51 protein-coding genes (1 of these 51 only partly in view) are annotated in these 57,671 nt (G+C 54.3%); 44 read left to right on the top strand and 7 right to left on the bottom strand.

Annotation, left to right across the window (positions count from 1 at the left end):
- The first annotated feature begins 274 nt into the window (after nt 1-274).
- A complete protein-coding gene (locus AC50YL_RS14940; protein ID WP_494832995.1) occupies nt 275-2,290 on the top strand; it encodes a YhgE/Pip family protein in 2,016 nt (671 codons plus the stop codon).
- A gap of 183 nt (nt 2,291-2,473) precedes the next feature.
- Here AC50YL_RS14940 and AC50YL_RS14935 read toward each other — a convergent pair whose 3' ends face one another.
- Nucleotides 2,474-3,823: an SGNH/GDSL hydrolase family protein gene (locus AC50YL_RS14935; protein ID WP_494832994.1), complete on the bottom strand. Its 1,350-nt coding sequence runs from the start codon at nt 3,821-3,823 to the stop codon at nt 2,474-2,476.
- Between the two features lie 388 nt (nt 3,824-4,211).
- Between AC50YL_RS14935 and gltB the strand changes: the two genes are divergently transcribed.
- Entirely contained in the window at nt 4,212-8,816 is a 4,605-nt protein-coding gene (gene gltB / locus AC50YL_RS14930; RefSeq protein WP_494832993.1) for a glutamate synthase large subunit, read from the top strand.
- A 327-nt stretch (nt 8,817-9,143) separates the two neighbouring features.
- Nucleotides 9,144-9,290 (top strand): hypothetical protein, encoded by a 147-nt coding sequence (locus AC50YL_RS14925; protein WP_494832992.1) that lies wholly within the window; start codon nt 9,144-9,146, stop codon nt 9,288-9,290.
- Nucleotides 9,291-9,492: 202 nt separating this feature from the next.
- Here the strand turns inward: AC50YL_RS14925 and AC50YL_RS14920 are convergent, their stop codons facing one another.
- Nucleotides 9,493-9,861 (bottom strand): helix-turn-helix domain-containing protein, encoded by a 369-nt coding sequence (locus tag AC50YL_RS14920; RefSeq protein WP_494832991.1) that lies wholly within the window; start codon nt 9,859-9,861, stop codon nt 9,493-9,495.
- A gap of 258 nt (nt 9,862-10,119) precedes the next feature.
- Here AC50YL_RS14920 and AC50YL_RS14915 point away from each other — a divergent pair, with 258 nt between their 5' ends.
- The 28 genes from AC50YL_RS14915 (at nt 10,120) to murJ (ending at nt 40,741) form a co-directional block, all read left to right on the top strand.
- Entirely contained in the window at nt 10,120-10,896 is a 777-nt protein-coding gene (locus AC50YL_RS14915; protein WP_494832990.1) for an SGNH/GDSL hydrolase family protein, read from the top strand.
- 36 nt (nt 10,897-10,932) lie between these two features.
- Nucleotides 10,933-11,937, top strand: coding sequence for an LCP family protein (locus AC50YL_RS14910; RefSeq protein WP_494832989.1), 1,005 nt, complete (start codon nt 10,933-10,935; stop codon nt 11,935-11,937).
- 30 nt (nt 11,938-11,967) lie between these two features.
- Complete coding sequence (locus AC50YL_RS14905) at nt 11,968-12,489, top strand: tyrosine-type recombinase/integrase (protein WP_494832988.1); 522 nt, start codon at nt 11,968-11,970, stop codon at nt 12,487-12,489.
- Between the two features lie 30 nt (nt 12,490-12,519).
- Entirely contained in the window at nt 12,520-14,343 is a 1,824-nt protein-coding gene (locus AC50YL_RS14900; RefSeq protein ID WP_494832987.1) for a glycosyl hydrolase family 28-related protein, read from the top strand.
- Nucleotides 14,344-14,461: 118 nt separating this feature from the next.
- Nucleotides 14,462-15,121: a CpsD/CapB family tyrosine-protein kinase gene (locus AC50YL_RS14895; RefSeq protein ID WP_494832986.1), complete on the top strand. Its 660-nt coding sequence runs from the start codon at nt 14,462-14,464 to the stop codon at nt 15,119-15,121.
- A gap of 20 nt (nt 15,122-15,141) precedes the next feature.
- Nucleotides 15,142-15,891 (top strand): YveK family protein, encoded by a 750-nt coding sequence (locus tag AC50YL_RS14890; protein WP_494832985.1) that lies wholly within the window; start codon nt 15,142-15,144, stop codon nt 15,889-15,891.
- A gap of 16 nt (nt 15,892-15,907) precedes the next feature.
- Entirely contained in the window at nt 15,908-17,218 is a 1,311-nt protein-coding gene (locus AC50YL_RS14885; protein ID WP_494832984.1) for a hypothetical protein, read from the top strand.
- Nucleotides 17,219-17,432: 214 nt separating this feature from the next.
- Nucleotides 17,433-18,179, top strand: a complete 747-nt coding sequence (locus AC50YL_RS14880; protein WP_494832983.1) for a YveK family protein — start codon at nt 17,433-17,435, stop codon at nt 18,177-18,179.
- A 340-nt stretch (nt 18,180-18,519) separates the two neighbouring features.
- Nucleotides 18,520-19,473 carry a GDP-L-fucose synthase family protein gene (locus AC50YL_RS14875; protein WP_494832982.1) on the top strand — a complete coding sequence of 318 codons (954 nt, stop codon included), beginning with the start codon at nt 18,520-18,522 and terminating at the stop codon, nt 19,471-19,473.
- A gap of 22 nt (nt 19,474-19,495) precedes the next feature.
- Nucleotides 19,496-20,509 carry a GDP-mannose 4,6-dehydratase gene (gmd, locus tag AC50YL_RS14870; protein ID WP_494832981.1) on the top strand — a complete coding sequence of 338 codons (1,014 nt, stop codon included), beginning with the start codon at nt 19,496-19,498 and terminating at the stop codon, nt 20,507-20,509.
- Nucleotides 20,510-20,540: 31 nt separating this feature from the next.
- A complete protein-coding gene (locus tag AC50YL_RS14865; protein ID WP_494832980.1) occupies nt 20,541-21,110 on the top strand; it encodes a putative colanic acid biosynthesis acetyltransferase in 570 nt (189 codons plus the stop codon).
- Nucleotides 21,111-22,355 (top strand): glycosyltransferase family 4 protein, encoded by a 1,245-nt coding sequence (locus AC50YL_RS14860; RefSeq protein ID WP_494832979.1) that lies wholly within the window; start codon nt 21,111-21,113, stop codon nt 22,353-22,355. It begins immediately after the preceding gene.
- A gap of 69 nt (nt 22,356-22,424) precedes the next feature.
- Nucleotides 22,425-23,024 (top strand): CpsD/CapB family tyrosine-protein kinase, encoded by a 600-nt coding sequence (locus AC50YL_RS14855; RefSeq protein ID WP_494832978.1) that lies wholly within the window; start codon nt 22,425-22,427, stop codon nt 23,022-23,024.
- Between the two features lie 55 nt (nt 23,025-23,079).
- On the top strand, nt 23,080-23,970 hold the full coding sequence (gene galU, locus AC50YL_RS14850) for a UTP--glucose-1-phosphate uridylyltransferase GalU (RefSeq protein ID WP_494832977.1): 891 nt from the start codon (nt 23,080-23,082) through the stop codon (nt 23,968-23,970).
- A gap of 11 nt (nt 23,971-23,981) precedes the next feature.
- Nucleotides 23,982-24,680 (top strand): sugar transferase, encoded by a 699-nt coding sequence (locus tag AC50YL_RS14845; RefSeq protein WP_494832976.1) that lies wholly within the window; start codon nt 23,982-23,984, stop codon nt 24,678-24,680.
- A gap of 90 nt (nt 24,681-24,770) precedes the next feature.
- On the top strand, nt 24,771-25,961 hold the full coding sequence (locus AC50YL_RS14840; protein WP_494832975.1) for a glycosyltransferase: 1,191 nt from the start codon (nt 24,771-24,773) through the stop codon (nt 25,959-25,961).
- A 273-nt stretch (nt 25,962-26,234) separates the two neighbouring features.
- Complete coding sequence (locus AC50YL_RS14835; protein WP_494832974.1) at nt 26,235-27,290, top strand: O-antigen ligase family protein; 1,056 nt, start codon at nt 26,235-26,237, stop codon at nt 27,288-27,290.
- The gene (locus AC50YL_RS14830) at nt 27,287-28,504 is read left to right on the top strand and encodes a glycosyltransferase family 4 protein (RefSeq protein WP_494832973.1); all 1,218 of its coding nucleotides are present in this window, start codon (nt 27,287-27,289) and stop codon (nt 28,502-28,504) included. Before AC50YL_RS14835 ends, AC50YL_RS14830 begins: the two co-directional genes overlap by 4 nt.
- Nucleotides 28,505-28,509: 5 nt before the next feature.
- The gene (locus AC50YL_RS14825; RefSeq protein ID WP_494832972.1) at nt 28,510-29,559 is read left to right on the top strand and encodes a glycosyltransferase family 4 protein; all 1,050 of its coding nucleotides are present in this window, start codon (nt 28,510-28,512) and stop codon (nt 29,557-29,559) included.
- Complete coding sequence (locus AC50YL_RS14820; RefSeq protein WP_494832971.1) at nt 29,556-30,443, top strand: glycosyltransferase; 888 nt, start codon at nt 29,556-29,558, stop codon at nt 30,441-30,443. Before AC50YL_RS14825 ends, AC50YL_RS14820 begins: the two co-directional genes overlap by 4 nt.
- 31 nt (nt 30,444-30,474) lie before the next feature.
- Nucleotides 30,475-31,821, top strand: a complete 1,347-nt coding sequence (locus AC50YL_RS14815; RefSeq protein WP_494832970.1) for an oligosaccharide flippase family protein — start codon at nt 30,475-30,477, stop codon at nt 31,819-31,821.
- An 88-nt stretch (nt 31,822-31,909) separates the two neighbouring features.
- Nucleotides 31,910-32,857, top strand: coding sequence for a polysaccharide pyruvyl transferase family protein (locus AC50YL_RS14810; protein WP_494832969.1), 948 nt, complete (start codon nt 31,910-31,912; stop codon nt 32,855-32,857).
- 80 nt (nt 32,858-32,937) lie between these two features.
- The gene (locus AC50YL_RS14805) at nt 32,938-34,278 is read left to right on the top strand and encodes a UDP-glucose dehydrogenase family protein (RefSeq protein WP_494832968.1); all 1,341 of its coding nucleotides are present in this window, start codon (nt 32,938-32,940) and stop codon (nt 34,276-34,278) included.
- A gap of 77 nt (nt 34,279-34,355) precedes the next feature.
- A complete protein-coding gene (locus tag AC50YL_RS14800) occupies nt 34,356-35,729 on the top strand; it encodes a sugar phosphate nucleotidyltransferase (protein WP_494832967.1) in 1,374 nt (457 codons plus the stop codon).
- A gap of 32 nt (nt 35,730-35,761) precedes the next feature.
- Nucleotides 35,762-37,555, top strand: a complete 1,794-nt coding sequence (locus AC50YL_RS14795) for a glycosyl hydrolase family 28-related protein (RefSeq protein ID WP_494832966.1) — start codon at nt 35,762-35,764, stop codon at nt 37,553-37,555.
- A gap of 320 nt (nt 37,556-37,875) precedes the next feature.
- Complete coding sequence (locus AC50YL_RS14790) at nt 37,876-38,256, top strand: acyltransferase (protein ID WP_161742245.1); 381 nt, start codon at nt 37,876-37,878, stop codon at nt 38,254-38,256.
- An 81-nt stretch (nt 38,257-38,337) separates the two neighbouring features.
- On the top strand, nt 38,338-39,198 hold the full coding sequence (locus AC50YL_RS14785) for a glycosyltransferase family 2 protein (protein WP_494832965.1): 861 nt from the start codon (nt 38,338-38,340) through the stop codon (nt 39,196-39,198).
- 16 nt (nt 39,199-39,214) lie between these two features.
- Nucleotides 39,215-40,741, top strand: a complete 1,527-nt coding sequence (gene murJ, locus AC50YL_RS14780) for a murein biosynthesis integral membrane protein MurJ (RefSeq protein ID WP_494832964.1) — start codon at nt 39,215-39,217, stop codon at nt 40,739-40,741.
- Nucleotides 40,742-40,801: 60 nt separating this feature from the next.
- Here murJ and AC50YL_RS14775 read toward each other — a convergent pair whose 3' ends face one another.
- Entirely contained in the window at nt 40,802-42,760 is a 1,959-nt protein-coding gene (locus AC50YL_RS14775) for a glycosyl hydrolase family 28-related protein (protein WP_494832963.1), read from the bottom strand.
- Nucleotides 42,761-42,800: 40 nt separating this feature from the next.
- On the opposite strand from AC50YL_RS14775, the gene AC50YL_RS14770 reads away from it, so the two are divergent.
- The 6 genes from AC50YL_RS14770 to AC50YL_RS14745 all read left to right on the top strand — a co-directional run bounded on the left by AC50YL_RS14770 (nt 42,801) and on the right by AC50YL_RS14745 (nt 46,520).
- On the top strand, nt 42,801-43,373 hold the full coding sequence (locus tag AC50YL_RS14770; protein WP_494832962.1) for a VanZ family protein: 573 nt from the start codon (nt 42,801-42,803) through the stop codon (nt 43,371-43,373).
- On the top strand, nt 43,360-43,632 hold the full coding sequence (locus AC50YL_RS14765) for a hypothetical protein (RefSeq protein ID WP_494832961.1): 273 nt from the start codon (nt 43,360-43,362) through the stop codon (nt 43,630-43,632). The genes AC50YL_RS14770 and AC50YL_RS14765 overlap by 14 nt, the downstream gene beginning before the upstream one ends.
- Nucleotides 43,633-43,745: 113 nt before the next feature.
- Nucleotides 43,746-44,204, top strand: a complete 459-nt coding sequence (locus tag AC50YL_RS14760) for a PilZ domain-containing protein (protein WP_494832960.1) — start codon at nt 43,746-43,748, stop codon at nt 44,202-44,204.
- 213 nt (nt 44,205-44,417) lie between these two features.
- Nucleotides 44,418-44,672 (top strand): hypothetical protein, encoded by a 255-nt coding sequence (locus AC50YL_RS14755; RefSeq protein ID WP_494832959.1) that lies wholly within the window; start codon nt 44,418-44,420, stop codon nt 44,670-44,672.
- Between the two features lie 125 nt (nt 44,673-44,797).
- Complete coding sequence (locus tag AC50YL_RS14750) at nt 44,798-45,733, top strand: ABC transporter ATP-binding protein (RefSeq protein WP_494832958.1); 936 nt, start codon at nt 44,798-44,800, stop codon at nt 45,731-45,733.
- Nucleotides 45,726-46,520 carry an ABC transporter permease gene (locus AC50YL_RS14745; protein ID WP_494832957.1) on the top strand — a complete coding sequence of 265 codons (795 nt, stop codon included), beginning with the start codon at nt 45,726-45,728 and terminating at the stop codon, nt 46,518-46,520. The genes AC50YL_RS14750 and AC50YL_RS14745 overlap by 8 nt, the downstream gene beginning before the upstream one ends.
- Before the next feature lie 72 nt (nt 46,521-46,592).
- On the opposite strand, the gene AC50YL_RS14740 is transcribed toward AC50YL_RS14745, so the two are convergent.
- Nucleotides 46,593-47,039, bottom strand: a complete 447-nt coding sequence (locus AC50YL_RS14740; protein WP_494832956.1) for a bactofilin family protein — start codon at nt 47,037-47,039, stop codon at nt 46,593-46,595.
- Nucleotides 47,040-47,191: 152 nt separating this feature from the next.
- Here AC50YL_RS14740 and cls point away from each other — a divergent pair, with 152 nt between their 5' ends.
- Nucleotides 47,192-48,619, top strand: a complete 1,428-nt coding sequence (gene cls / locus AC50YL_RS14735) for a cardiolipin synthase (RefSeq protein WP_494832955.1) — start codon at nt 47,192-47,194, stop codon at nt 48,617-48,619.
- 90 nt (nt 48,620-48,709) lie between these two features.
- Here the strand turns inward: cls and AC50YL_RS14730 are convergent, their stop codons facing one another.
- Together AC50YL_RS14730 and AC50YL_RS14725 are read right to left on the bottom strand one after the other, a co-directional pair.
- Nucleotides 48,710-49,942 (bottom strand): NAD(P)/FAD-dependent oxidoreductase, encoded by a 1,233-nt coding sequence (locus tag AC50YL_RS14730; RefSeq protein WP_494832954.1) that lies wholly within the window; start codon nt 49,940-49,942, stop codon nt 48,710-48,712.
- Between the two features lie 84 nt (nt 49,943-50,026).
- Nucleotides 50,027-50,239 carry a hypothetical protein gene (locus AC50YL_RS14725; protein WP_494832953.1) on the bottom strand — a complete coding sequence of 71 codons (213 nt, stop codon included), beginning with the start codon at nt 50,237-50,239 and terminating at the stop codon, nt 50,027-50,029.
- Nucleotides 50,240-50,492: 253 nt separating this feature from the next.
- On the opposite strand from AC50YL_RS14725, the gene AC50YL_RS14720 reads away from it, so the two are divergent.
- Both AC50YL_RS14720 and AC50YL_RS14715 read left to right on the top strand, forming a co-directional pair.
- Nucleotides 50,493-51,590 carry an asparaginase gene (locus tag AC50YL_RS14720; RefSeq protein WP_494832952.1) on the top strand — a complete coding sequence of 366 codons (1,098 nt, stop codon included), beginning with the start codon at nt 50,493-50,495 and terminating at the stop codon, nt 51,588-51,590.
- A gap of 212 nt (nt 51,591-51,802) precedes the next feature.
- Nucleotides 51,803-51,964, top strand: coding sequence for a DUF1328 domain-containing protein (locus tag AC50YL_RS14715; protein ID WP_494832951.1), 162 nt, complete (start codon nt 51,803-51,805; stop codon nt 51,962-51,964).
- A gap of 466 nt (nt 51,965-52,430) precedes the next feature.
- Here AC50YL_RS14715 and AC50YL_RS14710 read toward each other — a convergent pair whose 3' ends face one another.
- Nucleotides 52,431-53,288 (bottom strand): AraC family transcriptional regulator, encoded by an 858-nt coding sequence (locus AC50YL_RS14710; RefSeq protein ID WP_494832950.1) that lies wholly within the window; start codon nt 53,286-53,288, stop codon nt 52,431-52,433.
- A 238-nt stretch (nt 53,289-53,526) separates the two neighbouring features.
- Here AC50YL_RS14710 and AC50YL_RS14705 point away from each other — a divergent pair, with 238 nt between their 5' ends.
- The 4 genes from AC50YL_RS14705 to AC50YL_RS14690 form a co-directional block, all read left to right on the top strand.
- The gene (locus AC50YL_RS14705; RefSeq protein WP_494832949.1) at nt 53,527-54,699 is read left to right on the top strand and encodes a galactokinase; all 1,173 of its coding nucleotides are present in this window, start codon (nt 53,527-53,529) and stop codon (nt 54,697-54,699) included.
- Between the two features lie 103 nt (nt 54,700-54,802).
- Nucleotides 54,803-55,792: a UDP-glucose 4-epimerase GalE gene (galE, locus tag AC50YL_RS14700; RefSeq protein ID WP_494832948.1), complete on the top strand. Its 990-nt coding sequence runs from the start codon at nt 54,803-54,805 to the stop codon at nt 55,790-55,792.
- A 49-nt stretch (nt 55,793-55,841) separates the two neighbouring features.
- The gene (locus AC50YL_RS14695) at nt 55,842-57,422 is read left to right on the top strand and encodes a UDP-glucose--hexose-1-phosphate uridylyltransferase (RefSeq protein WP_494832947.1); all 1,581 of its coding nucleotides are present in this window, start codon (nt 55,842-55,844) and stop codon (nt 57,420-57,422) included.
- A 197-nt stretch (nt 57,423-57,619) separates the two neighbouring features.
- Nucleotides 57,620-57,671, top strand: the start of a protein-coding gene (locus AC50YL_RS14690; RefSeq protein WP_494832946.1) for a UDP-glucose dehydrogenase family protein. Its footprint extends 1,286 nt past the window's final position; only the first 52 of its 1,338 coding nucleotides appear in the window; the start codon lies at nt 57,620-57,622; the stop codon falls past the right edge of the window.

The raw sequence follows: 57,671 nt of genomic DNA, 5'->3' as shown, positions 1-57,671 counted from the left end.
GGAAGCTCGAAGTCGCCGGTTGTCGCGCATCGTCCGGCTAGACGCGAGGCCGCCGACAGCGCGTTACTCGCCGCTTGTAGCGGCATCTTGAGCAAGTCGATCGATACCGTATGGACGGAGACGTGCTGCGGGCGAAGGCCGGCTTCGTGACCGGCGATCAATAAAAGCGGCACCTGCTGCTTCTTTTTTTGAGATTGAATGACCAAAAGTACAAAGTGGTCAAGTATTCAGTTATTTTGATTTTATTATTCATTCCGCATTGGAGGCGCAAGTCATGTTGGGTTTATCGTTATTCGGCAAGGAAATGAATCGGATTCTCCGCAGCCCCAAGCTGCTTATTCCGATCATCGGCATATTGTTCATTCCGATCATGTACAGCGGGATGCTGATCGGGGCTTTCTGGGATCCGTACGGCAAGCTGGACCGGATGCCGGTCGCGGTCGTCAACGCGGATGCCGGCGCGCAGTTCGAGGGCACGCCGCTTACCGTCGGGCAGGACTTGGTCAAGGAGCTTCAAGCGAACAAGACGTTCGACTGGGCGTTCGTCGACGGGACGCAGGCCGAGCGCGGCTTGAAGAACGGCGATTATTATTATGTCATCGAAATCCCGTCCGAATTCTCGCGGCAGGCGACTACGCTGCTCGATAAAGAACCGCATCCGGCGGCGATTCGTTATTTGACGAACGACAGCGAGAATTACCTGGCCTCGAAGATCGGTTCGTCCGCGATCGAGAAGCTGCAGACCGAGATCTCGCAGCAGGTGACCAAGGCTTACGCCAAAGCGGTCTTCGGCAGCATCGGCGAAGCCGCGGACGGCTTTGCCCAGGCCAGCGCCGGCGCCGGCAAGCTGGAGGACGGGGCGAAGAGCGCCGAGCAAGGCGCCGCGCAGCTCCGCGATAACGTAACGAAGCTGGCCAGCGGCACGCAGCAGTTGGCCGGCGGGGTCGAAGCGCTGGACAGCGGGGCTGGCCGGCTTATGGCCGGCACGGCCGCCGTCAGCGACGGCACGGCGAAGCTGTCCGCCGGGCTCGGGAAGCTCGAGGCCGCCGGCGGACAGCTCGGCGGCGGCGCGAAGCAAGCGGCTGCGGCCGGCGCGGAGCTGTCCGCAGGGCTTGCATCGGCGAAGCAGGGCAGCGCCGATCTTGCCGGCGCGGCCGCGAAGCTGTCGGCGGCGCTGGACGCGTACGCCGCCGCGCAGCCCGATGCCGCGCAGGACAGCGCGCTGAAGGGGCTGATCGGCGCGGCCCGCGCGGTATCCGCGGGCGCGGCCGAGCTCTCCGGGGGCAGCGCGAAGCTTGCCGCCGGCGGTACGCAGCTGCAGCAGGGGCAGCGCGCCCTGCAGCAGGGCATCGACGCGCTGCACGCGCAGCTCGCAGCCGCGGACAAGAGCGGCGCCGAGCTGGCCGCCGGCGCCAAGAGCGCCGCGGCGGGCGCCGCGAAGCTGGCGGACGGCGCGGCTGCCGCGGGCCGCGGCGCGGCGCAGCTTGCCGATGGCACCGGCAAGCTGGCGGACGGCTCCGCCGCGCTGGCCAGCGGCGCGGCGCAGCTCGCCAGCGGCTCGACCGAGCTGTCGGGCAAGCTCGGCGACGCCGCCAGCCAAAGCGCGGGTGTCACCGGAACCGACGCCCTCTACGACATGTTCGCGAGCCCCGTCCATGTCGAAGAGCAGAAACTGACCGACGTGCCGAACTACGGCACGGGCTTCGCGCCGTATGCGTTGTCGCTCGGGTTGTTCGTAGGCGCGCTGCTCTCGACGATGGTCGTTCCGATGCGCGAGACCGGCACGAAGCCGCGCTCCGGATGGAGCTGGTTCGTCAGCAAGGCGCTGCTCTTCGCCGGCGTCGGCGTCGTGCAGGCGCTGATCGCCGACGCGATCCTGCTGTACGGCATCGGCATGCATGCCAATCATCTGGGCGCGTTCGTCGGGTTCTCGATCCTGACGAGCGTCACGTTCATGATGATCATTCAATTCCTCGTGACCTTGCTGGATCAACCGGGCCGATTCGTGTCCGTCATGCTGCTCATCCTGCAGCTGACCGGCAGCGCCGGCACGTATCCGGCGGAGCTCGTGCCGGCATGGCTGCAGCGCATCGGCGATTGGCTGCCGATGACGTACTCGATCCGCGCGTTCCGCGAGATCCTGACCGGCAACGAGCTGCGGGACACCGGCGCCAGCGCGGCGTTTCTGGCGGTCGTCGCCGCGGTGTTCGCGGCGCTGACGTTCGTCGTGTTCCATATGATGCACCGCAAGGAACGGAGCCAGGCGGCCTCGGCAGAGGTATCGGTTTAATGAAGCCATGTTGTCTGGCGTATGAGCCCCAAACCGAGCCGGGCTGAACGATTAATGAAAATACGCAATCGTTCCACTCCGTTCATACGTGAAAAGGCGGGATCCGCGGCGCAGCTTGCAGCTGTCCGAAGGATCCCGCCTTTTATATTCATTAGAACGTGTTGCAGGACTGTCGCTGTCCGCTTACGAGTTGATGAACACCGTGGCAATCGGCTTCCGGTATTCCACTTGGTAGCCGAGTCCGCGCGACAAGGCCGCAAGCGGCAGGTAGGTGTACGCGTTGGCGCCGGATTGCTGCAGGTAAGCCGGCGTTTCGAGCGGAACGGTTTGCCCGTCGACCTTCATCGTGTTCGCGCCGATCGTGAAAGCGACCTTCTTGCCGCCGGAGGCGATCGTCGCCGTTCGGGTCTTGTTGTCCCAGTTCAGCGTCGCGTGCAGCGCGTTCGCGACGTCGCGCATCGGCAGGAACGTCGTGTTGTTTTTCAGGACGGGCTTGTTGCCGCCCTTCAAGCTCGCGCCGTTCACGATGACGCGCAGCGGCGTGCCTGCGGGCAGCGCGTCGGGGTCGCGGTAATCTCCCCAGATGCCTTCCGCGAATGCGCGTCCCATCACGTCGTAGCCGGACTGCTTCGGATGGATGTCGCCTTTCAGAATATACGTGTACGCCAGCTCTTTGCCCGCGAACGGTTCCGACACGTCGACCGTGCGCACGTCGTAGCCTTCCTGCGTGAGCTTGGCGGCCAGCGATTCGTCCATGCCTTTCAATTTCACGACGGCCGCGGTCAGGATATCGTATTGCTCCTGCGTGACCGCTTGGTTCAGCGCGGAAGGCTTCGGCGCCGGCAAGTATTGATCCGCGAAGACGACCGTCGCCTTGGGATTCAAGCTTAAGATCGTGCGCAGGGACGCTTCCAGCTCCGGCACGTACGTCTCCAGCATGGCGTCCAGCTTCGCCTGCAGATCGGCGGCCGACAAGCCGCCTCCTTTAATATCGTCGAAGATCGGCGTGAAATCGTTCCCCCCGATCGTCAGCGTGACGAGATCCGCCGTTTTCAAATCCGCGGCCAGCGCGGCCGATTTGGCCACCGTTTCCGACGCCAACGGATACGTCGACAAATTCGGCTGAACCTCTTCGGCGGTGATGCCCGTTCCGTCTGCCGCCGCTTTCAGAAACTTGCTGAGGCCCGGCGTTTTGAGCGCGATGACGCCGTAATTCTTCAGATCGGCACGTCCGTGATACAGCGCTTGCTCATAGACGCGTTCGACGTAACCGTAAGGAATCGACGATAAGTTCATGCCCAGTTCGTAGCCGACCGTGAGCGAGTCCCCCACGGCGACGATATGCAGCGGTTCGCCCGCCGCGGCCGCTTTCGGCGCAGCCGCCGTCGCGTAGGGCAGCGGCGCGAATGACGCTTGCGAAGCATTCGATTGCTGTCCTGCCGCCAGCGCGCTTCCCGCGCCGACCGTGATTGCCAATAGCGCCGTTGCCGCGAGCACTGCCGCCCGGCCCGGCGATTTGCTGTTCGTTCTCATCAAATGGACCACATCCCTCTGTATAATTATGCGTCTTCATGAAAAATAAATGTACAAAGCTGACCCGCAGGCCCGCGTTGCTCCGTTAAAGAACTCTTATCACATTCATAAAAATATTAAATTGATATCATTATGGCGTGATGTTAAAATAATATAATAACGAAATTCCACCATCTTGCCCGTTTGCCGAAAGATGCTGATAAATACGGCATTTTTACCCAGCCGCCGTTCAGCGTCTTTTTTTGAAGGACCTCATGAAAGCAAGCAGGAAAGGTTTTCATACTCCTTCATTCTAAGCGATCCCGGCCAAGAAATGAAGTCGGATTCGATGCATAAGAATCCATTCCTTCGTTTATTCACAAATTTCTCATAGAAAGGTTGCATCCCAGTGAAAGAGAACCGTTTAGGATTGCCGCCGAAGCAAGGCCTGTACGACCCGCAATACGAGAAAGACGCTTGCGGTATGGGCTTTGTGGCTAACATCAAGGGATTGAAATCTCACGCGATCATTCAGCAGGCGCTGACGGTGCTCGAGAACATGGAGCACCGCGGCGGGCAGGGCAGCGAGCCCAACACGGGCGACGGAGCGGGTATTTTGCTTCAAATTCCGCATGCGTTTTTCTCACGCGAACTGAAGGAGCTCGGCATCGAGCTGCCCGCAAGCGGGGAATACGCCGTCGGCATGCTGTTCCTGTCCCAGGACGAGAGCGTGCGCAGCAAGCATGAGCGCGAGTTGGAGGCCATTATCCGCGAGGAAGGCCAGACGCTGATCGGCTGGCGCACGGTTCCGACGAACGACGGGAAGCTTGGACAATCCGCGATCGCGGCGAAGCCGTTCGTTCGCCAGGTGTTCATTGGAAGAGATGCGTCGCTGCAGGATGAGCTTGCCTTCGAGCGCAAGATCTACGTCATCCGCAAGCGCGCCGAGCTGGCGATCCGCTATTCCGGCACGGAAGGCGCGGACAGCTTCTATTTCTCCAGCTTCTCGAGCAAGAAAATCGTGTACAAGGGGATGCTGACGACCGAGCAGGTTCGTTCTTTCTATGCAGAGTTGAACGACGAAGCCATGGAAACCGCCATCGCCCTGGTTCACTCCCGTTTCTCGACGAACACGTTCCCGAGCTGGGAGCGCGCGCATCCGTACCGTTACCTGATCCACAACGGCGAGATCAACACGCTGCGCGGCAACGTCAACTGGATGCATGCCCGCCAGACGCTGTTCGCGTCCGAATTGTTCGGCGAAAGCCTGGATAAGATCAAGCCGATCATCAATCCGGACGGATCCGATACGGCGATGTTCGACAATACGCTGGAATTCCTGTACCTCTCCGGCCGCTCGCTTCCGCATGCCGCCATGATGATGGTGCCCGAGCCGTGGTCCAATCACGAAGGCATGAGCGACGAGAAGAAAGCGTTCTATGAATACCACAGCACGCTGATGGAGCCGTGGGACGGACCGGCCGCGATGGCGTTCACCGACGGCACGCAGATCGGCGCGATCCTCGACCGGAACGGTCTGCGTCCCGCGCGTTATTACGTAACCAAAGACGACGTCATCATTCTCGGATCCGAGGCGGGCACCGTCCACGTCGACCCGGAGAACATCCTGTATAAAGACCGCCTGCGTCCGGGACGCATGCTGCTCGTCGATACGAAGGCTGGCCGCATCGTCTCCGACGAAGAGGTCAAAGCGCAAATCGCTTCCGAGCATCCGTACCGCGAATGGCTCGACGAGCATCTCGTAGGGCTTGACGATCTGCCTGACGCGCCGGAGCTTCCGGAACCGGACCACGATACGGTCGAGCAGCGCCAACAAGCGTTCGGCTACACGTTCGAGGATCTGCGCAAAGTGCTCGAGCCGATGGCCGGCAGCGGCGTAGAGCCGATCGCTTCCATGGGTTACGACGCGCCGCTGGCCGTTCTGTCGGAGCGCCCGCAGCGTCTGTTCAACTACTTCAAGCAAGTGTTCGCGCAGGTGACGAACCCGCCGATCGACGCGATCCGCGAGGAAATCATCACGGCGACGGGCACGACGCTCGGCCCGGAGCGCAACCTGCTCAATCCGGAGCCGGAGAGCGCCCGCCAGATTCGCCTGGCGTCGCCGGTGCTGTCGAACGAGGAGTTCGCGAAGCTGCGCCACGTGCGCCGTCCGGGCTTCAAGTCGATTACGCTTCCGACGTTGTTCAATGCCGCCGAAGGCGTGGATGGCCTTCGTTTCGCCATTCAGCAGATGTGCGATGCCGCCGACCGCGTCATCGGCAAAGGCCATAACGTCCTGATCCTGTCCGACCGCGGCGTGGATCGCGAGAACGCGGCGATTCCTTCGCTGCTGGCCGTATCCGCCCTGCATCACCATCTTATTCGCGAGGGATCCCGGACGAAGGTCAGCATTTTGCTGGAATCCGGCGAGCCGCGCGAGGTGCATCACTTCGCGCTGCTGCTCGGCTACGGCGTGAGCGCGATCAATCCGTATCTTGCCTTCGAGACGCTGGACGACATGATTCGCCAAGGCCTGCTCAAGGGCGTGACGCACGAGAAAGCGGTCAAGAACTTCATCAAAGCCGCGACCAAGGGCGTCGTGAAGATTTTGTCCAAAATGGGCATCTCGACGATTCAATCGTATCGCGGCGCGCAGCAATTCGAAGCGGTCGGCTTGACGGAAGAGCTCGTCGACGCGTACTTCACGTGGACGCCGACCCGCATCGGCGGCATCGGTCTCGACGTGATTACCGATGAAACGCTGAAGCACCATAACCGCGCGTTCGCCGAACAGGAAGGCCGCGTCAAGGAGCTGGACTCCGGCGGCGAATACCAATGGCGCAAAGACGGCGAAGACCACCTGTTCAGCCCGCAGACGATCCATACGCTGCAGATGGCTTCCCGCGCCAACGACTATAAGCTGTACAAGAAGTTTTCGGCGCTCGTGCAGGGCGAAGACAAGAAGCATCTGACGCTCCGCTCGCTGCTCGATTTCAATTTCAATTCGGAACCGGTGCCGCTGGACGAAGTCGAATCGGTGGAATCCATCGTGAAACGCTTCAAGACGGGCGCCATGTCGTACGGTTCGATCAGCCGGGAAGCGCATGAGGCGCTGGCGATCGCGATGAACCGCATCGGCGGACGTTCCAACACCGGCGAAGGCGGCGAGGATCCGGCGCGCTTCATTCCGGACGCGAACGGCGATTCCCGCCGCAGCGCGATCAAGCAGGTCGCTTCCGGTCGTTTCGGCGTCACGAGCAATTACTTGGTCAACGCCGACGAGATCCAAATCAAAATGGCGCAAGGCGCGAAGCCGGGCGAAGGCGGCCAGCTGCCTGGACGCAAAGTCTACCCTTGGGTAGCCGAAGTCCGCGGTTCCACGCCGGGCGTGGGCCTCATCTCGCCTCCGCCGCATCATGACATCTATTCCATCGAGGATCTGGCCGAGCTGATTCACGATCTCAAGAACGCCAATCCTCGCGCGCGCATCAACGTGAAGCTCGTATCCGAAGTAGGCGTCGGCACGATCGCCGCGGGCGTAGCCAAAGGCCGCGCGGACGTCATCCTCGTCAGCGGTTATGACGGCGGCACGGGCGCATCGCCGCTCGCCTCCATCCGCCATGCGGGCATGCCGTGGGAGCTCGGCCTTGCCGAGACGCATCAGACGCTGATGCTCAACAACCTTCGCGACCGCGTGGTCGTGGAGACGGACGGCAAAATCATGAACGGCCGCGACCTGGCGATCGCTACCTTGCTCGGCGCGGAAGAATTCGGCTTCTCGACGGCTCCGCTCGTCGTGCTCGGCTGCATCATGATGCGCGTCTGCCAGCTGGACACGTGTCCGGTCGGCGTCGCGACGCAGAACCCGGATCTGCGCAAGAAATTCATGGGCGATCCGAGCCACGTGGCGAATTATATGCTGTTCGTCGCGCAAGAATACCGCGAGATCATGGCGGAGCTCGGTTTCCGCACCGTGAGCGAAATGGTCGGCCGCGTGGACCGTCTGCAAACCAAAGACCTGATCGATCACTACAAGCTGAAAGGCATCGATCTTCGTCCGCTGCTGCACCAAATGGAGGTTCCTCAGGATGCCGCCCGTTACAACACGCAGCAGCAGGATCATAAATTGGAAGAGTCGCTCGACATGCAGCATTTGCTGACGCTGGCCCAGCCGGCGATCGAGTCGGGCGAGCGCGTGCGCGCGACGCTGCCGATCACGAACATCAACCGCGTCGTCGGTACGATCGTGGGCAGCGAAGTGACCCGCAAGCATGGCGCAGCAGGTCTGCCGGAAGACACGATCTCGTTCCACTTCGTCGGCTCGGCTGGCCAAAGCTTCGGCGCGTTCGTGCCGAAGGGCATTACGCTCTCCTTGGAAGGCGACTCCAACGACTATGTCGGCAAAGGGCTTTCCGGCGGCAAGATCATCGTCGCTCCGTCTCCGAAGGCGACCTTCAAGGCGGAAGAGAACGTCATTATCGGCAACACCGCGTTCTACGGCGCGACGAACGGGGAAGCGTATATCCGCGGTATCGCGGGCGAGCGCTTCGCGGTCCGGAACTCCGGCGTGAACGTCGTCGTCGAAGGCGTGGGCGACCACGGCTGCGAATACATGACGGGCGGACGCGTCGCCATTCTCGGCGGAACCGGCCGCAACTTCGCGGCAGGCATGTCCGGCGGCGTCGCCTACATCCTGGACGAAGCCGGCGACTTCTACAAGCACTGCAACATCGAAATGGTGCTGCTCGAGCGCGTCGAAGAAACCCGCGACGTCGAAGAGCTGCAGCGCATGCTGAAGCGCCACGCCGAGTATACCGGCAGCGCGGTGGCTGACCGTCTGCTGTCCGATTGGGAAACGTCCTTGACCAAGTTCGTCAAGGTCATCCCGAAAGACTACAAACGAATGCTCGAGCAAATCGAGAAAATGGAACAAACCGGCCTCGCCGGCGACGAAGCGCTGCTCGCGGCCTTTGAAGCCAATATGAAAGAACTCGCGCGCGTGGGCGGGAATTAAGTCGTAATAAAGTGATAGACAATAAAAAGCTGGCAGCGAATTTATTCGCTGTCAGCTTTTTTAATATTTATTAGCTAAATGTTAGCGTTATTAACAAATTTGGATAATTCTCTCATAATCGACAAAATAACAAGTGAATTGTGAGAATGGTCCCACAACCTTCGACATCCTTTTCGAATTCTTTTGGCTATACTAGATAAAGACAATCATTGTAGAGATAAAATCCAATGGAGGAAGTCGAGTGGAAAGGATGGTTTTGAAACATCCGTGATTCAGGAGCCGACTGTTCAAAAGAGAAAGACATTTAAAGAGAGAAGGTATTGGGGAATGAAGAGGAGCGAAATTGAAAGTCAGGAAGCCGAAAAAAAACCTCCAGCAGTGGTATTGGACATTCAAACGATCGTACAGCAGCTTGGTATTAATCTTGCTAACTGGCCCGATGACCTGCCTCAATTAAATGTGGGCGATAAATAACAAACGTAACTTTCCTAATCCTAATTATTAACCGCTACATAGATAATCGAAACGAATAAATAAAAGGAAAAAGCTGTTTTCGGGATTATCCGAAAGCAGCTTTATTAATTTCACATCATCTGTTGCTGTATAGGCTTTATAAATAATGCGCTCGTGAATTAACCTCAGGAGTGCATTTTAATAAAGCGATGCTTATTATTGGCTATTTCATGCTACGTTCTGTTCTTACAAAGGCGATAAACCGTCGCGCTTCTTCAGGGGACAGTTTTAGACCATCTATCGTTAATTCATATCTACTTAAAATGTCGGCTTCCGATAGTTCTAAATGGTCCACAAAATCTCTGACCGGCTCGTCTAGAACACTTTGAGGCAAGTTCGTTCGTCCAACTAAATAATCCACTGAAACTTTAAATAAGTCCGCAAACTTAGACAATGTCTCCGTGTCCGGCTCGCGACGGTTCTTTTCATAATGAGACAAGGCTGCACGCGAAATCCCAAGTAGTCCTGCAGTTTGTTCCTGAGTCCAACCTCGGTCGTCCCTCAGTTTAGAAATCCGGCTGCCGATATTCATTATTTTCCTCCTACTTATCAATATACTCATATTAATAGAATATGTGGTTTTTTGCATTCAATGAAACAAAACGTCGCAAAATAGGGCCATAATTATAAAAATAGGATTGACAATATACAAAACGTATCTTAAAGTAAGCAATATACATGTTACGAACTGTATCGTCGCTTTTTAGTATTAAGTATTGCCACGGATTATCATTCTATTCACGATGACGCAAGCGGAACTCGATCATTCTGCAAATCAAGGAGGAAACGTATGAAAAGGAGATCTGTCGTGTTGTTTTCAGCACCAATATCGGTCGCGGTTATTTTTTTTATTTTCTGGATGTATCCATCGCATGATCGTACGGAGCTGAGCCCAAAGCCCGCTTTGAATAAGCCGTCCATCGTGCAGAAGCTTCAGAAGACTGCCGCGACAAAAGGCAAGGTTACGATTGTTGCGCTTGGAAGCAGCGTGACGCGGGGATCGGGTGCAAGCGGATATAAGACCACGTGGCCCAACCGACTTTTTGACTTCCTCGACGCTATGAAGCCCCTGTCCCATAAAATCGAAATCGTCAATGATGGTAATCCAGGGTTCACGACTAAACATATGCTCGACAATACCGCTCAAATCAATGAAATTATTCGCTCGAAGCCGGACTTGGTTCTGTTCGAAACTTGTATCTTGAACGATGTGAAGGCCCCGCTGCCGATCGAGACGACGCTGAGTAACTTAGACGCAATCGTAGAAAAACTCCAAACGGGTCTTCCCAATGCGTTGATCGTCGTGCAATCTCCGAATCCCGAGCGCGATAATGACGCCAAGAACAAACTTGGATTAAGTTATAGCGATTATGCGGAAAAAACCAAGCAGCACGCGGCCGAAAAAAAATGGATTTATCTCGATGTTTACAACGAGTTTTTTGTTTCTCTGAAAGAAAATAATTTGAAACTCCAGGATGTCATATCGCAGGACGGCATTCATCCGAATGATCGAGGTTATGAAATTTGGTGCGGAATCGTATCTGAATTTTTGATGACTTACCGATAACGGTTTCGCCGCAGACGAAAGAAAGGGAGACGAGACGTGAAGAGATGGCTAAAGCTCAGTCTATTATCGATAACCGTTCTACTGATAGGGGGAGGTGCTTACAGTTATTATGCTTTGCTTCCTTCGCGTCACTTTTCCCATACGGATATTCCCGTCCTTGTAAAACCGATTCAGAGCGAAACCAAGAGCGAAGACAGCGCAAACGATTCCATGCGTACCGATAATTCTGATCCCGCAGCTTCGACAAATCAAGAAAACGACAATCAGGATGAAAATGCATTCAATGTACTCGTCCTCGGACTTGATGCCAGGGGCAACGAAAACTCAAGGTCGGATGTCATTATGGTCGTCAGAGTGAAGCCGAAGGAAGGAAAAGCGAATATCGTATCCATCCCACGGGACACTAGGGTCTATGTGGATGGCATCGGAATGACTAAAATCAATCACGCTCATATCGTGGGGGAACTGAGAGGCGGCACGAAGGAAGGGACGCAAACCGCGCTGCAGACCGTGAGCAACTTGTTGAATGTTCCGATCAATTATTACATAAAAACGGACTTTAAAGGATTCGAGAATTTTATCGATACGATCGGCGGCGTCAATGTTCATATTAATGAAGCATTGTTTTTGCGGGCAATAAGCGTAACGCTTCCGCCCGGCGATCAAATCATTGATGGAAAAACCGCGCTGGGACTCGTCCGCGAACGATGGGCATTCAATGACGGCGACTTCGGACGGCAAACCGAACAATCGCAGATTTTGCAGTCCGTCGCGGAACAGCTGCTAAGTCCGAAACATCTTCCCGAATTGGCCGGCCTTCTTGTGAAACTGAAGTCGGATATATTGGATACCAATCTGAAAGAGGACGACTTAATCAGCTTGGCATGGTTGCTGAAGGGCATGAAGAAGGACGATTTTGATTATGTCCAGGTTCCGGGAAGTAGCGGCTACGAGATGGATCCGATGGTGGGGTCGAAGCTGTATTATTGGATTCCCGACAAGCAACTGTTGGCTGGACTAAGCGATAAGTACCTGAGGTAATTCGCGCCTGCGGAAAGGGGGTGCTAACCATTGCAAGGTGTCAAGCCGATTCGAAATCCGGCTACGATTAAACAAATGGAAGCTTATTTGTCTCGCCGCTCGATGCGGGACTGGATGCTGTTCGCAATCGGCATTCGTTCGGGGCTCCATTTACATGATTTGCTGCACTTGCGCGTCGGTGACTTAATTGGAAAGAACGAAATTAAGGTCATTGAAAGCAAAACGGGAAAAGAAAAGCGCTTTACCCTTGACGATCATATGAAAATGATTATCGAACAATATTGCCGGAATCTGAATCTTGATGCAGAGCACTATCTATTCAGCTCCAAACGTACGGGAACGCCAATAAAAAGGGTTCGGGTCTACCGCATTCTTAACGAGGCGGCGAAGGAAGTAGGTTTATCGGATATCGGGACGCATACGATGCGCAAAACCTTCGGCTATCATTTTTATAAACGGACAGGTGATATCAGGCTGTTAAAAGAGTATTTCAATCATTCCGCTCCTTCAGTCACGCTTCGGTATATCGGAGCCGGCTTGGAAGCTGAATAGCCTGCCCTAGTCTTGATAGGAGGGCTATTAATGGATCGGCGTGGCAAAATGGAAAACCCTATAACCAGAAGACGGGCGTTGTACATATTAAGCGGGGTTGCCGTGGGTCTTGCGGCAGGAATAAAATGGCCGTTTCGAAAATCGGAAACGACGATCATTCGCCAAGAGATTGATCTTTCGGACCAATACACGGACGTCAAAGCTTTCGGGGCAAAAGGAGACGGAGTCACGGATGATTATCGAGCCATTATGAGAGCAGTCAAGGCTGCGTCCGATGGAAACCGCATCCTGTACTTTCCAAGAGGGAAGTACGTATGCTCCGGTACGATCGAACTTCCGGTTACGGAGCGTCCCAATACGGCAGGAACGTCCGGTTCTGGTTTTAAGATCGTTGGCGCGGGGATGTATGATTCGGGGATCTTATACACGGGTTCGGAATATGCGATTCAGTCCGTTCATGAATTGGCCGAAAGCGTGTCGTTCAAGGATTTCTATGTCAATCACGCAAGGGGAGGCGGTATTCGCCTGCCGCAAGGCGCACATCAGGTATTCGAGCGGTTCTTCTCCAGCGCGTGCGGAAAAGGAAAATACGGCGTTCTAATTGAAGGCGCCAAGTCGAATGGTCATAAAAAAGGGTCGGGCGCATATATGATCTCGTTGACGAATTGCAGGTTTTGGAGCGAGAAAGGGTATTTGGGCACCGGCCTTAGACTGGAGGACGTGCAATTATGTGCGCGTATTGAAAGTTGCTTCTTCTCGACGTTGACGGTTGACCGGAGTCACCTTGAACTCTTTCGCACGTACGGCGTACAAGTCGATAATTGTGCTTTCGAACGACTGGAGGATCCAGAGAGCAAAGCGCCGTTGATTACGATCGATCAGTCGCACGCGGTATCGATTATGGGCTGCCATGCCGAAGCGACGTTCGAGAGCTTCGTCGGCATAAAGGGCCATAGCTCCAACGTCCGCATCGACGGCTGCCGGGTGGATCATTACGCGATCACGCCGTTTAACTACCAGAGCGGATTTATCGTATCCGTGGACAGCAAATCCACCAGATCCAGAAAAATTATCGTGGGCGATCTGAATTATTGTTTGCAATCCAACCATCAAGACGCCGTGCATGGATCCATGATCGATGACCCCGTTGGTTGCGTGACCGTCATGGGGTACGAGGATGCTACTCCTTTCCAGCAGGATTGGGAGCGGAGAACGGTGTCCGTCATGGGAAACGCGGGGCACAACGTGATCTCTAACCCGGGACTCTATTCGAATGTTCGAGACGGCATTCCGAATAATGTCCAAGTGACGGGAGAAGCGATTCGGTTTGAACAATTGGAGCCTTCAGGCTGCCGGTTAAGCTCCAGTCGCGACACAGGTTCATCCCGAATATGGATGACGACTGTCGAGAGCATGAATAAGTATCCCGATTATACGCTGTTCATCGTCGGCAGCAATCGATCAGGCAAATCAATGCCCATGGCGGTTGAAGCGGGAAGCCGCAAAGCCGTGCCAAGCCTGTTATGGCCAAGCGGCATGGAACGATTTACGCAATGCATGCATCTGAGAGCGGTCGACGGCAATAAAATCTCGTTTACGATCAACGGGCCATTCGAACTCGACTTATTCGGGGTGTATCTTGTTCCGAATATCACCATGCAAGCGCCTTATGGCTCGGAGCTGTTGGCGGGCTCCAAGCTTCACGTAGGCAGGGAAATTCGCTTCGCCGATATGATTCCGGAACAGCCTGGCGAAATCGGTGACATCGTGTTCAACGGTTCTCCTGCTGAGGGAGGCAGGATCGGTTGGACGTATACGGCGAATGGCTGGAAATCGTTTGGAAGTATTGATTAAAACGTGTTCTGAACAATTGGCTTGACAAGATTCATTTCGTATCTTAATTTAGAGTGAGGCGTATGATACGAATTGTATCAAAAACAATCGAAGTCTACTATAAAAAAGAGGTGTCTAGATGGCGCTGCAAACGGTTAAGAAGCCAATCATAATGGACGTGAATCCATCGTCTCCCGTATCCGAAGCCTATCGTACGCTTAGAACGAATATCGATTTGAGCCAGGACGAATATAAACCGAGGGTTATCACGGTAACTTCGTCCCAGCATAGCGAAGGCAAGACAACGACGGCCGTCAATATGGCGGTTGCATTTGCTCAGACGGATAAAAAGGTGCTGCTGATCGACGCAGCGCTTCGGAATCCTTCATTGCACTATATTTTCAAACTTCGCAACACCGGCGGCTTAAGCAGTTTGTTGCAAAATCTGCACGGCATTCATGAAATGGTACGCGAGACGCATATTCCGAATTTATCCGTGCTCACGTCGGGTCCTACTCCGGCGAATCCTTCAGACATTTTATCCAATAAAAATTTGGAATTGCTGCTGACGGCGTATAAGGAGCATTTCGACATCATTATCGTGGATACGCCTCCTGCTCTAACGGTATCCGATGCGCAAATCATTGCGGCTAAGAGCGACGGCGTTCTGTTAATCGTACAATACGGCAAAGTAAAGAAGGATCTGATTCGTAAGGTGAAAATGAGCATGGAGCATGTGCATGCGAAGATCCTGGGCGTGGTCATCAATAAGATTGATAAAAGATATATGGGTTCTTAAGGAAGGTAGGCGGGAGAGTCATGGAAATTAAAGAGTTCGTCAAAGTAGTTACCAAGAGGCTGGGTATTGTGCTGACGCTTTTCATCCTGATAACGGGGGCAACGGTTTATTACGCGTACTACATCTTGAAGCCCGAATATCAGGCTACCAGCAATATGGTCGTGAACAAAATGATGAGAACCGAAGATACGAATACATTGTCGTACGACGGCTTGCTGGCAAATCGAGGACTCATCGATACCTACAAAAAAATCGTTTTGAATCCGACGATACTGAACAAAGTCGTTGAATTAAATCCGGATCTTCGTTTAACCACGCCGCATCTATTGGAGCAATTGAGCGTCAATTCCGATGAAAACACGCAAATCATTTCGATTTCAGCCGAAAACGAGTCCTATGAACGTTCAGCGAAAATCGTAAATGCAGTCACGAATGTTTTTGTCGCGGAAATCCCCAAAATCATGCGGATCGATAACGTGGTCATCCTCAACCTGGCGCCCGAACAATTCACGAGCGATATCGCTCCTGTCAGCCTCAACCCCGCGCTATACGTGATCGTTGCGTTCATCGCTTCGCTAATCCTGGGAATCGGTTTGGCTCATCTGTTGGAGTATCTGGATGTTACGATTAAGACCGAAGAGGATGTAACGGATGTGATCGGCTATCCAACCGTTGCGATTATTCCTAAAGCGAATGCGATGGAAATAAAATCAAGAAAGTCAAAATTGAAAAACAAAGTCAAAGAGCAGCCAATGTCGTTGAACTCCTGAATCGGATGTGAATGAAATGGAAGCTGTAAATTCCAGAAAACTATACGCGAAGCCGAGAGTCATGTCCACTGCTCATTCTTTTTATAAGCCCGCCGTATCGTTTGCAGCTGCGTTGTTGATCTACGCGGTCCTCAGTACGCCATTTCCGCAAAGCCCCGGCCTCATCGAAGTCGTAATCGCTTGTTTGCTGGCCGTCTCGATCAGCATCCCTGTCTGTCTATTGGCAGCCGGGGGAGGATTTAGACTCCTTCGAAGATACGGCGTGATCCCCATTGCAATTCATATCACATTCTTCTTTTTCCTATGGTGGAACTTGATGAATGGCGTGTTGCTGAAGCATTGGGCAATAAGAGACGTCATACGCGATATTGTCCCTTGCCTGTACTTGTTCATGCCGGTTTTTCTTCTGCCGGTCATGTCGAAGGCAAAAGCCGAATGGGCAAAATTGCTGCCGTGGTTGATTGCTGGCATTGGCGTGATACTATCCCTTCGTTTTTACCATATAACGGGCATCTCGATATTGGATATAGGAAAGAGTTATTACCAGGATAATCTGCTCTATATTCCGTATGATCCAAGCGTGGCCTTCGCCGGTATTTTTCTGCCCCTAATGGCGTTTCATACCTTTACGTGGGGCAATATGCGACGAATGGCAGCAAGTCTAATGATGATCATCGGAGGAGGCATCGCGCTCGGTTCTTTAATGGCGGTCGCACAAAGAGCTCCTCTCGGTTTGGCGTGCCTATGCTTTCTTCTCTATATCGTCTGTTATGCCTTTAAGTCGTTCAAGAAGTTTTTGATGGCGGTCGTCATGCTGCTCGTAGCCGTTTGGATAGGGTTTAGTCAAATCCAAGGTTCGATTGCGCTGCTGGAAGCCAAGCAAGAGGCATTCGGAGCCAACGGCAAATTCGATGAGCTGTATGCGGTTTTTCACGAGTTGGCCAATAGCCCGGATTCCTTGTTATTCGGCTTAGGCTGGGGAGGACTGTTTCATGATCCCGCTGTCAACTATGTGGCGGTTTCCTATACGCATTCCCTGATCACGTATTTTCTTCTGAAAGGCGGATTAATCGGGCTGCTCATCATGTGCATATACATGATCTGGCTGTTACGCAATTTTTTCGGTTCGATAACGATAGAAAAGCTTCCGATTCTATTCGGCTCCGCAGTCCCTTTGATAATAGGCATGTTTTTTCAAGTCAGCTATAAGGCGCTTCCGTACGGACTTATTTTGACGCTGGTATGCCTGACGAGAATGAATCTTGAGGCTGAAAAAGCCGCAAAACTAGCCGCGCGGAAGAGCATGGAAAAAACAGCGCTTTCTTGATACGTTTTGTAGTATTTTGCTAAAATCCACTTGACAAGTTACAGAATGTATCATAAATTAGGACTAGAAGCAGTGATACGATTTGTATCAATCGAGAGCGCTTCTCTAGCAAGTTGAATAAAACCTGCGGCTTCTGGATGAAAACGGCATTCTTATTGTTTTTTTTGAAAAACACCTGAAAGTTTTCTGAAAATTAGGTTCACGGAGGTTGGCAATGGAGTTTAAAGAGTACATCAAAATTGTCAAACGAAGGATTTACCTTATTCTGGCTTGCAGCATTCTAGTAGGCGCATTTACCGCGTACATCAGCTACATGAAGCTGCCGAACGAATATCAGGCCAACGTTAAGCTGATCGTCAACCGTTCGACGCCGCTGGAAGATTACAAGCTCGACATCAACGAAGTCAATACCAACATCAGGCTTATCAATACATATAAGGAAATCATGAAGACCAGGGCGATTATGGATAAGGTTGTCACCCAGTATCCGGAGCTTCATATCAATTCCGATCAACTTCTCAGCAACTTCACCGTTAGCTCCGTCAACGATACGCAAGTGATGACGATCAGCGTTAGGGATCAAACCTATAAACGGGCTGCCGATATTGCAAATGCCATATCGATCGTCTTTCAATCCGAAATCGTCTCGATTTACAAGGTGGATAACGTCATTATATTGAGCGACGCCAACCCCGCCGATAAAGCCGCGCCCGTAACGCCCAACCCCGTGAAAAATACGTTTCTGGCTTTCATCGTATCGCTGATTGCCCTTACCGGTATTGTATTTATCCTGCATTACTTGGATGACACGGTGAAGACCGAAAGAGACGTCATGGATACGCTTGGCCTAACGACCTTCGCTGCCGTAGCCAAAGCCAAAAACCGCGACTACAAATCGCCGCGGGATAATAATAGAAATCGGCCGATTAACGAAGCGCCAGTGGCAACGGTCAATCAATAACGGTTTTCATAGCGGGCAGCATGCAAATAGAACGTTCAGGTAATGCCTACTGTACCTTTATAACTGTAGGCACTCGGTCACGCTGTGGGTTTGCGAACCTTAGACGTTCATCGTCGATGGTGTGATGTGAGGACGGGTTAGATGCCCTTTTTATTCGAAGCTTGTTCCAACTTGATTGTTTTGCCGTGCTTGCCAAAACAATTGCGTTGGAACGGTAACGTTACACGCAAGCTGATGTACTTACGATTCGGAAGCCTTGTAGATGCATTCTCCAAAACCAGTCATTCGAGTATAAATGCCTGCGAGCACATGAGATTAATTTGAGGGACGGTGTGAAACCTTGGATAAAGACGCGAAAATTTACGTGGCCGGGCATAGAGGGCTCGCCGGGTCGGCAATCGTTCGCAAATTGAGGGCTGAAGGATACGACAATCTCGTGGTGCGAACGTCTTCGGAGCTCGATTTGAGGGATTTCGAAGCCACGCTGGACTTTTTCAAACAAGAATCCATTGATTGCGTATTTTTGGCGGCGGCCAAAGTAGGCGGCATTATCGCCAACAACGAACAACCGGCAACGTTTATCCGCGATAATTTGCGCATCCAGACCAATGTTATCGATGCTTCGTATTTAACCGGCGTCGGTAAACTTTTATTCCTGGGGAGCACGTGCATCTATCCGAAATTCGCTCCGCAGCCCATGAAAGAAACGGATCTGCTGACCGGCGAACTGGAACCGACGAACGAGCCATACGCAATCGCGAAAATCGCGGGCATTACAATGTGCAAATCCTACAACAGGCAATACGGAACAAACTATATTTCGGTCATGCCGACAAATTTGTACGGCCCGAACGATAACTTCGAACTGGCGCATTCGCATGTATTGCCCGCCTTGATGCGGAAGTTCCACGAAGCCAAAAAAAATGGTCTCCCGGCTGTCGAAATTTGGGGGACAGGTATGCCGCGCAGGGAGTTCATGCATGCGGATGACCTGGCGGATGCTTGTTTGTTTCTGATGAAAAATTACAGCGAAAATGAAATCGTCAATATCGGCGTCGGAGAGGATATCTCGATTCGGGAGCTTGCGCTGCTGCTCAAAGGGCTGGTTGGATTCGAAGGCGACCTTATTTTTGATACGTCGAAACCGGACGGGACGCCGCGCAAGTTGGTCGACGTCACCAAATTGAACGGCTTGGGCTGGAAGTCCAAGATCGATCTGCACCAAGGTCTCGCTCAAACCTACCGTTGGTTTCTGGAAGCCGAAGCGAATTTAAGATCCGTTGTCATTCAATAGGAAGTTCTCAGGAGGGGATACGATGAAGAGAGCATTAATTACAGGCGTAACCGGCCAAGACGGATCGTACTTGGCAGAGTTTTTGTTGGAGAAAGGTTATAAGGTGTTTGGTCTCCGTCGTCGTACGAGCACGCCGAATTACGAGAATGCGATTAAGATCAGAGACCGGATTGAATGGGTTTCCGGCGATTTGACGGACCTTGCTTCGCTGATTGAAGCCGTCCGCCTATCCGATCCTGACGAGGTCTATAACCTTGCCGCCCAATCCTATGTCGCGGCATCGTGGCCGCAGCCGATTACGACGGGGCATATCACGGCCCTTTGCGTGACCAACATGCTGGAAGCCGTTCGTATCGCAAAACCGGATGCGAGATTTTATCAAGCCTCCAGCAGCGAAATGTTCGGCAAGGTGCTGGAAGTGCCTCAAAAGGAAACGACGCCGTTCTATCCTCGGAGCCCTTACGGGGTCGCCAAAGTCTACGGGCACTGGATCACGGTCAACTATCGCGAAAGCTTCGGCATGTACGCCTGCTCGGGCATTCTCTTCAATCACGAGTCTCCGCGGAGGGGACTGGAGTTCGTAACCCGCAAAATTACGGATGGCGTAGCCCGGATAAAGCTCGGCCTTCAAACAGAGCTTCGATTGGGAAATATCGACGCGCTGCGGGATTGGGGATATGCCGGAGATTATATAAAAGCCATGTGGCTGATGCTTCAACAGGAAGAACCGGACGATTACGTGATTTCAACGGAAGAAACGCATTCCGTCAAGGAGTTTCTCGAAACCGCGTTTTCGTTCGTTGGATTGGATTACCGGGATTATGTCGTCTTGGATTCCAAATTCGTCCGTCCGGCCGAAGTGGATCTCTTGATCGGGGACTGTTCCAAAGCGAAGCAAAAACTCGGATGGAAGCAGGAAGTAAGCTTCAGCGAGCTCGTTCACATGATGGTGGCGGAAGATATCAAACGCGTGCGGGCCGAAATCAGCTATCATAAGGCGCTTACGAGCGACCAGGAAGTCGGGCAATTGATTTAACCTGCGTCAATGATATAAGGAGCTGTGAGGAATGGAAAATCGGATACGGTTAGACAGGTATGATCAGAGCTGGTTTGCCAGAGGACGCAGCAATGCGGTGGTCGTCTTGTGGTGGCTTGTCCAAGGCTCGCTCTTTCGTTATTCCCTTCAGCCGATGTATGCGTGGCGCCGATTTCTGCTGCGATTGTTCGGCACGGAAATCGGCGAAGGCGTTCAAATCCGACCGACCGCTAAAATCACCTATCCATGGAAGCTAAAGATCGGCGCCCACGCCTGGATCGGCGATGAATGCGAACTATACAGCTTGGATTACATTCATATCGGAAATCACTGCGTCATATCGCAGCGCAGCTATCTGTGCACAGGGTCCCATTCTCTCCAGGATCCGAATTTTGGTTTGATTACCAAACCGATCGCGGTGAAGGACGGGGCCTGGGTTGCAAGCGACGTCTTCATCTACCCCGGCGTTACGATCCATGAGATGGGCGTCGCAGCGGCGAGAAGTACGGTCACGAAGGATATTCCCGCCGGTCAGGTCTATGCCGGTACACCGGCCAAGTTTCAAAAAATGAGATTTTCTGACAATGAGGAGTACGTGTGAATGAAGAGGAGAATCGTTTTTGTCATTAACTACTTCTACCCTGATTTCGCCTCAACCGGACAACTCATGACTACGTTATGCCTTCATTTGCAAAATGAATTCGATATTACGGTCATAGCGGCCCAGCCGGATAACGTTGAGGACGGTCTTGAGAAGCGCACGAAGCTATTTACCAAAGACATGCTCGAAGGCGTCCAAATCATACGGATCCGGATGCCTGCCGTAGATAAAACCAATAAATTCAGCAGAATGAAATATATCAGCACGTATTTCCTGCTGGCTTTGTTTGTCGTGCTTCGCCAACGCCGTACGAATATCATTTATACGATTTCGTCGCCTCCGATTATCGGCGGACTGATCGGAACGCTTGGCAAAGTATTTAAACGCGCGAAGCATGTTTACAACATCCAGGATTTTAATCCCGAGCAGGCGGAAGCAGTCAGCTTTCTGAAACAAAGCTGGGTCTTCCGGGTGGCCAAATGGATCGATAATTGGAACTGCAAAATGGCGGACCATATCGTGACGGTCGGCCGCGACATGCAAGAAACGTTGACGAATCGGTTTTCTGGCCGAAACGGAAAAATTCCGAGCAACACCGTAATCAACAACTGGGCCGAAGAAAACGAGATTGTGCCGTTATCGAAGGAGCATCCCAACGTGGAACGTTTCTTGGAGGCAAACAATTTGATAGGCAAATTTATCATCATGTACTCCGGCAATCTCGGACTCTACTACGACTTGGAAAATATTATCCAATTAACATCGCGATTCAAAGACCATCCCGACATTGCTTTTGTCTTTATCGGAGACGGAGCCGTCAAAGACAGAATGAAGCAATTCGTATCGCGTGAGCAGATCGGTAATGTTTTGTTTTTGCCGTTTCAGCCCAAGGAATACATTAAATATTCCCTCAATGCCGCGGATGTCCATCTGGTCGTCAATCAGAAAGGCATCAAAGGGGTTTCGGTGCCAAGCAAGATTTATGGCGTCATGGCATCCGGAAAGCCGATTCTGGGCGTTCTTGAATCCGGCAGCGAAGCTTGCCGTTTGATCGTGGACAGCAATTCCGGCGTCGTGGTGGAGCCAAGGGACTACGACGGCATTTATGCTGCGATCATGATGCTTTACAACATGGGCGAGCATCATCTTCAGGCCGCCGGTCTCCAGGGCAGAAGCTATCTGGAAAGCAATCTGAAGAAGGAGATCTCATTGGAAAAATACCGCTATTTGCTGCAAAGTCTTTAAAAACCAGAAATATAGGGCAGGTGTAAGAGGATGCCGAGCGATACCAGACGATTAAAAAAGCAAATCGTAATGGACACCAATCCACAGGCTTCCGTCTGTGAGGCATACCGGACGCTCCGGACGAATTTAGAGTATTCATCCGTCAGCGAGAATCACAAGGTCATCATGTTCACTTCGGCACAGAACGGCGACGCCAAAGCGGTAACCGCGATTAATCTAGCCATCGCGTTTGCGCAGACGAACAAAAAGGTGCTTATTATCGATGCCGATTTGCGAAACCCCAGGCTGCAGACCGTATTTGCCGTAAACAATGCGACAGGATTGGCAACGGTGCTCGGCGAGAGCGGCGAGGCGGTAGAAAGCATTCAGCCGACCCATATCGATATGCTTTACGTGCTGCCGTCCGGGCCCATACCATCCAACCCTTCGGAATTGTTGTCCTCTCCCAAATTGTCGATGACGATCGAGGAGCTGCGCCGCTATTTCGATCTTATGATTTTGATTGCCCCAGCTGCAACGCTATCGGATCCTTACATTGTCGCCTCTAGATGCGACGGGGTACTGCTTGTTATTGATTCCGGCAAGGTCGGCCGCAGGGATGCGCTTAAAATCAAGAACGGCCTGAACCATGTCAAAGCGCACGTGCTGGGAGTCGTGCTTAATCAATAGTCAATCATGCCTAAACAGATAAGCAAGTTATTCAATGGATTGGAGAGTGGAAGAGATGAAAAAAGTGAAGAAAGCAATTATCCCCGCAGCTGGCTTAGGCACACGGTTTCTTCCAGCAACAAAGGCTATGCCTAAGGAAATGCTCCCGATTATCGACAAGCCGACGATTCAGTACATCGTGGAAGAAGCGATCGAATCCGGAATCGAAGACATTATCATCGTGACGGGGAAAGGGAAGCGAGCGATCGAAGATCATTTCGATTCCGCATTCGAACTAGAGCACAATCTTTATGAGAAAGGAAAGCTGGAGCTTCTGAAAGAAGTGCAGCGTTCCTCGAAAGTAGAGATTCATTATATCAGGCAGAAAGAGGCCAAGGGACTTGGACACGCGATATGGTGTGCCCGAAAATTCATTGGGGATGAACCGTTTGCCGTACTCTTGGGAGATGACATCGTAGTCGGCGACACGCCTTGCCTGAAACAATTAATACAGCGCTATGATCAAACCGGATCGTCCATTATCGGCGTTCAGGTCGTATCCGAGGAAGAAACGCAGCGATACGGCATTATCGAGGGCACGCGAATCGGAGCGGAATTGTTTCAAATCAACGACCTTGTCGAAAAACCGCCGCTTGGAGAAGCGCCTTCGAATTTGGCCATCATGGGTCGTTACGTTCTTACGCCGGCAATCTTTGATTTTCTGAGCTTGTTCGAACCGGGTGCCGGCGGAGAAATACAACTGACCGATGCCATGCGAAAGCTGAACAAAATTCAGCACATGTATGCCTACCAGTTCCGGGGAACCCGATACGACGTGGGAGAAAAGCTAGGCTTTATATTGACTACGCTTGATTTTGCCCTGAATAACGGCGAGCTTCGCGAACCATTGTTGAATGCACTGAAAGACGTGCTGAATCGTGAACGCATTACCAATGCAATAGGATAGGGGATAGAGAGATGAGTCTAACCAATATGACGCCGGAAACCGAAGGTCTGGAACACACAGCATTCTATGATCGAATGGGCACGGCGAAGCAAGTCGAGCAGCCGAACTTCTATACGGTTACCAAACGCTTGATGGATATCTTGCTTTCATTGACGGGTCTTATGATTCTCTCGCCATTGTTTATCTTGCTCGGCGTGATCATCAAGATCGAAGATCCGAAGGGGCCGGTGTTTTTCAAGCAGAAGCGGGTGGGAAAGAACGGTCAGGTATTCATGATGATCAAGTTCCGTTCGATGGTTTCCAATGCGGAGGCATTGTTGAACGACTTGCTGAGCAAGAACGAAATTTCCGGTAACATGTTTAAAATGAAAAAAGATCCCCGGATTACGAGGATCGGCAAAATCATTCGAAAAACGAGCATAGACGAGCTGCCTCAGCTCATTAACGTTCTCCGGGGGGAAATGAGTCTCGTGGGACCAAGGCCCGCGCTGCCCCGGGAAGTCAATTTGTACACTTCATATGATCGGCAACGGTTGATGGTGACGCCAGGCTGCACGGGTTTATGGCAAGTAAGCGGACGCAACCAGCTGAGCTTTGAAGAAATGGTCGAACTGGACTTGAAGTACATTCGAACGAGAAGCATCATACGAGACCTGAAAATCATCTTGAGAACTTTTAAGGTATTTTTAGGATCGAGTGATGCTTATTGATCTTTCCGGGGCGGAGATTTCCACATGAAAAAAATTGTGTTCATCACTAATCGACTTCCCTTCCCCAAGACGGACGGGAGAAAAAATTTATTGAGCCAGTATATTCAGCAAATCAAAGAGCTATTCCCGGAAAGTGAAATCATCAATCTATCCTTTATCGATGACCCTAAATATTTAAAGCATCAGTCCTCGCAAATTTCGAGGCTGGTTCCGCTTAAACCGCCGGGGCTAATCGAAAAGCTGTATAACATCGCGCTTCATACCCTGCTGCTGAGAAGATGGCCGCTCCAGGTTTCCGTTTTTTATAATCGCAAAACGCATAAGGAAATCAAAGCGATCATCGATCAAGAACAGCCGGAATTTATTATTTACGATATGGTGCGCGTCGCGGAGTATTGGACGAACGGACCGAATCAGAAAATATTAAGTTACGATGATCTGCTTTCGTTGCGTTATCAGCGGCAATTGCAATGGTTCAAATACATTCCGTCCGTGTTCGGCGGATTTTCCAACAAACTTCCCCAATCTCTGAGACGGCTGACTTCCTTGAAGTTCGTGCAAAAATGGCTCATTGCGTACGAAAGCCGGCTGCTCCTCACATACGAGAAAAGAGTGGCCGGCCGCTTCCAGCATCTCATCTTCACTTCCCCGAAGGAAGCGGACAGCTTTCGGCAGACCGTTAACCATCGATCCTGCCATGGCATCCCGATGAAGTTCGATCCCGATCTGCTGAAGACGGAGCAGAGGCGCAATTACGACCGTAATAAGCTGGTTTTCGTCGGGAAAATGGATATTCCCCATAACAGCTCCGCGGTATTTTACTTTTGCGAGCACATTTGGCACGAAGTGAAGCTCAAGATGCCGGGGGCGATGTTTTACATTGTCGGAAAAAACCCGACGAAAGAAGTCAAACAGCTGGAACAGAAATATCCGGACGTATTCGTAACCGGAGAGGTGGATGACGTCGAACGTTACGTAAGCGACTCCGCGCTCATGATCGCTCCTTTGCTGTTCGGGACGGGAATCAAAACGAAAATCATCGAAGCGATGTCGTGGGGAGTTCCCGTGGTGACGAATCCGGTTGGGAGCGAAGGCATCAATGCCAATCACAACGAGGATTTGTTCATCTGCACCACGGACGAAGACATGGTTAACAACGTGCTTCTTCTCTTGAGCGACGACGAGGTCAACGACAAGCTGTCCCGTAACTCCGTCCATTATGTGCTTGGTCATTTCAGCAGCTCGGTGACGAAGAAAAATCTTAAGCTGATCTTATCTTGACGAAGGCTTACAAAGTAGGTGTTTCATATCCGGAGTGCAATCGTATTTTTGTTTATGCTTTCGCTGTCGGTGCTCACCTACGACAGTTTGCCTTTCATTCATTTTTCGGTTTACCGGCCAGTCGCGATGTTCCCCTTGTTCCTGGCGTCGATCCTTCTGCTGTTCGAAAAATTTCGATTCGGAAAAGGCGACTTTTTTCTGATTGGCTTCTGCGTGTACAGCATCTGCCATTCCCTTGTGATATGCATGGGCTATGGGAGTCTGGGAGCTTCAATGAAGCATATCTTCACCTTGATGATCGGCTTGGCCATGTACCGGGTGGCGCTATATATCGGCCAATTATGCAAGGAAGACCCGCAGATTCGACGAATGATGGCCATCAGCTTATGGATAGCCTTTCTTCCGCCGATCGCGATCGGATGCCTTCAGTTGGTCGACTCTTTCATCGTGAAATCGGGATTCTCGATGTCGATAACCGGTTTGTTTTCGGAAAAAGTCTACCTGCGTCGCATTCAATTGCTGTCCGGCGAACCGTCATGGGCGGCTATTCACGTCTTGTCCGGCGGATTGATCATGAGTTATTTGATTCGGCTCGGCTATCGCAGCCTGAGAATCCCGCTGATCATGAGCGCGCTGTTGATGGTGCTGTCTTTCTCCGCATACGCCTATAGCGTCATTCTGATCGCCCTTATTTTTTACATAGTGCTGACCAGCAAGAACCGAGGGAGAATGCTCCTGATTCTGGGCGGCACCGTTGCGTTCGTTACGGTGTTTATCCCGTTCCTTATTGATTTTTTACATATTAGCGGTTATTTTGCGAAACGATTTCAGTTTGATTTCCAAACGATGCTGCAAACGGACAATTCCGTTTTCGTACGCTTCGTGTTTCCTCTTATCGGGGTTTACGAATTTTTAAGGCATCCCGTCTTCGGCTTGGGCGGCGGCTATTATTTCTACGAATTTAATGCGATTTTATTCGAGAAATTCAGCTACGGTCTCAAGTTCAAAGAAGTGTACGACATTGCGTACGTGATGCCGGACAGTGCCACTTCCCGGAATTTGTTCGCAAAGATCTTGTCCGAAGAGGGGGTGGTCGGATTCATGCTGTTTATCGGATTCCTGAGTACGGCCGTCAAAGGAAGTTCACCGTATGCGAAGTTTGCGCTAGCCCTCTGCTTTTCGCTTGTCATGAATTTCGATTCCTATTCCTTCGTGAACTTCTGGCTGTTGATCGGGTTCATCCGCAGCGGTTTTTTTAATGAAATGCCGGCCGCGCGGGAAGCTGGAATGGAGACGCTGAGCACGAAAGGAATGAAACAGATCGCATGAAAATCGTCATCATGAACAGCCTTTACACGCCGCATATTATCGGCGGCGCCGAAATCTCGACGCAAATCCTAGCGGAAACGCTCGCGGCGTCGGCCGAAGTCCATGTGCTCACGGTCGGCGGACAGAAGCGCGCCGCCGGAATCGCATCGGATGTCGTCAATGGGGTAACCGTGCACCGGATGCCCTATAACAATCTGTACTGGATCGGCGAAGGAAACGGCGCAGGGACGTTGAAAAAAACGTTCCGAAGACTGATCGACCTGTACAATCCGCTTCAGATCGGGGCCGTGCGCAGGCTGCTAACGCAAATTGGACCGGATCTGATCCACACGCAGAACTTATCCGGTTTCGGAGCTGCGATCTGGACGGCGGCGGATTCGGACATACCGATCGTGCATACGCTCCGGGATTATTCGCTGCTCTCGCCGGTCAGTTCCCCGATCGGGAATCCGCTGCTATCGCGAATGTATCAATGGGGCTCGCTCGGCGTCAGCCGGCGGGTGTCCGCGGTCGTCGGTATCTCTTCGCATATCCTGAAGCGCCATACGGACGCAGGACTGTTCCCGAACGCGACCAAGCTTGTCATTCCGAACGTCGTTGACGGAGACATTGCCGGCGCGGAGAAGGATTTCGATCGCGAACCGCTTCACATCGGCTATTTTGGAAGAATCGAGGCGGAGAAAGGCGTACGCGAGTTGATCGAGGCAGTCCGATCCCTTCCGAAGGAAATGGTGGAGCGGGTTACCATCTGCGGCGACGGAGGCTATCGAGCGAAGCTCGCGGAGCTTTGCCGGGACGACGCCCGATTCGTTTTCACCGGCAAGGTCACGCCGAAGGAAGCGCGCGGCTTGATGGCGAAGGTCGATGCGACGTTCGTGCCATCGATCTGGGAAGAACCGTTCGGCCGGGTGATCATCGAGTCCTATCAAGTCGGCACCCCGGTTTACGCCTCGGCGGTAGGAGGCATTCCGGATGCCGTATGGAATCCGGACGAATTCCTGTTCAAGCCGGGGAGCGCGGATGCGATCAAGGAGAAAATCGCGTCGTTCCATGGCAAGACGGGCGGCGAGAAGAGATTCATTCAAGAACATTGCCTGAAGCATTGCGGCCGGTTTACCAAAGGCTCGCTGCTGGAAAACCATCTGGAGCTTTACGGAAGAATCAGGGAAACCGGCAGGCATGCCTACGCGCTTGCGGCCGCGAACGGGAGGTGAAGCCGATGGGCAAGCCGACCGTTTATATGTGGCCCAAGTCGAGTCCGCACAACAAATACAGCGAGCTCTTGACCCGGTCGATCGAGCGAAACGGCCTGCGGGTCGAGCACTACGACCGCGCAGCGATGTTCAAGCCCCGCAAGGGAGATATCGTGCATTTGCATTGGCCGAGCAACTCCTACACGGCGTCCGTCTTTGCATTGACGATCGTGAAATCCTTGTTCTTCGCCCTGCTGCTCCTATATTACAGATGCCTGGGCGTACGGCTGTTCTGGACGGTTCACAACGTTTGGCCGCATGACGGCAAAACGCGGTGGGACCGGCTAATGCGCAAGTACATCTTGACCGTGTGTCACCAGGGGTTCGTGCTGAGCGAGTCGGTGAAAGTCGAGGTAGCCGACACGTTCGGCGTGCCGGCAAGCAAGCTCGTGGTGACGCCGCACGGGCACTACGTGGATGCTTACGTCAGCAAAGGCACGGATATCCGAAAGCGGTTCGGCATTGCGCCGGACAGTTTTCTGTTCCTGTTCATCGGCCGGATCAATCCTTACAAAGGAGTCGATCAACTCGTCGAAGCCTATTCGGAGCTCAAGCTCAAGCCGGGAACGTGCGAGCTGCTCATCGCGGGGCATGTCGATAAAGGGTACAGTCTTGATTTCATCGATAGGGCGAATGACGGTTCGATCCGCGTAAATCCGCAGTTCGTGGATGATCAGGAATTGGCGGATTTCCTGGAAGCGGCCAACGTGATCGTGCTTCCTTACAAACAAATCACGACATCCGGAAGCGCGATTCTGGCGCTCTCCCACAAGAAGCCGGTCGTTGCGCCGCGATTAGGCGCGCTCGGCGAATATGTCTCCGACGGTTGCGGCATCTTGTACGATCCGGATGATCCGGACGGCTTGCGCAAGGCGCTTCGGCAGTCCATGGATATGGACGCGAGGGAAACGGAGCTGCGCATCGCGGCAAAGCTGGGGGAACTGGACTGGGGACGGATCGCCAGCAAAATGATTCAGGTCTATACCGGTAAGAAACAGGTTGAGGTGAATGCATGAAAGCGACCGTAGCGATTTGCACGCATAATCGGGCAGCGGATTTGAACGAAGCGCTTCTAAGCCTGCTGCATCAAAGCTTTGATAAATCTTACGAGGTCATCGTGGTCGATAACCGTTCCACCGACCACACCAAGCAAGTCGTGCTCGACTTCCAGGGCATGATCGACATCCCGATCATTTATCTGTACGAAGAACGGCTAGGGCTGTCCGTCGCCCGCAACCGCGCCATTCGCGAAGCCAAGGGCGAATACGTGCTGTTTCTCGACGACGATGCGGTCGCATCCGAAGATTGGATTAGCGGCATCGTTGCCTTATTCGACGGCGATCCGCGCATCGGCTGCGTGGGCGGGAAAATCGTACCCGCCTGGGAGGGAAGCGCGCCCCAGTGGCTGCTTCCGGAAAATCGGACGCTGTACACGATCCTCGATTATGCGGACGAGATCGTGGAGATGCGCAAGCCGGCTATCCCGTTCGGCGCGAATGTGGCCTTCCGCAAATCGCTCTTCGCTTCGATCGAACCTTTCCGGGAGGATCTCGGAAGAGTGGGCAGCAACTTGCTGTCGAGCGAGGAGGCCGAGCTGATCGACCGGATCCGCGCCAAGCATTCGGTCTATTACACGCCGCATGCCTCGGTGCTGCATAAAATTCCCCGCAGCAGAATCAGCCGGAAGTGGCTGCTGCGGCGCATTTATTGGCAGGGGGTCAGCAGCGCGGTTTCATCGAAGAAAAAGGCGGGCATCTTCTTGAAATCGCTCGTAAAGCTGCCGGTATTTGCTCTGCTAACGGTTGTATTTTTGTACGATAAGCGCAAAAGTTTCCGAAACATAAGCAAGATTTCGTACAATAACGGGCAAATCAGAGGCGTCCTGAGGATGTACCAGTGATGAGAATATGCGGAGTAAGGATGACGAACTGATGAAGAGGCTGCTGCAATCCATTCAAAAAAGGCTGACCGGTCAGGGAGCCTTTCAAGCGATTTTGCATACCAGCGCAGCCAACTTGCTGATCATGATTTTGGGCACGTTGACTTCCATCGTGACTGCGCGGTTATTCGGGGTGGAAGGAAAGGGAGAATTCTCGGCCATTCTGTTCTGGCCGACGCTGCTGGCCGGGCTCGTCAGCTTCGGGCTGCCGACGTCTCTCATCTTTAACATGAGGACGAACGAGGCGAAAGCGACCGAGTATGTTCGAGCAGGTTTCTTGTTCCAAGCTCCCGTGAGTCTTGTCGTCGGCATCGTAGCTTGGTTCTGTCTTCCGGTCTGGCTTGGGAATTACCCCGATGCCGTGGCCCAAATCGCGAGATGGTATACCGTATTGACCTTGCCGATGCTGCTCGCCGTCAATTTGCTCGCGGCATTGACGCAAAGCATGGGCAAATTCAACCTGTACAACGGCTTGCGGCTGTACGTCCCGCTGAGCAATCTGGTCGGACTGCTGGTGTTATGGGCTATCGGCGAATTGAACCTGCGATATGCCTCGTTCGCGTTCTTCGCGACAAGCTTGATGGTCATCGTCTGGTCGCTGTACAGATTGCGGCGAGACTTGAACTTCAACTGGCTCAAGCCGTTCACGGACCGAATGGTATTCAGTACGCTGTTCGGTTACGGCGGCAGGGTGTTCGGCGTCGAACTGCTCGGGACGCTTTACTCGCAGTGCGATAAGCTCATTATTCTGGCTCTTCTGCGTCCGAGGGACTTCGGACTGTACACGGTCATCTATACGCTGTCCCGCGTATTCAACGTCGTGCAGATGGCCATCTCGAACGTGATCTTCCCGAAGGTCACGGGCATGGACAAGGACAAGATTCTGGCAACGGTGGGAAGGGCGTTCCGGCTTTCGTTCCTGCTTATGTGCGCAGCGGTCATTCCGGGGATGATCGTCGGGCGATTCTTGCTCGGTCTTCTGTTCGGCGCACAATTTCTGGAGGCTGGCGACGCGTTCTACATTCTCTCTTTGGAATGCATAGTCGGCGGGGGCTCGTGGATTCTCGCCTCGTCTTTCAACGCCATGGGCCGTCCTGGACTCGTCGTTCTGAGGCAGGCGGTCGCGCTTGCCATTACGATCGGTCTGTTTTTCGTCTTTACGCCGCTCTACGGCTTGAACGGCATCGCCTTCGCCCTGCTCCTCGGCGCCGTCACGCGGATTGTCATTACGATCGCGGCCATGAAGCTGGTCTTCAAGGTCAGAATCGTCGACATTCTTTACGACAAAAACGATTTGCGATTCCTATTCAAGCGATTTTCCCGGAGCATGCCATCCTAAAGCGGTATTCGATCGAATCGACATAGCGTGCCTCTTTTATTAAGAAGAAGGAGACGGATAAATGACTACTTTACAGTTCGCGCATCCGATGGATGAACTCAAAAACAAGCTTCGGCACATAGTGAGCGTGATCCCGCCTCAATCCAAAATCTATTACATTGATTATCCCGTGTACGGTAACGGCGGCGATCTGCTGATTATGAAAGGGACCGAGACTTTTTTCAAAGATAATCGCATACAGGTCCAGGCACGCTACAGCGTATTGGATTTTCCGAGCGGATTGGCCATTCCGAAGGATAAAATCATCGTTCTGAACGGCGGCGGCAATTTCGGGGACTTGTATCCGACGCATCAGCAACTGCGCGAGAAGATCGTAAACGACTATCCTGATAACCGGGTGGTAATTTTGCCTCAGACCATTTTCTATAAAAACGAATCCGAACTGGATCGTACGGCAGCAGTCTTTAATCGACACAAGGACCTGCACCTCTATGTTCGAGACACGTTATCGCAAGAGCTCGCGCAAACAAAGTTTAAGACGTGCCATGTGTATTTGTCGCCGGATATGGCCCATCAATTGTGGCCAATCCATAGCAAGTATACGCCTGAGAAGGATCTGCTCTGTTTTCTCCGTACCGACATCGAGAAGACGGTTGAACAGGAGCGATTTGAATCTTCGGGCCAAGGGGATTATTTGGACTGGGCCACGTTGTTCAACAAAGCCGAGCAGAAAGGAATCCTCCTATTTCGCAAAATGCTGAAAATAGGCGGCGGCAATTTCTTGTTGGGCAAGTGCTGGGGAATGTACTCCGACTACCTCGTAAACAAGGCGGTCAACCGGTTCGGCAATTATAATACGGTCCAAACATCACGGCTTCACGGCCATATCTTGTCATGCCTCATGGATAAGCCGAACGTCTTACTGGACAATTCTTACGGCAAGAACGGCAACTATTACAGCGCATGGACCAAAGGCATCGCGTCAGCAAGATTATTGGCCGGCTCGCCCGGGGAAAAGAATGAAAAATTAGGTTGAAGATCAAATAGGTACCGAAAACGCTAAGGTTATGCTTACGATGCTGCGTTTTCTCCGAAAACGCTTTGGGGGCTGAAATCATGAACATCACAGTCATTGGCACCGGTTACGTCGGACTCGTATCGGGAATCTGTTACGCGGAGCTGGGCAATCGCGTGATCTGCGTCGACAAAGACCTGGCCAAGGTCGCAACCCTGCAAAACGGGGGTATCCCGATTTACGAACCCGGCCTGCAGGAGCTTTCGGCCAAAAATACGGCTGCCGGCAGGCTTAGCTATACGAGCGACCTCCGCGATGCGGTGGAACAGTCGGATACCGTCATCATCGCCGTCGGCACGCCCTCGCTCCCGAACGGCGAGGCGAATCTCGCTTACATCGACCAAGCGGCCGTCGAAATCGCCCAGGCGATGAACGGGTACAAGATCATTGCCGTGAAAAGCACGGTCCCCGTCGGAACGAACGAACGCGTCGCCAAATTGATTCGGAGTTGGACGACGGAACAGTTCCATAGCATTTCCCTGCCGGAGTTTCTGCGGGAAGGGTCAGCAGTTCAGGATACGCTGCATCCGGATCGCGTCGTCATCGGCGCCGACTCCGAGACGGCGGCCGAGACGATCGTTCAACTGCACCGAACGTTGACGGATCAAATCATCGTGACGGACATCCGCAGCGCGGAGATGCTGAAGTACGCATCCAACGCCTTTCTCGCGACGAAAATCTCGTTCATCAATGAAATCGCGAACATTTGCGAGAAGGTCGGCGCCGACGTCACCCGCGTCGCGGAAGGCATGGGTTACGACAAACGGATCGGCCACGCGTTTCTGAAGGCCGGCATCGGTTATGGCGGCTCCTGCTTTCCGAAGGACACGAGGGCGCTCATCCAGATCGCGGGGAACGTGGATTACGAATTCAAGCTGCTGCGCGCTGTCGTCGAAGTGAATCAAGATCAGCGAATGAACGTCATCCGCAAGCTGGAATCGATTTTCGACGGGGAGCTGCAAGGGAAGACCATCGCCGTCTGGGGGTTGGCCTTCAAGCCGAATACCGACGACGTTCGGGAATCGCCGGCACACGAGATCATTCTGTATTTGACCCAGAGCGGAGCCCACGTGAGAGCGTATGATCCGATCGCGACCCATAACTTCCGATCCATGTACGGAGAAAACGGCGTGATGTGGTGCGATGACGCGCTGCAGGCCGCGACCGGCGCGGATGCGCTCTGCCTCTTGACGGAATGGGATGAATTCGTGCGCGCGGACCTGGTCGAGCTTCAGTCGTTGCTGCGCAAGCCGATCCTGATCGACGGACGGAACGTCTTCAAGGAAGAGGATTTGGCGGAGACCAAGTTCATTTATTACTCCATCGGCCGCCCGCGACTGAACCAAGGGATCAAAGAAGAAATATCCGCCTTGTACGGTTAATTCGGTCAGGTTATAGCGGACGCCTCGAAAATGCGTCCAAATCGTAATCGATTAAAATGGTTGAAGGAGTGTTGGATATGAAATTAGTGCTTCTTTCCGGCGGATCCGGCAAACGGCTCTGGCCATTATCGAACGAGTCTCGTTCGAAGCAGTTTCTTAAGGTGCTGTCAGACGATAACGGTGACCGGATTTCCATGGTGCAACGCGTGTGGTCCCAACTCGGCTTGGTCGGCTTGCAACAGGATACCTTGATCGCGACAGGCATGTCCCAGAAAGAAATGATTCAAACCCAACTCGGCTATGAGGCCGACATCGTCATTGAACCGGAACGCCGGGACACGTTTTCCGCTATCGCGCTTTCCGCCGTATATTTGTATTCGATATTGGAGATCGGTTTGGATGAGACCGTGATGGTGCTTCCCGTCGATCCATACGTCGAGAACCGTTTCTTTGAACAATTGCATCGTCTGGAGACGATTATCGGCGATTCGGAAGCCGAGATCGGTCTTATCGGCGTACAGCCAACCTATCCTTCCGAGAAGTACGGCTATATCGTTCCGAAACAACAGGAGGAACGGTTTGGATATATGCAAGTCAGCCATTTCGAAGAAAAACCCCGTGAGTCGAGAGCGCAAAGACTGATCGAACAGTCCGCGCTATGGAACTGCGGGGTTTTCGCTTTTAAATTGGGCTACTTGATTAATCATCTCATTGAACGGGGATATCCGATTCAGTTCGACGAGCTCCAGAAGCAGTACCACAAGCTGCCGAGCATCAGCTTCGATTATGAGATCGTGGAAAAAGCGGAACGGGTCGTTGTTTTGCCGTACGATGGCTATTGGAAAGACTTGGGGACGTGGAATACTCTGACCGAGGAAATGGACTCGGCGTTAATCGGAAACGGCATCGTGTCCTCCGATTGCGACCGGACGCATGTTATTAACGAGCTTGGCATCCCCGTCACCGTCCTCGGCGTCAGCAATATTGTGGTCGCGGTTAGTCCGGACGGCATTCTTGTCGCCGACAAAGAGGCGAGTCCGCGGATCAAGGAAGTCATGAAGCATAACGAGCAGCGTCCCATGTACGAAGAACGACGTTGGGGGCGCTATCGGGTGATCGATTATATCAAGTACGACAGCGGCAAGCAGGTGCTGACGAAACGCATACAGGTAGATGCGGGCTGCAATCTGAGCTATCAGTATCATCTGCATCGGGATGAAATATGGACGGTCATCGAGGGCGAAGCGCAAGTCGTGCTCGATAACGAGATCCGTTTTATTCGGACCGGCGACGTCTTGCGTATACCGGCCTATGGCAAGCATAGTTTGCGGGCGATGACGAATACGGAAATCATCGAGGTGCAGTCAGGCACCGAGGTCGTAGAAGAAGACTGCGTACGTTTGACCACGGAATGGGAAGAAATTTTGAAAATTTGCGCGGTCCGGAATTAATCGGTAGTTGCATAAAGGGAGGAATGGCACAAATGTCGGACAATGATCGTTTCATGATGAGCCGCAGGAAGCTGCTCATTTCCATGGCTGCGGTCGGCGTAGGCGTGGCTACGGGAAACATACTCCCTTCGTTGTTGAACCGCAATCCCAAAGAAGAAGGAGATTATGTTGCCGCGGCCGTTATGGCGGACAAAGAAAGCCGATTAGTCACGGACTACGGTGCAGTAGGAGACGGCGTCAAAGACAATACGCAGTCTTTTCAATCGGCGATTAACGATGCTGTTGCCAAAGGCTACAAGCTTGTCATCCCGAGCGGCCGCTTCCTCGTAAAGGGAACGCTGGACAACTTGGACAACGTGAGCATGCATGGCGTCTCGTTAACCAAAAACTATTGGAGACAGGACAATTACGACGACTTTGAAAAAGGGGCCTCCGTCCTTATCGGAACGGGGAAGAACGGACTTTTCGGAAAGAAAATGAGCAGGGCTCTTTTTGCGGGAATCTGTTTTTCCAAATTTGCCAGAATCGCCGAGCCGTCCAGTCCGCGGTACGCACTGTTCCAATCCTGCAGCTTCAAGGACGTTACAAGCGTGTTGGACGCGCCAAGTGATCAAACGGCGGCTTACCATAATTTCAAGTTTGTTGATTGTGCGTTTACCGTCTACCGATCGAATGCATTATTCAGTGGACGTATTCTCGATTCCATGTGGGATAGGTGCGTTTTCGTCGGTTCCAAGCCGATGGATCTTACCCAGGCCAAAGCTAACCAGGTTACTAATTCGCGATTCGAATGGATCGACCGCGGGACGGCGATTTCGCTCTATGGCTGCGAACAAATGCTCTTCAGCGGCAATTATTTCGATCGCATCAGCGGTGCGGCGTTCGAGATCAAACAGGGAAATAAAGAGATCTTGATTACGGGCAATCAATTCAACCGATGCGGGAGCGGGCTAAGCTCTGCCGGCGATTCGTTAAATTACAAAGATCTCAACAAAAGCTTCATGATCCTCTACGGGGAATTTACCGACGTGAACATTTCAGGCAATACGTTCTCGAAGAACGCGAGCGGCGATCACGATGGGGAGCCGTGTCCCAAGTATGTACTGGCCAAGCGCGCGGGCATCGCGGACTGCAATTTTCGATTTCAAGGGAACGACGTGGAGAATGGATATACGAAGTCGTTCTTGTACGTGGAGGATAACGATTACTCGCCGATTTTGATCAAGGGAGAGAAGGCGTTTCAAGAGTTGTCCCAGTATGTCATCGATATGGCGAGATGCAGCAACTATAGCATCGAAGCTGCTTGTAATTCGGAAGCAAAGTTGTCCGAACTGCCGTCGAATTTGATCGTGCATAACAAGTCCGCGATCAAGATCGATGGCAAGCAGTTGGGGACGGTATTCGGGGGAACCGTCAATGGGTATCCGAGATATGACAGGCCGGAAATCGTATACGAGGAGACAGGAGCGAAGCTTTCCTCGTCAAACGGAGCAGACAAGCTAGCCGGATACAGCATACCGATTACGAGATTGCTTCACGGCGTGCAGCTTACGATATCATTCGTGTACGTCACGAGTGGGTCGCCGAATTTGAAGATCTCCGCTTCCATCGGCGGGTCGGCCGACGTAAAACTACCTGATTTGACCGGTGCCGCCCAACGAAAATTGTACGTCGCGAATCTCTACGTTCCGTTTCAGGCAACCGGAAAAACGCTGCAAATCAAATACGGCGCACTCGGTTCGGTGAAAGGCAGCGTTCAAATTTATGCCTTTGCTGCGACCTATGCTTCATTCACGCCAAAATCGGTCTATGATCAGTTAGGTTGATCGCTATAAAGCGCTTCTTATAGCTGCTCCGGGCGGAGCTCTATAGGAAGCGTTTTTTTAGTAGATAGAAGAGGGAGTATTGACATGATACGAATTGTAACATAATATTGAGGTAATGATGATACTTAATGTATCGCGAATATTGAGAGGATGGGAGTGTCATGACTGTCGCATCATCCTACTTTCGTTTTGGGTTTCGCGTTCTAAGGGGGGTTGTTTTTCATCGGCATGCGGATCGCTGCGGTAAGCTGCTTCGCGTTTGCGGATCAGTAAAGGTTAACCGGCAACCGCAGACGACCTTGAATTTAGGCAACCATATCATGATCTACCAGAACGTTGGTTTTTATCTGGAAGAACGTGGCGCCAAGATTGAAATCGGAGACCATACTTTCATTAACCGGCGGACGGAAATCATGTGCAGGGAACGCGTATCGATCGGGCAGCATTGCGCTATATCCTGGGATGTGACGATCATGGATACCGACTATCATCATATAAACGGCATATCGTTAGCAAGGCCTGTGGTCATTGAGGATCATGTATGGGTCGGCTGCAAGTCTACGATTTTGAAAGGCGTCACGATCGGTCAAGGTTCCATTATCGCGGCCGGTTCGCTCGTGAACCGTGACGTGCCCCCTTTTTCGCTCGTAGGAGGCGTCCCGGCAAGGATTCTGAAGCGGGATGTAAAGTGGAGCAAATAAACCGGCTGCCCATTGAAAGGCAAACAATCGGAAGGCGGGATTGATCTGAACACCAAACGAATTCCTGTATCGGTTATTATCATGACGAAGAACGAAGAGAAGAACATTGCCAAGTGCATTCATTCCGTTGAGCTTTTCGACGAAGTGTTCGTCGTCGACTCCGGCAGTTCGGATAATACGGCGGCTATCGCCGAACAATTGAAAGCGGTGGTCGTTCCGTTCGAATGGAACGGAAAGTACCCCAAGAAGAAACAATGGTGCTTGGAAAACCTGCCGTTTCGCAATGATTGGGTGCTCTATGTCGACGCCGACGAGGAAGTCCGGCCGGAGCTTGCCCAGGAAATGATGCGGGTATTCCAAGCAGGGCCGCAAGCCATGGGGTATTTCGTCGGTTACGACTACGTGTTCATGAACAAGGTGCTGCGGCGGGGACATCAGGTATACAAGCTTGTGCTGTTCAACCGCCATCATGGCAAGTTTCTCGATTACGACGATTTAGGGGCAAGCAACATGTGGGAAGTAGAAGGACATTATCAGCCGGAAATCGCCGGAAAGGCGCAACTGCTTCAAAGCAAGATGCTTCATTTCGACCATGACAGCATCTTCGATTATTTTGCCCGCCATAACCGCTACTCCGATTGGGAAGCGACGGTTCGAATCAAGGGACTGCTCGACAATCCGAAGGAGTCTCAGCCGTATATCCGAGTATTGCAAAAGAAACTATTCAATAAACTGCCATTGAAATGGTTAACGGCCTTCCTGCATTCCTATGTCTTTAAGCTCGGTTTATTGGACGGCAAAGAGGGATTTCATTTCGCATTCGCGAGGGCGGTCTATTATTGGCAGGTAGAGATCAAAATCTCGGAATTGAAACGAAGATCCGCGAGATCGCCGGTTTCTCCGAGTCTTGCCGGCAAGGCGCCCGAAGCGAAAGTCCAATGAGAGCCGGGGCGAGCTTATGAACGCAAAGCACAGCTCCGCTTCCAGGCAGTCATCATGGCTCCTTCTCATCGGGTTGTTTTCATCCATGCTCGGCTTTTATCGGGAAATTCAGATCGCTTCGCTGTACGGCGTCTCGATAGAGGCGGATATGTTCTACATAGGCACGCTGCTGCCCGAATTCATCATCGCGGTTTTGGGAACGGCATCGGCGAATATTTTTATGCGCCAGTACCACATTTCGCAGGAGAAAAAGGACTTCGCCTGGACGGTTTTCGTATTGCTTGGCGGGGTCTTGATCTTGGTTTGCGCCATTCTGTTCGTCGCATTCCCGTTCATTGCCCGTATCATCGCTCCGGGATTTACGGATGGCGATTTGTCCGTTTTGACGCAAATGGGACGCATTATGCTCGGTTCGCTGGTTTCGTCCGTCTTCTTCGGGGTTATAACCGCTTCGCTCAATATGAACGGCCGCTTCTATATGGCAGGTCTCCATGGACTGCTGTATAACTTCATCCTTATCGCATCGACATTTATTTTTGTTCCGCATCTGGGCATATACGGATTGGCATGGAGTTATCTAGGCGCTAACGTGATCCGAATCGTGCTGTTGCTGCCCTTTTCGTGGAAGTTCTTCGGTCGGTTCGATTTCGGGTTAACGCTCGCCTATTGGAAAGAATTGCCGAAGGGCACGACAACGTACGTGTTGACGGGACTGCAGCAAATCTTCGAGCGTTCTTTCGCAACGAGCATTCAGGCCGGGGCGGTTGCCGCGCTGAGCTACGCGGGCAGAATCGCCAATTTGCCCATTCTTTTATTCATCAATTCGGTACTGACCGTCACGTATCCGATGATGATCAAGCAGGCAGAGGAAGAGCGGCGCGAACGTTTAAGCGAAACCGTCGTGCTTACGCTGAAGATCGTCCTGGTCAGCTTGATCTGCATTGAATTGTACTTGCTGCTCTTCCGCGGCTCGCTTTTCTCGCTGCTTTTCCAATACGGCAAATTCGGCGAGAAAGACAGCCGAACGCTCTCGGAATTGCTGGTGTTGTTCGCTCCCGTCGTATTGCTTGCAGGCGTCAACCAGGTGCTGCTTAAAACCGCGCACGCCATTGGCAAAAACATGTTGACGGCCGTCGCGCTGATCGCGGCGATTACCGTTTACGTTCTGGCGGCTAAGCTGCTGCATGCGCTGGGAATCGATTCGCTGGTATGGGCGCTGCTCATCTATAATGCTGTCATGACGGTGGTCTTGTGGGGAGGCATCACCGGGAGCAGGCGCGGGTCGCTGCCGATTCCGATCCGGTTCGGGCGGTTCGCTCCCGTATGCCTGGCCGGCGGCATTACGTGGGGAGGGCTCTCGCTGCTGCCGGAGTCCGGATTCATCGGTTTTCTGGCCTACAGCGTCCTCTATTTCCTGTCATTCGGCGTTCTTATGTATGGGTTTGATCGTGAAGTGCGAGGGCATGTCCGAAGATTGCTTAATAGAAAAGCAGCAATGTCCGAGGAAAAGCCGTCACTTTCTACGAACGTGGCGGAATCCTAGATTGCCGCTCATAATTGGCCATCATCCCGATTAAGTTTTATGTTCGGGGGATGGCGGTACTCATAAGATCTTTTTCCAAGCGAAAGTGCCGTTAGCGTTTTTAACGGAGACGTATACGCTGCCATCGCTGCCGGCTTTCTCCACATAAGCGAAAGTGCCGCGATTGGCATCGGTTGCTGTCGGAAGCGTCGTGTAAAGAAGCATTTTCGCGTCGCCGCCCACGATTCCGAACGGTTGCCAGTTGTTCGAGGCTACGCAGACCCAGCCTGCTTCTTTGCCATACACCGGCTGCCGGTTAAGCACGAGATCGCCCGTTGCTCCTCCGGAGGTCGGCTTGGATTGCGCATACCGGATTTCCGATCCGAGATTAAGCTTGTAACCGCTCAATAATTCGGATGCGTAAGGCGCTTCCGTCGTAATTCCAGGTACGAGGTACATGGCAAGCATGTCGAGCTCGAGCTTCTGGTATACGACAAGGTCGATAATATCCGAATTCGTGGCCGGTATCTGGGTGGTTAAGGTGAACAGCTGGTTTCCGGAAGGAAGGATCAAAGTACGGTCGTTGACGCCGTTGCCGCCGTAGTCCACGTAGAGATCGATGCTTTTGCCCGTTTGATTTCGGCCCGTAATCATGAGCGTATAGGCCGGATACTTATTGAACCGCTCGATTGCTCTGGTTCTAAGACGGTACGGTGTTCCGGGCGCGGTCAGGCTCTGCGTGATTTTGCAGCCGGCGGGAGCGAGCTGCGTGAACGAATAGGAACCCGAAGGCGTTTCGACGCCGAAGGGAACGCCGTTTGCCTGATCGGAGTAGAACGACGGATTTTTCAACATGTTGCTGCCGGATTGTCCGCTCATCGGGATGGTTCTGCGTTCGGTTTTATAGTTCTGATTGGCAAACGGCGTAACGTCCTCGAAGCCGAGCATGGTGACCGCATTCACCGGATCGAGTAGGATCGGACCATGCGTCGTATCGGGATGATTGGTTTGACTGTAATAGTTTCGTTTGCCGACGATAATTCTGCGGGAATCGGTGGAAGCGGGATCTACTTGCACGATGTAGCCTTTCATTCCGTTGTAAGTCGTAATCGCGTAATGATCAAGCCTGCAGCCGTCGATCAGTACGTTCGTGCTTCCGCCGTAGACGCCGACGAATGCCGGAAAGGTCGCTTCCGCATGGCATTCGAGGATCGAGATCGCGTGGGAGTCGTCCAAGCGGATAAGCGGTTCCGTAATCGCATTGTTTACGGTGGTCGACATCGTGGCGCGAATGGCTTCTTTTTGTTCAGGCGTATACGCCGTGCTGTTGGCGATGGCCGGCGGCAGGACCGCCTGGTATTCCGATCTCTCGAAGGCACTGTCCGTGATATGCACGCTGACGGAATTTTTCAGCCAGAGGTGCGGGTAATTATTGACGGCCCGGGAAAAGAAACAGTTGTCGAATGACGCGCACATGAATAAGTTTTCAAGCAAGACACCCGTTCCGTTATAGCCCGTTTCTGACCAGAATCTGCAGTTGTTGAACGAGAGCATGTAGGCGCCGACGCCGGCCGAATTATTCTGCGCGGATCGATTGCCTTGGATATATACGCCGTATTTGCCGGTTCCGCAAGCGCTTGAAAAGAATCGGTTGAACATTTGATGCGCGCCTTGGGGAAGCCCTACGCCGCTTCCATTGCGATGGTTGATGTAGAAGTCCTCGAATAGAACGGTATCGGCGATTGCCTTATCCGAATAAATAGCGAATCCCGTGCCCGCATACAGAATGCCGGAACTGTACATGCCCGCGCCTTTGATCGTGATGCCCGAGCCTTGGGTGCCGGCCGTGTTGGGTCGATTGACATTCGGAAGCACCAGCGTGGACGATGTTTTGAATTTGCCAGGCGGAAGCCAAACGACGCCGCCTCCCGCACTGAAAGCGGCATTAATGGCATTTTGTATCGCAACGGTATCGTCCGCTGTTCCGTTTCCGACTGCTCCGTAAGATGTAACGGTGAATATGCCTGCTGGATCTGCCATTCATATCCCTCCTAAACGATAGTTTGTTTCTATTAATTTTATGCAGGCAGATGAAGTTATGATAGAGTCAGCGACCCATATGTTATGCAGAAAGGAGGCTTATATGGAGGGGACCGATAGAAACGCGAAAATATTCAAGCTGCTCTTCCTGTTCGGCTGGATTTTCCTTATCTTTCTTTTTTCCTCCCAATCGTACGAAGAACAAAGCATCATCCCGTTTTTAAGCAAGCATTTCTCGGAACGCGCGGCAACCGAGGTTCTCCCGGACATGGATTTTTATTATTTTCATCACGAATATTCCAACGCGAAAAAACCTTTCGATTTGATAGAATTTTTATTTCGCAAAGGCGCGCATTTGTTTATCTATGCCGTGCTTGCATTTCTGGCAGCGGCAGTGATACGGGCTGGGGATAAGCCGCGTTACTGGCTGCTCGTTCCACTGATCGTCGTAGTCTCCGTCGCGAAGATCGATGAATGGAATCAATCGTTTACGATCGGAAGAACCTCCAATCCGAAAGATATTCTTATCGATGCGATAGGCGGCGTTATGGGACTCGGATGCTATATTATTTTGCGCATGCTGCGTTTGGGGAATCGGAATGAACAACGATAACAAAGTCGACGACAAACGGGTTCATGGCAGAGCGGATGAAAACAAAGGCGAAGAATCGCGAGAATGGATGGATGAAGCTATCTATTCAGCAAGAAGCACAAGGGAATCCATCGTGTCTATTAAGCTATCGCTCCATGAACTTATCCGGCAATTGACTAATCTGCAGCGCAAACTAGACGATGTAAGTACCGCGACTAACCTCACAGGGAAATTTCATGAAAAAATAGATACAAATTGTATCAAAATAAACAAGATGTAAGATGACGAGGAATACAACGTCGCACCGCGGGAAAAGATTTTTCGAACGATTTAAAGCGATGTTTATCTAGATACATTTTGTATCATTTTCGCTATCGAAAGGAGGAAGCTTGCATGAATATCAAACCTAACCATGCACGCATCAATGTAGGACGACTCCGGATTTTTAGCGGGGTGAAGGTTACGGTAGCGATTGCAGATGCGCTCGGAAGCCATACCAAGTCGAGAACGACGCCCGTAATGATTCAGGATTTGAGTCCGACGGGCATGCGATTCATGACGCATCTCCGGTTTCCGGTAAGCAAGGACTATTGCATCCGGACAACTGTAGCGTTCGGGGAATGGGGGTTCAATCTGGTCGGTCACGTAGCTTGGAGAACCAAGGAAGAGAATATATACATCTACGGGTGTACGTTCGTCCACGATGAACAAATGCAGCAAGCGCTTGCCGCGGCTCTCAAAGAGAAACTCGTGCAGATGATCCCCGAACGCCGCCGTATTCTCGACATGTACGAACATCTATTGAATATCACATTGAAACCTGCAGCATCTTACTTGGATCGAAGCCTATGAGAGCTGAAACAACGAAACGGCTGTTGAGCGAAGGCCGTTTTTCCTATGCCAGTAGTTGAAAGCGCATACATATCAGTAGGCCGACAAATTTCCTACTCCCATTATTGACAATTGGCGAATGTTGTCATATTCTAGATTTGTCGATACGAAACGTAACATATTCTACAAAGTTTGATACAAATGGTATATAGAGTGGGAATGGGAGGCGTAATGATGTCGGATTTTCGTTTTTGCTGCGTGGGGTGCGGCAAGCTGATGGCGAAGGAGGAAGCGGGGCAATTATTCCGGACGGGATTCTATCGCGGTAACATCCCGCTAGGCTGCTGCAAGGTTTGCGCGGAATCCTTCCTGAAGCCGGCAGAGGAAGCGCCGAAGAACAGCCGGACCAATCCGCCTCTTGACGGCGATGCTCCTTTTCAAGCGCATTCGTCCTATGCGGACAGCAGACCGTTGATCTACAGCGCATAATCGGGACGGGACGTTTTCTTGCGGCCTAGGACCTATCGCCTTCCAATCGCTTCCTCTATTCGGTATACTGATGGGGATGATACGCGACCAAGCTATTATTCTTCGCGGATACAGGGGGTACGGCAATGAGTTATGGGACCGTTTCGGACGAGCAGCCGGTCGTCAGGCTTCAGCAGGTGACGAAAGTGATCGGTACTCGGACGATTATAGACGGCTTGACGCTCGACATTCCGAGAGCGGAAGTATTGGGATTTCTGGGGCCGAACGGCTCCGGCAAGACGACGACGATCCGGATGATGGTCGGCTTGATGCGCATGACCAAGGGCGACGTGCTCATCGGCGGACACAGCGTCCGCACCGAATTCGAGCAGGCGATCCGGCATGTCGGCGCGATCGTCGAGAATCCGGAAATGTACAAATATTTGACCGGTTATCAAAATCTGCTTCACTTCTCCCGGATGGTGCCCGGCATCACGAGCCAGCGGATTGACGAGGTCGTCCAGCTGGTCGGGCTGAAGGAACGCATCCACGACAAGGTAAAGACCTACTCGCTCGGCATGCGCCAGCGACTTGGGGTGGCGCAGGCCATCATGCATAAGCCGTCGCTGCTCATTCTGGACGAGCCGACGAACGGGCTCGATCCCGCGGGCATTCGCGAGCTGCGCGATTACTTGCGCAAGCTGGCCAAGGACGAGGGCATCGCCGTATTCGTCTCCAGCCATTTGCTCAGCGAGATGGAGCTGATGTGCGACCGCGTCGCCATCATCCAAGGCGGCAAGCTGATCGACGTCAGGACGGTTCAGAGCAGCGCGCAGCTGGCCGAGACCAGCGGTCCCGTCGTATTCGAAGTGGACCGGCCGGACGAAGCCGTGGAGTTGCTGGCGAAGCATGAAGCGGCCAGGGTGGAAGAAGGGGCGCTCGTTCGCGCGGACCGGGACACGGTCGCGCTGATCAACGCGGAGCTTGTCGGAGCGGGCATTAAAGTGTACGGCATCCGCATCCTGAACAAATCGCTCGAGGATCAATTCCTGGAGATGACGGGAGGTGGGCAGCTTGTATAACTTCCTGCAGCTGGTCCGCAACGAGAATATGAAGATTTACCGGCGCATCGGCACTTGGATCATGTTCGGCATCATCCTGCTGATCGTCGTCGGCGTGAGCATCCTGTCCAAAGCGTTCGACGAGGGCGGAGGCTCCATGTGGACGGTCATGAACAACATCGAATCGTTCACGTACCTGCTGATCACGATTTTCACCGTCGTCGTCTCCGCCGAAAGCGTGGCGGGCGAATTCTCCTCCGGCACGATCAAGCTGCTGCTGATCAGGCCGTGGAGCCGCTCCAAGATTCTGCTGTCCAAATACATCGCGCTGCTGATCTTCGCGATTCTGTTGTCGCTCCTGATGCTGCTGAGCTCGTTCGTGCTGAACTTGATCCTGTTCGGCTACGGCGACGCGAAGACGGCGAACGATGCGCTCGGCGTCGCCAACAGCTCCGGACCGTTCAGCTACATGCTGCAGGTGTACGTGCTGGATTACCTCGGGCTGATCATGATCGTGACGCTGAGCTTCATGCTCTCGACGCTGTTCCGCAGCGGGGGGCTGGCCATCGGCCTGTCGATGTTCATTTATTTCTTCGGCTTGATCGCGAGCGGCCTGCTCTCCATGCTGGACTACAAGTGGGTCGACTACCTGCTGTTCCTGCACTTGAACCTGAAGGAGTACTTGGGCAGCAAGGAGATCGCGCACGGCATGACGATGGGCTTCTCGCTCGCGGTGCTGGCCGTCTATTATATCGTGTTCGTCGGCATTACCTGGTTGGTCTTCAACAAGCGGGACGTCGCGACGTAATTGCCCGGATACCCTGAAAAAGGGAGCGCAGCCGTCTATTCCGACCGGCTGTCGCTCCCTTTCTTCGTTTTATTAACCGGCTTGCCGGGATTTTTCCTTGGCGGCGTTCTCCTTAGCCTGCTGATGCGGATGCTGCGGCGGATCGCCCTCCTGCAGATGGCGAGGTTTGGACTCCGTTTGTCGTTCCATGCGACAATTGCCGTTGTAAATCCCCCCGTCTTGAATGAGAATCGCATGCGCGAGGACGTTGCCGTGCAGCTGCCCGGAAGCCGTGATCGTCAAGCGGCCTTTCACGTTGATATCGCCGAAGACCTTGCCCGCCACGGTCAAATCGTTCGCCGCGATGGCGGCCCGGGCGATGCCGTATTCGCCGACGATGACATCGCCCTTGCATTCGATCTCGCCCCGGAATTCCCCTTCGATCCGTATGCCGGCATCGCTGATCAGCTTGCCTTCCACGTGCGTCCCTTGTCCGATGGACGTTTCGGCGCAATCGCTTCGTTTGGATTCTTTGAACATCCGTCGATTCATCCTCCTTCCTTCGGTGGTAACGTGCTATTAGCTATTTATTCCCGGGCGAATGGAAACATGCCTTCAAAAGATGTATATGCCCTGCTGGGAGAGTTAAAGCTAGACAGACGGCCTCGGCGAGCCGATGGGGGAGGAACGCAATGATTTGGGCATTGGCCGTACTGATCGTGTTTATCTTTCAAATCGCGACGATTCTCGTCCTGGAATTCCGCCGTCCTTCCAAAACCGTAGCCTGGCTGGTCATTCTGTTCGTGCTGCCGATCATCGGATTCGTCATGTACTATTTCCTGGCGCAGGAATACAGACGCCGCAGAACGATGCGCCGAAGAGGCGTCGTCACGAAGGAAACGATGCTGCAGGCGCTGCTGCGCTGCAAGCTCGTGAACCGGCTGGAAGATATGCGCGGCGACGCGTTCAAGCATCAGGAACGCCTGTACCACACGCTGCAAAGCATGGCATACTCGCCGATCACGAGCTGCAACGAGACGACCGTGCTGACGAACGGCGAGGCGACGTACGCGGCGATATTGGAGGCGGTCGAGGGGGCGCGGCATCATGTGCATGTCGAATTTTACACGATCCGGGACGACGTCATCGGGCGGAAGCTGAAGGACGCGCTTATCCGGAAAGCGCGGGCCGGCGTGGAGGTTCGGGTGATCTACGACGGCCTCGGCAGCCTGGAGCTGCACGCGTCCTATATTCGCGAGCTGGAGCAGGCAGGCATCGAGACGAGATGCTTCCTGCCGGCGCGGCTCGCGTTCTTCAACAAGCGGATGAATTTTCGCAACCACCGCAAAATCGTCGTCGTCGACGGATTGGTCGGCTTCGTCGGAGGCATCAATATCGGCGACGAATACCTCGGCGGCAATCCGAAGCTGGGCTTCTGGCGGGATACGCATCTGCGGGTGCGCGGGGATTCGGTCTATTTTCTGCAGGAGGTATTCATGCAGGATTGGTGGTTTACCTCGCGGAAGCGGCTGACGAACCCGGCGTATCTGCCGGTGCACGATTGTACGGGACGGGAGCAAGTGCAGATCGTGGCGAGCGGACCGAACAACAAGGATGCGGCTATCCTGGAATCCGTGTTCGCCGCCGTATCCGTCGCCAAATCGCGGATCTACATCACGACGCCGTATTTCATTCCGGATCCCAGCGTGCTGATGGCGCTGCGCACCGCGGCCATAAGCGGGGTCGACGTCCGCCTCATCATTCCGTACGTGGCCGATACGAAGCTCGTCTTGTTCGCGTCGCTCTCGTACGTGGAAGAGATGCTGTCGGCCGGCGTGCGGGTTTATCGCTACCATGACGGATTCGTGCACGCGAAGGTGATGATCGTCGACGAGCTGCTCGCCTCGGTCGGAACGGCGAACATGGACATGCGGAGCTTTTTCAGCAATTTCGAGATCAACGCGCTGCTTTTCGATACGAAGGCGATCAAGCGGTTGGAGGACGACTTCGTGCGGGATTTAGCGTCGTGCGAGGAAGTGAACCGGTCGCATTTCCAGAAGCGGCCCGCCTGGCAGAAGGCCGGAGAGATTGCCGCGAGAATGCTTTCGCCGCTCCTGTGAGGGAGCGGCTTTTTGGTTTGCTGCGATAGGCGATGCAAAAACAAGGGGATGCGGGTTCGGTTCATGACTGCGGGGAATCGGCGAATCGGGTCAGGCGTTTTGCAGCGAGCGGCGGTCCAATCCGATGATGGGGGCGATCGGGTTGGCGCGTCCGTTGATCAGATCGCGCAGCAAGATGGCGCCCAACATGCTGTAGACGGTGCCGTTGCCGCCGTAGCCGAGGCAGTAATAGACTCGCGGCCACTGGGGGTCCTCCCCGATGAAGGGCAGATTATCCCGCGACACCGCGAATGTTGCGTTCCACTCGTATTCCGGCTGCACGCGGAAAGAGGGAAAAAGTTCCTTGACGCGTTCGGCGAGCTTGTCCGCGAACTTTTCCCGCGCGCTGCGTCCCGCAAGCGGATGACCGTTCGGCTCGTCGTAGCCGCCGGCAATGATGCGCCCGTCATTCGCGAGACGCGTATAGAAGTACGGCCTGGCGGTTTCCCAGATCAAGTAATGGCCGTGCCAGGGCGTCAGATCCGGCTGCGGCTCCGTGACGATAACGCTTGTCCGGTTCATCTCCGAGCGGATGAGCTGACCGCGCAGTTCTTCCGGCTCGTAGCCGACCGCGTAGACGACGTGGCGGGCCGAGACGGTTGCGCCCGCCGCGGTGCGCAGCACATGAAGGCCTTGCTCGTCCGTCTCATGGCCGGATATGTCCGTGTGCTCGTATACCGACAGACCGAACTTGGCGGCGGCGTCGTCGACGACGGCATGCACGAAGCGATACGGGTTGACCTGCGCATCGCCGTGGGTGACGATGGCGCCCGGCTTGCGGAACGGGAAGTGACTGCCGATCCGATCCGGCTCCCAATATTCCACGTCGAAGCCGTTGGCGTGCAAATTCGCGTATTCCTCTTTCAGCTTCGGCACGTCTTGCTCCGAGCTGGCGTAATAGAGGCTGCTTCTGCGCTTGAACTCCGTATCGACGGTGAGTTTGCAGGCGATGCGCTCGAGCTCCTTCACGGCCGTCTCGCAGGCTTTGTAGAACATGACCGCCTGCCCTTCGCCGATCTGGCCGATGAGGTCCGTCAGCATGACGTCGTTGCAGAATTGCAGCAGGCCCGTGTTCGCGAGCGAGCTGCCGCCCGCCACTTTCTCCCGTTCGAGGAGTAGGGTCCGCAGCCCGCTTTGGGCAAGAATGTAGCTGCAGATCGCGCCGGACATCCCGCCGCCGATAACGGCGACATCGGCCTGGGCGGATTCCTGCAGCGACGGATAAGTTTTGCTGTGCGGCAGGGTTTCCTGCCAGTATAAGCGACCTTCGTGTAGATCCTTCATCTCATCATGCCTCCCGCGGCTATTATGCCCGTTTCCGGTCATAAAAAAGAGGGGCTGCCCCCTCTTTTTGCGCCATGCGCCGATTTATTCTTGAATAGGATCGGGCACGAGACCTTCTTCCTGCAATTGGCTGTTCGTCTTCATGTCCTTCATGTCATGGCCGAGGCGTTTCAAGTCCTGCATGTCCTGAACCATGGAGCCGTTTTTCGCGTTCTCGATCGGCTCGGACTTTCTGCCCGCCTGCCCGGCTGACGACGCCTTCGGCAGTTCGTTCGGCAAAGGGTTCAATGCGCTCACGGTCGACAACTCCTTTCGGATACGGCTTATGCTTACATACACGCGCGGCGCAAGTTTGAAACAAAGCGGGTTGGATCCGGGCTCGGACGGACAAGTAAAGGCTTTCGAGCCGAGCGGGCGGAGACCGATGAGGACCGGGCTGAATTCGCTAGGCCGGCCTGCGGAGGGACGATAGGAGAAACGGGTACTTTCGTGGTAAAATAAGTTTTTGAAATCATGCGCGCAGCAGCTTGGAAATGGCAGGGGATACTGGATGAAAATGATCAATGACACACCGTCCGCGGCGGACGTGCTGGGCGTTCCGCTCGTGCGGACGACGCGGGGCGGCGCGGTCGAAAACGTGCACGGCGGCCATGCCGCGGTCGTCTCGGCGAACGGGGAAATCCTCGCGGAAGCGGGAGATGCTTCCATCTGGACGTATATGCGCTCGACGGCCAAGCCGGTCCAGGCGCTGCCGGCCGTACTCGGCGGCGTCGCGGAGGCTTACGGCTTGGGCGACGATATGATCGCGCTGATGTGCGCTTCGCATCAGGGAACGCCGGCGCACATCGTCGTACTGGAGCGCATGCTGGCGCTGACGGGCGTGGAGGAAGAGCAGCTCGCATTCGGCCCGCAGCTGCCCGCGAACGCGGAAGCCCGCGACGAGGCGATCCGGCGCGGAGGGCAGCCGCGCAAGCTGTATCATGTGTGCGCGGGCAAGCATATCGGCATGCTCGCGCTGTGCAGGCTGCGCGGCTGGCCGATGGACACGTACGCGGAGCGGGAGCACCCGCTGCAGCAGGAGCTGCTGCGGACGGTCGCCGCGCTCGCGGAGCTGGAGCCGGAAGCCGTCGGCTGCGCCATCGACGGCTGCGGCCTGCCCGTCTTCGCGCTGCCGTTATGGCGGCTCGCGCTCATCTACGCGCGCTTCGCCGCGTGGGATGCCGCCGCCGGCCCCGGCGGTATCGCCGGCGCATCGCCCGCCGCGGCATCGCCGGCGGGCAGCGCCTACGCCGCGGCGGCGGGACGCATCGCCGCCGCCATGCGCAGCCACCCGGCCCTCGTCGAGGGGCCGGGCCGGCTGGCGAGCCTCATGCTCGGCGACGGGAACGTCGTCGCCAAGAGCGGCGCGCAGGGCGTCTTCGTCTTCGCCCTGCGCCGGGAAGGCATCGCCGGCGTCGTCAAGCTCGCCGACGGCGGGGAAACGCCTTGGCCGGAAGCCGTGTGCGGGATACTCGAGCAGATGGGCCTCGGCGAGGAAATCATTGCCGGCATCCGGCTGCAAATGCCGCCGGAGATGCGCAACGATGCCGGCCAGATCGTCGGCCGCCGCGAACCGTGCTTTCAATTGCGGATGAATGCCCGCGATTAGCGGCATTCGCTGCCCGATAGTCCCTCCGAATTCGCTGCCTTCCGGGCCGCGGTCCGGAGGGCTTTTTTCGTTTGTCCGGTGCCGCCCGAGGCCTTCGATCGGGAACGGCCGGAACCGCACCCCGCGTTTCAAGCTCTCCGCTGACGGTGTATAAGCCAAGTAAGCAAGTGCAGGAGCAACACAAAATACAAGCAAACGAAAGGGTGACGGTTATGTTGGGTTACGCGGTTCTGTTCTTCATCATTGCAGTGGTGGCGGGGATTCTGGGCTTCTTCACGCTAGCTTCGGCCGCTGCGGGGATTGCGAAGATTTTGTTCGTCGTATTCATCATTTTGTTCATCCTGTCGTTCTTCTTCGGCAGAAGACGGGTTTAAATCGGCTGCAACGGAGAGACAATGAAGAGAAGCGAAAAAGGCAAGCTCTTACCGGCGCGAACCGGACATTGCGGCAGTCGCGGCATGGACGGACTTCACGCCGGCGCCGCCGACGGCAAAGCTCCTAACGGAGCAGCCTTGTTCCGGCGAACATATGAGTAGAAGCGCTATCGATAGCCTTCGGAGACGCCGATGTCTCCGAAGGCTATCTTTGCGTTCGCTCCTTCGCTTCCCAGGCGCAGCTTAAGCCATCGCCTCGACAGTATGCCGCTCAGGCTTCCGCATATGATGTCTTCAGCGTCTATCGGTACGCCGCCCAGGCCTCCGCGGGCAATGTCTTCAGCGTTTATCGGTACGCCGCCCGGCCTCCGCAGACAACGTCTTCATCGCTTTGCGGTACAGTGATCAACGATCCGCAGACAATGCATGCCTTTGGCTTTCCATACACTACTTTAGCTCCCCCCGCCTACAACGCCTTCATCGCTTCCCGGTACGCCGTCGGCGACTGGCCGTAGAAGCGGCGGAACTGCTTGGAGAAGTAAAGCGGGTCCTGGAAGCCGACGGACGCCGCGATCTGCTCCACGGTCAGCTCCAGCCGCTCGCGCAGCAGCAGATGCGCCTTGTCGATCCGCAGCTTGAGCAGGAAGGTGACGGGCGTCACGCCGGTCTGCCGTTTGAACAGCCGGGACAAATACGCGCGATTGTAGCCGAGCGAATCCGCCATGTTTTCGATGGAGATCGGTTCGGCGTATTGCGTGGACAGATACCGCAGCACCTGCTGCGTCAGCGCCTCGCCCTCGTCGCCGCGCTGCTGAGCCGCCGCGTCGGCTTCCGTCAGCGCCGACGCGTATTCCGCGAACAGCAGCTGCAGATAGCCGGCGGCGCGAAGATGGGCGGAGCGGTCGTTATGGCGAAAAGCGCGCATAATATGATGGAACAGCACCGCGATGCGCGGATTGCCCCCCGTATCGAGCAGCGGCGAGGCGGGCTCGAGTCCGGTTTCCGCGACGATCGCCTTCGCCGGCCCGCCTTGGAAGGCGATCCAGCGGTAGCGCCAAGGATCCCCTTCGCTGGACTCGTAGCTGATCAGCTGCTCGGGATGGATCAGGAACGTATGCCCGGCGCGCAGCTCATGCCGGATGCCCGCGCAGACGAAGCTGCCGGAACCGGACAGCACGTGATGCATCAGATAAAAGTCATACACCTTGGGCCCGATCAGATGGCCCGGCTTCGTTTGGCTTTCGCCGGCGAAGAGGACGTATAAATCACCATGCGAGTCGGGCACGGGATTGGACAAGACCGTATAGCTCGTTGGCAGCTCCATGATAAGGAAACCCCTTCATTTACAAATCATCCATCTGATATTCATTGTAGCATACGGCAGCCCGGCTGCTCGAGATCAGGTCACAAAATTCCATCCTATGCTCACATCGTACCATTTCGCTCGGCCTTGTCTTCGACTATACTGATTTTAGCAAGCGAAGCAAAATACGGCCTCGGGCCATGCTCGTTCACACACGGATGGCAAAGGCGACTAATTCCATGGAAAGCGGTGCGGCATAATGGCGAACCTGCAAGAACTGAATCAACGATTTCTGAACGTATATGGCGATTCCTCCGAATCGATCGGGGTCTTTCACGCCCCGGGCCGCGTCAATCTGATCGGCGAGCACACGGATTACAACGGCGGTTACGTCTTCCCGGCGGCGCTGACCTTCGGCACGACGCTGCTGATCCGCAAGCGCGGCGACCTTCAACTCGGCCTTGCCTCGACGAACTTCGCGGAGCACAAGCATCTGCCGATCGCCCCGATCGTCTACGACGAGGCGGACGATTGGATGAACTATCCGAAGGGCATCGTCCACGAGCTCGAAAGCCGCGGCGTCGTATTCGGCAGCGGGTACGACCTGCTGTTCCACGGCGAGATCCCGAACGGTTCCGGCCTCTCGTCCTCGGCGTCGATCGAAGTCGTCACGGCTTACGGACTGCTGACCATGGAAGGGCTCGAGACCGATACGGTCCAAATCGCGCTCCTGTCGCAAAAATCCGAGAATGAATTCAACGGCGTGCAATGCGGCATCATGGACCAGTTCGCGGTGGCCAACGGCAAGAAGGACCATGCGATCCTGCTGATGTGCGACACGCTGGAATACGACCTGGTGCCGTTCAACTCCGGCGATTATCGGCTCGTAATCGGCAATACGAACAAACGCCGCGGCTTGGTGGATTCGAAGTACAACGAGCGCCGCAGCCAATGCGAGCAGGCGGTCCAAGATTTGAAGGCGGCGTTTCCGAATCTCACGCTGCTTGGGCAGCTGTCGCTGGACGATTTCAACGCGAACAAGGAGCTGATCAAAGACGACGTCGTGCGCGCCCGCGCCGAGCATGTCGTGGAAGAGATCGACCGCGTGCTCCAATCCATGAAAGTGCTCAAGACGAACGACCTCGCCGCATTCGGCCGACTGATGAACGCGTCCCACGACTCGCTCCGCGATTTGTACGAAGTGACGGGCGACGAGCTGGACGCGATGGTGGCGGCCGCGCGAACCGTCGACGGCGTGCTCGGCTCCCGCATGACGGGCGCGGGCTTCGGCGGCTGCACGGTGTCCTTGGTCCATAAGGACAGCATCGAGACGTTCAAGGCCGAGGTCGGCCGCACATATACGGAAGCGACGGGCTTGGTTCCGGACTTCTATATCTGCGCGATCGGCAACGGCGTGGAACGCTTGGTTTAAAAGGTTCAGGGGAATTCTTATGAAAGACGATTAGGCTTGGATGGAACGAATCGGCCCGCATCGCGGCGATTCGGCTTTGAATAGAGAAGGGAGAGAAATCAACATGGCAGTATTGGTAACGGGTGGCGCGGGCTACATCGGCTCGCATGCGGTAGCGGCGCTTATCGAACGGGGCGAGGATATCGTCGTCGTCGACAACCTGCAGCAGGGACACCGGGAAGCGGTGCTTGGCGGCAAACTGTACGTCGGCGATCTGCGCGACGCCGATTTCCTCGATTCGGTATTCGGCGAGAACAGCATCGACGCGGTGATCCACTTCGCGGCGAATTCGCTGGTCGGCGAGAGCATGAAGGACCCCGGCAAATACTATCACAACAACGTCTACGGCACGCTTTGCCTGCTGGAGCGCATGAACGCGCACGGCGTGAAGCGGATCGTCTTCTCGTCCACGGCGGCGACTTACGGCGAGCCCGAGAACATTCCGATTCACGAGGACGACCGCACGCTGCCGACCAACACGTACGGCGAAACGAAGCTCGCGATGGAGAAAATGATGAAGTGGTACGACGTCGCGTACGGCGTCAAGTACGTCTCGCTCCGCTATTTCAACGCTGCCGGCGCCCACGCCGGCGGAAGGATCGGCGAGGACCACAGCCCCGAGACGCATCTGGTGCCGCTCGTGCTCCAGACCGCGCTCGGACAGCGCGCGCACATCTCGGTCTTCGGCGATGATTATCCGACGGAGGACGGCACCTGCATCCGCGACTACATCCATGTGAGCGATCTGGCGGACGCGCACGTGCTGGCCGTCGACCGGCTGCGCGGCGGCGGAGACAGCGCGGTCTACAACCTCGGCAACGGAACCGGCTTCTCCGTGAAGCAGGTCATCGACATCGCTCGCCAAGTGACGGGCCGCGAGATTCCGGCGATCGTCGAGGCGCGCCGCGCCGGCGACCCGGCGGTGCTCGTCGCTTCCTCCGACCGCGTTCGCAAAGAACTCGGCTGGAACCCGACGCGCAACAAGCTGGAGGACATCATCGGCAGCGCATGGGCTTGGCATCAAGCGAACCCGAACGGCTATAACGGGCAATAACGCTTCGGAAGCATAGACTCCCCGCAGCGGGAAGGAGCAATGACAGAACATGACGGAACAACGGATACCCGGCACGAACGACGTGCTGTTACTGATCGAGCGGTTGGTGCAATTCGCGGCGCAGCGCGGCATGATCGAGCCGCCGCTGGACGTGTACGCCTCCCGCAACGCGCTTATCGACCTGTTCGGATTGACCGAAGCGTACGCCGGCGAAGTGCCGGAGGAGCGGCTGGAGAGTCCTGCTTCGCTGCTGGAGCCGCTGCTGGATTACGGCGCCTCCATCGGGCTTATCCCCGACGATACGATGACGTTCCGCGACCTGCTGGATGCCCGCATCATGGGGCTCTTGATGCCGCGTCCGTCCGAGACGGCCGCGCGGTTCCGCCGCACGGCGGAACGCGATGGCATCGCCAAAGCGACCGACGAATTCTACCGGCTCAGCATCGACTCGAATTACATTCGCATGGATCGCATCCTGAAGAACCAGTACTGGGAACAGCCGACGGCGTACGGCAAGCTGGAGATCACGATCAACCTCTCCAAGCCGGAGAAGGACCCGCGCGAGATCGCGCTGCTGAAGACGATGGGGCCGAGCAACTATCCGAAATGCCTGCTTTGCGCGGACAACGTCGGGTATGCCGGACGCGCCGATCATCCCGCGCGCCAGAACCTGCGCGTCGTGCCGTTGGAACTTCAAGGCGAAGCCTGGTATTTCCAATACTCGCCTTACGTGTACTACAACGAGCACAGCATCGTGTTCCACGGCAAGCATGTGCCGATGCGCATCACGCACGGCACGTTCGCGCGCCTGCTCGATTTCGTCGATGCGTTCCCGCATTATTTCATCGGTTCCAACGCGGACCTGCCGATCGTAGGCGGCTCGATCCTGAACCATGACCACTTCCAGGCCGGCCGCCATGTGTTTCCGATGGAAACGGCTGCCGTCGAGCATTCCTTCGTTCGGCCTTTGGCCGACGGCTTGACGTACGGCATCGTCGCCTGGCCGATGAGCGTCGTGCGGGTGAACGGCAACGACAAGGCGGCCGTATTGAAGGCCGCGGGCGACATTCTCGATGCATGGCGCGATTACAGCGACCCCGAAGCCGATATTTACGCCTTCTCGGAGAAGGACGGCGCACAGGTGCCGCACAACACGATTACGCCGATCGCACGACTGCGCGACGACGGCCGCTACGAGCTGGATCTCGTGCTCCGGAACAACCGTACGAGCGCGGAGCATCCGGACGGCATTTTTCACCCGCACCAGCATTTGCATCACATCAAGAAAGAAAATATCGGCTTGATCGAAGTCATGGGGCTTGCCGTCTTGCCGGGCCGGCTCAAGACCGAGCTCGAGCAAATTGCGGACCTGCTGACGGGCGGGACGGCGTTCGGCGCGGCCGCCCTGCAGGGCGGTCCGCTCGGCAAGCATGCCGCCTGGATCGACGCGATGATCGCGGAGCATGGCGCGAAGCTGTCGCCGGATCAGGCGGAAGTCCTCCTGCGCGACGAGGTCGGACGCAAGTTCCTCGAGGTGCTGAAGGATGCCGGCGTTTACAAGCGGACGGAAGCCGGACAAGAAGCGTTCGCGCGGTTCCTGGTCTCGCTCGGACTGGAAGCGCAGCGGTAAATCGAATGGTTGCAAGCGATGGTTTCGGAGCCTGGGGGCTTCGAAACCATTTTTTTCGGCGGGATTCATCTTGTCGTTCTTCCCCCTCTTCGGCGGCCCGAATTCGGAAAGCCCGTTTTATATGGCATTAACGTTTCTCTGCTATGCTGATCCATGGAAGACAATATCGCGAATGCGGCCGACGGGAGCGGATAGAGATGAGAATTGCGGTAATCGGAACGGGCTATGTGGGACTTGTATCGGGGGCTT

It is taken from the genome of Paenibacillus sp. J22P277, assembly GCF_059383675.1.
Note: the sequence above shows the minus strand (reverse complement) of the source record. Positions and strands in the feature narration are given on the sequence as shown.

Coding starts and splice junctions, on each gene's coding strand:
- AC50YL_RS14760 (WP_494832960.1), top strand. CDS start 43,746: ATGAATATCAAACCTAACCATGCACGCATCAATGTAGGACGACTCCGG.
- AC50YL_RS14770 (WP_494832962.1), top strand. CDS start 42,801: ATGCAGGCAGATGAAGTTATGATAGAGTCAGCGACCCATATGTTATGC.
- AC50YL_RS14755 (WP_494832959.1), top strand. CDS start 44,418: ATGTCGGATTTTCGTTTTTGCTGCGTGGGGTGCGGCAAGCTGATGGCG.
- AC50YL_RS14920 (WP_494832991.1), bottom strand. CDS start 9,861: ATGAATATCGGCAGCCGGATTTCTAAACTGAGGGACGACCGAGGTTGG.
- AC50YL_RS14845 (WP_494832976.1), top strand. CDS start 23,982: ATGAGTCTAACCAATATGACGCCGGAAACCGAAGGTCTGGAACACACA.
- AC50YL_RS14785 (WP_494832965.1), top strand. CDS start 38,338: ATGACGAAGAACGAAGAGAAGAACATTGCCAAGTGCATTCATTCCGTT.
- gmd (WP_494832981.1), top strand. CDS start 19,496: ATGAAGAGAGCATTAATTACAGGCGTAACCGGCCAAGACGGATCGTAC.
- AC50YL_RS14925 (WP_494832992.1), top strand. CDS start 9,144: ATGAAGAGGAGCGAAATTGAAAGTCAGGAAGCCGAAAAAAAACCTCCA.
- AC50YL_RS14890 (WP_494832985.1), top strand. CDS start 15,142: ATGGAAATTAAAGAGTTCGTCAAAGTAGTTACCAAGAGGCTGGGTATT.
- AC50YL_RS14915 (WP_494832990.1), top strand. CDS start 10,120: ATGAAAAGGAGATCTGTCGTGTTGTTTTCAGCACCAATATCGGTCGCG.
- galU (WP_494832977.1), top strand. CDS start 23,080: ATGAAAAAAGTGAAGAAAGCAATTATCCCCGCAGCTGGCTTAGGCACA.
- AC50YL_RS14795 (WP_494832966.1), top strand. CDS start 35,762: ATGTCGGACAATGATCGTTTCATGATGAGCCGCAGGAAGCTGCTCATT.
- AC50YL_RS14900 (WP_494832987.1), top strand. CDS start 12,520: ATGGATCGGCGTGGCAAAATGGAAAACCCTATAACCAGAAGACGGGCG.
- AC50YL_RS14895 (WP_494832986.1), top strand. CDS start 14,462: ATGGCGCTGCAAACGGTTAAGAAGCCAATCATAATGGACGTGAATCCA.
- AC50YL_RS14825 (WP_494832972.1), top strand. CDS start 28,510: ATGGGCAAGCCGACCGTTTATATGTGGCCCAAGTCGAGTCCGCACAAC.
- AC50YL_RS14765 (WP_494832961.1), top strand. CDS start 43,360: ATGAACAACGATAACAAAGTCGACGACAAACGGGTTCATGGCAGAGCG.
- AC50YL_RS14715 (WP_494832951.1), top strand. CDS start 51,803: ATGTTGGGTTACGCGGTTCTGTTCTTCATCATTGCAGTGGTGGCGGGG.
- murJ (WP_494832964.1), top strand. CDS start 39,215: ATGAACGCAAAGCACAGCTCCGCTTCCAGGCAGTCATCATGGCTCCTT.
- AC50YL_RS14730 (WP_494832954.1), bottom strand. CDS start 49,942: ATGAAGGATCTACACGAAGGTCGCTTATACTGGCAGGAAACCCTGCCG.
- AC50YL_RS14800 (WP_494832967.1), top strand. CDS start 34,356: ATGAAATTAGTGCTTCTTTCCGGCGGATCCGGCAAACGGCTCTGGCCA.
- galE (WP_494832948.1), top strand. CDS start 54,803: ATGGCAGTATTGGTAACGGGTGGCGCGGGCTACATCGGCTCGCATGCG.
- AC50YL_RS14835 (WP_494832974.1), top strand. CDS start 26,235: ATGAAGCATATCTTCACCTTGATGATCGGCTTGGCCATGTACCGGGTG.
- AC50YL_RS14710 (WP_494832950.1), bottom strand. CDS start 53,288: ATGGAGCTGCCAACGAGCTATACGGTCTTGTCCAATCCCGTGCCCGAC.
- AC50YL_RS14820 (WP_494832971.1), top strand. CDS start 29,556: ATGAAAGCGACCGTAGCGATTTGCACGCATAATCGGGCAGCGGATTTG.
- AC50YL_RS14790 (WP_161742245.1), top strand. CDS start 37,876: ATGATCTACCAGAACGTTGGTTTTTATCTGGAAGAACGTGGCGCCAAG.
- AC50YL_RS14855 (WP_494832978.1), top strand. CDS start 22,425: ATGGACACCAATCCACAGGCTTCCGTCTGTGAGGCATACCGGACGCTC.
- AC50YL_RS14860 (WP_494832979.1), top strand. CDS start 21,111: ATGAAGAGGAGAATCGTTTTTGTCATTAACTACTTCTACCCTGATTTC.
- AC50YL_RS14865 (WP_494832980.1), top strand. CDS start 20,541: ATGGAAAATCGGATACGGTTAGACAGGTATGATCAGAGCTGGTTTGCC.
- AC50YL_RS14885 (WP_494832984.1), top strand. CDS start 15,908: ATGGAAGCTGTAAATTCCAGAAAACTATACGCGAAGCCGAGAGTCATG.
- AC50YL_RS14810 (WP_494832969.1), top strand. CDS start 31,910: ATGGATGAACTCAAAAACAAGCTTCGGCACATAGTGAGCGTGATCCCG.
- AC50YL_RS14940 (WP_494832995.1), top strand. CDS start 275: ATGTTGGGTTTATCGTTATTCGGCAAGGAAATGAATCGGATTCTCCGC.
- AC50YL_RS14830 (WP_494832973.1), top strand. CDS start 27,287: ATGAAAATCGTCATCATGAACAGCCTTTACACGCCGCATATTATCGGC.
- AC50YL_RS14935 (WP_494832994.1), bottom strand. CDS start 3,823: ATGAGAACGAACAGCAAATCGCCGGGCCGGGCGGCAGTGCTCGCGGCA.
- AC50YL_RS14815 (WP_494832970.1), top strand. CDS start 30,475: ATGAAGAGGCTGCTGCAATCCATTCAAAAAAGGCTGACCGGTCAGGGA.
- AC50YL_RS14705 (WP_494832949.1), top strand. CDS start 53,527: ATGGCGAACCTGCAAGAACTGAATCAACGATTTCTGAACGTATATGGC.
- cls (WP_494832955.1), top strand. CDS start 47,192: ATGATTTGGGCATTGGCCGTACTGATCGTGTTTATCTTTCAAATCGCG.
- AC50YL_RS14775 (WP_494832963.1), bottom strand. CDS start 42,760: ATGGCAGATCCAGCAGGCATATTCACCGTTACATCTTACGGAGCAGTC.
- AC50YL_RS14750 (WP_494832958.1), top strand. CDS start 44,798: ATGAGTTATGGGACCGTTTCGGACGAGCAGCCGGTCGTCAGGCTTCAG.
- AC50YL_RS14805 (WP_494832968.1), top strand. CDS start 32,938: ATGAACATCACAGTCATTGGCACCGGTTACGTCGGACTCGTATCGGGA.
- AC50YL_RS14880 (WP_494832983.1), top strand. CDS start 17,433: ATGGAGTTTAAAGAGTACATCAAAATTGTCAAACGAAGGATTTACCTT.
- AC50YL_RS14720 (WP_494832952.1), top strand. CDS start 50,493: ATGAAAATGATCAATGACACACCGTCCGCGGCGGACGTGCTGGGCGTT.
- AC50YL_RS14740 (WP_494832956.1), bottom strand. CDS start 47,039: ATGTTCAAAGAATCCAAACGAAGCGATTGCGCCGAAACGTCCATCGGA.
- AC50YL_RS14695 (WP_494832947.1), top strand. CDS start 55,842: ATGACGGAACAACGGATACCCGGCACGAACGACGTGCTGTTACTGATC.